Annotated in this window: 48 protein-coding genes and 1 pseudogene (2 of these 49 cut by a window edge); 32 read left to right on the top strand and 17 right to left on the bottom strand. The window is 69.2% G+C overall.

The genetic code is table 11. The annotated features are described in order from the left end of the window. A protein-coding gene (locus ACZ6KY_RS05820; protein ID WP_469309073.1) for a SpoIIE family protein phosphatase crosses the window boundary here: on the top strand, positions 1-326 show its final stretch. 2371 nt of this gene lie to the left of the window's left edge; 326 of the gene's 2697 nt are visible here — the last part of the coding sequence; its start codon lies beyond the left edge, outside the window; its stop codon occupies positions 324-326. A 272-nt stretch (positions 327-598) separates the two neighbouring features. Here ACZ6KY_RS05820 and ACZ6KY_RS05825 read toward each other — a convergent pair whose 3' ends face one another. Beyond that, positions 599-2116 carry a hypothetical protein gene (locus tag ACZ6KY_RS05825; protein ID WP_469309074.1) on the bottom strand — a complete coding sequence of 506 codons (1518 nt, stop codon included), beginning with the start codon at positions 2114-2116 and terminating at the stop codon, positions 599-601. Positions 2117-2422: 306 nt separating this feature from the next. Here ACZ6KY_RS05825 and ACZ6KY_RS05830 point away from each other — a divergent pair, with 306 nt between their 5' ends. Next, complete coding sequence (locus ACZ6KY_RS05830) at positions 2423-2746, top strand: hypothetical protein (protein WP_469309075.1); 324 nt, start codon at positions 2423-2425, stop codon at positions 2744-2746. 57 nt (positions 2747-2803) lie between these two features. Here the strand turns inward: ACZ6KY_RS05830 and ACZ6KY_RS05835 are convergent, their stop codons facing one another. The 4 genes from ACZ6KY_RS05835 to ACZ6KY_RS05850 are packed head-to-tail and all read right to left on the bottom strand — an operon-like array spanning position 2804 to position 6810. After that, positions 2804-3574 carry a succinate dehydrogenase/fumarate reductase iron-sulfur subunit gene (locus tag ACZ6KY_RS05835; RefSeq protein ID WP_469309076.1) on the bottom strand — a complete coding sequence of 257 codons (771 nt, stop codon included), beginning with the start codon at positions 3572-3574 and terminating at the stop codon, positions 2804-2806. Between the two features lie 52 nt (positions 3575-3626). Continuing rightward, on the bottom strand, positions 3627-5600 hold the full coding sequence (locus tag ACZ6KY_RS05840) for a fumarate reductase/succinate dehydrogenase flavoprotein subunit (RefSeq protein ID WP_469309077.1): 1974 nt from the start codon (positions 5598-5600) through the stop codon (positions 3627-3629). Positions 5601-5618: 18 nt separating this feature from the next. Further along, on the bottom strand, positions 5619-6440 hold the full coding sequence (locus tag ACZ6KY_RS05845) for a hypothetical protein (protein WP_469309078.1): 822 nt from the start codon (positions 6438-6440) through the stop codon (positions 5619-5621). 46 nt (positions 6441-6486) lie between these two features. Beyond that, on the bottom strand, positions 6487-6810 hold the full coding sequence (locus ACZ6KY_RS05850) for a hypothetical protein (protein WP_469309079.1): 324 nt from the start codon (positions 6808-6810) through the stop codon (positions 6487-6489). A 621-nt stretch (positions 6811-7431) separates the two neighbouring features. Between ACZ6KY_RS05850 and ACZ6KY_RS05855 the strand changes: the two genes are divergently transcribed. The 7 genes from ACZ6KY_RS05855 to ACZ6KY_RS05885 all read left to right on the top strand — a co-directional run bounded on the left by ACZ6KY_RS05855 (position 7432) and on the right by ACZ6KY_RS05885 (position 18980). Then, positions 7432-9837, top strand: coding sequence for an ABC transporter family substrate-binding protein (locus ACZ6KY_RS05855; RefSeq protein WP_469309080.1), 2406 nt, complete (start codon positions 7432-7434; stop codon positions 9835-9837). A 179-nt stretch (positions 9838-10016) separates the two neighbouring features. Then, positions 10017-11930 carry a translational GTPase TypA gene (gene typA / locus ACZ6KY_RS05860; protein WP_469309081.1) on the top strand — a complete coding sequence of 638 codons (1914 nt, stop codon included), beginning with the start codon at positions 10017-10019 and terminating at the stop codon, positions 11928-11930. Between the two features lie 748 nt (positions 11931-12678). Next, positions 12679-13713: an ABC transporter permease gene (locus ACZ6KY_RS05865; RefSeq protein ID WP_469309082.1), complete on the top strand. Its 1035-nt coding sequence runs from the start codon at positions 12679-12681 to the stop codon at positions 13711-13713. A gap of 149 nt (positions 13714-13862) precedes the next feature. Next, positions 13863-15668 carry an ABC transporter substrate-binding protein gene (locus tag ACZ6KY_RS05870; RefSeq protein ID WP_469309083.1) on the top strand — a complete coding sequence of 602 codons (1806 nt, stop codon included), beginning with the start codon at positions 13863-13865 and terminating at the stop codon, positions 15666-15668. 95 nt (positions 15669-15763) lie between these two features. Continuing rightward, positions 15764-16744: an ABC transporter permease gene (locus ACZ6KY_RS05875; RefSeq protein ID WP_469309084.1), complete on the top strand. Its 981-nt coding sequence runs from the start codon at positions 15764-15766 to the stop codon at positions 16742-16744. 9 nt (positions 16745-16753) lie between these two features. Beyond that, on the top strand, positions 16754-17815 hold the full coding sequence (locus ACZ6KY_RS05880; protein WP_469309085.1) for an ABC transporter ATP-binding protein: 1062 nt from the start codon (positions 16754-16756) through the stop codon (positions 17813-17815). A gap of 13 nt (positions 17816-17828) precedes the next feature. Further along, positions 17829-18980 carry an ABC transporter ATP-binding protein gene (locus ACZ6KY_RS05885; RefSeq protein ID WP_469309086.1) on the top strand — a complete coding sequence of 384 codons (1152 nt, stop codon included), beginning with the start codon at positions 17829-17831 and terminating at the stop codon, positions 18978-18980. A 138-nt stretch (positions 18981-19118) separates the two neighbouring features. On the opposite strand, the gene ACZ6KY_RS05890 is transcribed toward ACZ6KY_RS05885, so the two are convergent. Then, a complete protein-coding gene (locus ACZ6KY_RS05890; protein WP_469309087.1) occupies positions 19119-19853 on the bottom strand; it encodes a class I SAM-dependent methyltransferase in 735 nt (244 codons plus the stop codon). A 149-nt stretch (positions 19854-20002) separates the two neighbouring features. On the opposite strand from ACZ6KY_RS05890, the pseudogene ACZ6KY_RS05895 reads away from it, so the two are divergent. Beyond that, positions 20003-20372, top strand: a pseudogene (locus tag ACZ6KY_RS05895) (VOC family protein); the annotation flags it as partial. 56 nt (positions 20373-20428) lie between these two features. On the opposite strand, the gene ACZ6KY_RS05900 reads toward ACZ6KY_RS05895, so the two are convergent. After that, positions 20429-21466: an amidohydrolase family protein gene (locus tag ACZ6KY_RS05900; RefSeq protein ID WP_469309088.1), complete on the bottom strand. Its 1038-nt coding sequence runs from the start codon at positions 21464-21466 to the stop codon at positions 20429-20431. 136 nt (positions 21467-21602) lie between these two features. Between ACZ6KY_RS05900 and ACZ6KY_RS05905 the strand changes: the two genes are divergently transcribed. Then, positions 21603-22115 carry a DinB family protein gene (locus tag ACZ6KY_RS05905; RefSeq protein WP_469309089.1) on the top strand — a complete coding sequence of 171 codons (513 nt, stop codon included), beginning with the start codon at positions 21603-21605 and terminating at the stop codon, positions 22113-22115. Between the two features lie 3 nt (positions 22116-22118). Further along, entirely contained in the window at positions 22119-22511 is a 393-nt protein-coding gene (locus ACZ6KY_RS05910) for a VOC family protein (protein WP_469309090.1), read from the top strand. A gap of 316 nt (positions 22512-22827) precedes the next feature. Here the strand turns inward: ACZ6KY_RS05910 and ACZ6KY_RS05915 are convergent, their stop codons facing one another. From ACZ6KY_RS05915 to ACZ6KY_RS05935, 5 genes are all read right to left on the bottom strand, one after another. Next, positions 22828-23874, bottom strand: a complete 1047-nt coding sequence (locus ACZ6KY_RS05915; protein ID WP_469309091.1) for an ABC transporter ATP-binding protein — start codon at positions 23872-23874, stop codon at positions 22828-22830. A gap of 26 nt (positions 23875-23900) precedes the next feature. Next, positions 23901-24938 carry an ABC transporter ATP-binding protein gene (locus ACZ6KY_RS05920; protein WP_469309092.1) on the bottom strand — a complete coding sequence of 346 codons (1038 nt, stop codon included), beginning with the start codon at positions 24936-24938 and terminating at the stop codon, positions 23901-23903. 71 nt (positions 24939-25009) lie between these two features. Beyond that, positions 25010-25990 (bottom strand): ABC transporter permease, encoded by a 981-nt coding sequence (locus ACZ6KY_RS05925; RefSeq protein ID WP_469309093.1) that lies wholly within the window; start codon positions 25988-25990, stop codon positions 25010-25012. Positions 25991-26094: 104 nt separating this feature from the next. Then, on the bottom strand, positions 26095-27855 hold the full coding sequence (locus tag ACZ6KY_RS05930) for an ABC transporter substrate-binding protein (protein WP_469309094.1): 1761 nt from the start codon (positions 27853-27855) through the stop codon (positions 26095-26097). 80 nt (positions 27856-27935) lie between these two features. Then, a complete protein-coding gene (locus tag ACZ6KY_RS05935) occupies positions 27936-28964 on the bottom strand; it encodes an ABC transporter permease (protein ID WP_469309095.1) in 1029 nt (342 codons plus the stop codon). 527 nt (positions 28965-29491) lie between these two features. On the opposite strand from ACZ6KY_RS05935, the gene ACZ6KY_RS05940 reads away from it, so the two are divergent. Genes ACZ6KY_RS05940 through ACZ6KY_RS05960 form a run of 5 tightly spaced genes read left to right on the top strand, consistent with a single transcriptional unit; the run spans position 29492 to position 35144 of the window. Next, the gene (locus ACZ6KY_RS05940; protein ID WP_469309096.1) at positions 29492-31117 is read left to right on the top strand and encodes a peptide ABC transporter substrate-binding protein; all 1626 of its coding nucleotides are present in this window, start codon (positions 29492-29494) and stop codon (positions 31115-31117) included. A gap of 54 nt (positions 31118-31171) precedes the next feature. Further along, positions 31172-32095 carry an ABC transporter permease gene (locus ACZ6KY_RS05945; protein ID WP_469309097.1) on the top strand — a complete coding sequence of 308 codons (924 nt, stop codon included), beginning with the start codon at positions 31172-31174 and terminating at the stop codon, positions 32093-32095. Then, positions 32088-33110, top strand: a complete 1023-nt coding sequence (locus ACZ6KY_RS05950) for an ABC transporter permease (RefSeq protein WP_469309098.1) — start codon at positions 32088-32090, stop codon at positions 33108-33110. The genes ACZ6KY_RS05945 and ACZ6KY_RS05950 overlap by 8 nt, the downstream gene beginning before the upstream one ends. 5 nt (positions 33111-33115) lie before the next feature. Next, the gene (locus tag ACZ6KY_RS05955; protein WP_469309099.1) at positions 33116-34102 is read left to right on the top strand and encodes an ABC transporter ATP-binding protein; all 987 of its coding nucleotides are present in this window, start codon (positions 33116-33118) and stop codon (positions 34100-34102) included. Next, positions 34083-35144, top strand: a complete 1062-nt coding sequence (locus ACZ6KY_RS05960; protein WP_469309100.1) for an ABC transporter ATP-binding protein — start codon at positions 34083-34085, stop codon at positions 35142-35144. Before ACZ6KY_RS05955 ends, ACZ6KY_RS05960 begins: the two co-directional genes overlap by 20 nt. 149 nt (positions 35145-35293) lie before the next feature. Here ACZ6KY_RS05960 and ACZ6KY_RS05965 read toward each other — a convergent pair whose 3' ends face one another. After that, positions 35294-37423, bottom strand: coding sequence for a S9 family peptidase (locus ACZ6KY_RS05965; RefSeq protein WP_469309101.1), 2130 nt, complete (start codon positions 37421-37423; stop codon positions 35294-35296). Positions 37424-37613: 190 nt separating this feature from the next. Between ACZ6KY_RS05965 and ACZ6KY_RS05970 the strand changes: the two genes are divergently transcribed. The 4 genes from ACZ6KY_RS05970 (at position 37614) to ACZ6KY_RS05985 (ending at position 44642) form a co-directional block, all read left to right on the top strand. Next, positions 37614-37808, top strand: a complete 195-nt coding sequence (locus ACZ6KY_RS05970; protein ID WP_469309102.1) for a hypothetical protein — start codon at positions 37614-37616, stop codon at positions 37806-37808. A 221-nt stretch (positions 37809-38029) separates the two neighbouring features. After that, positions 38030-41593 (top strand): type I restriction endonuclease subunit R, encoded by a 3564-nt coding sequence (locus ACZ6KY_RS05975; RefSeq protein WP_469309103.1) that lies wholly within the window; start codon positions 38030-38032, stop codon positions 41591-41593. 86 nt (positions 41594-41679) lie between these two features. After that, positions 41680-43047 carry a restriction endonuclease subunit S gene (locus ACZ6KY_RS05980; protein ID WP_469309104.1) on the top strand — a complete coding sequence of 456 codons (1368 nt, stop codon included), beginning with the start codon at positions 41680-41682 and terminating at the stop codon, positions 43045-43047. After that, entirely contained in the window at positions 43044-44642 is a 1599-nt protein-coding gene (locus ACZ6KY_RS05985; protein ID WP_469309105.1) for a type I restriction-modification system subunit M, read from the top strand. Before ACZ6KY_RS05980 ends, ACZ6KY_RS05985 begins: the two co-directional genes overlap by 4 nt. 4 nt (positions 44643-44646) lie before the next feature. Here ACZ6KY_RS05985 and ACZ6KY_RS05990 read toward each other — a convergent pair whose 3' ends face one another. Beyond that, positions 44647-44856: a DUF397 domain-containing protein gene (locus tag ACZ6KY_RS05990; RefSeq protein ID WP_469309106.1), complete on the bottom strand. Its 210-nt coding sequence runs from the start codon at positions 44854-44856 to the stop codon at positions 44647-44649. Continuing rightward, complete coding sequence (locus ACZ6KY_RS05995; protein WP_469309107.1) at positions 44853-45728, bottom strand: helix-turn-helix domain-containing protein; 876 nt, start codon at positions 45726-45728, stop codon at positions 44853-44855. Before ACZ6KY_RS05995 ends, ACZ6KY_RS05990 begins: the two co-directional genes overlap by 4 nt. Before the next feature lie 377 nt (positions 45729-46105). Between ACZ6KY_RS05995 and ACZ6KY_RS06000 the strand changes: the two genes are divergently transcribed. The 11 genes from ACZ6KY_RS06000 (at position 46106) to ACZ6KY_RS06050 (ending at position 56323) form a co-directional block, all read left to right on the top strand. Then, positions 46106-47071: a helix-turn-helix domain-containing protein gene (locus ACZ6KY_RS06000; RefSeq protein WP_469309108.1), complete on the top strand. Its 966-nt coding sequence runs from the start codon at positions 46106-46108 to the stop codon at positions 47069-47071. A gap of 188 nt (positions 47072-47259) precedes the next feature. Further along, complete coding sequence (locus ACZ6KY_RS06005) at positions 47260-47607, top strand: hypothetical protein (RefSeq protein WP_469309109.1); 348 nt, start codon at positions 47260-47262, stop codon at positions 47605-47607. Continuing rightward, positions 47604-47861 carry a hypothetical protein gene (locus ACZ6KY_RS06010; protein WP_469309110.1) on the top strand — a complete coding sequence of 86 codons (258 nt, stop codon included), beginning with the start codon at positions 47604-47606 and terminating at the stop codon, positions 47859-47861. Before ACZ6KY_RS06005 ends, ACZ6KY_RS06010 begins: the two co-directional genes overlap by 4 nt. 296 nt (positions 47862-48157) lie before the next feature. After that, positions 48158-48748, top strand: coding sequence for a hypothetical protein (locus ACZ6KY_RS06015; RefSeq protein ID WP_469309111.1), 591 nt, complete (start codon positions 48158-48160; stop codon positions 48746-48748). Positions 48749-48801: 53 nt separating this feature from the next. Continuing rightward, positions 48802-49713, top strand: coding sequence for an N-acetyl-1-D-myo-inositol-2-amino-2-deoxy-alpha-D-glucopyranoside deacetylase (gene mshB / locus ACZ6KY_RS06020; RefSeq protein WP_469309112.1), 912 nt, complete (start codon positions 48802-48804; stop codon positions 49711-49713). Positions 49714-49771: 58 nt separating this feature from the next. Beyond that, complete coding sequence (locus ACZ6KY_RS06025; RefSeq protein ID WP_469309113.1) at positions 49772-50194, top strand: DUF6113 family protein; 423 nt, start codon at positions 49772-49774, stop codon at positions 50192-50194. Positions 50195-50354: 160 nt separating this feature from the next. Beyond that, a complete protein-coding gene (locus tag ACZ6KY_RS06030) occupies positions 50355-52547 on the top strand; it encodes a hypothetical protein (RefSeq protein ID WP_469309114.1) in 2193 nt (730 codons plus the stop codon). Between the two features lie 224 nt (positions 52548-52771). Further along, on the top strand, positions 52772-53746 hold the full coding sequence (locus ACZ6KY_RS06035) for an ABC transporter ATP-binding protein (RefSeq protein ID WP_469309115.1): 975 nt from the start codon (positions 52772-52774) through the stop codon (positions 53744-53746). Continuing rightward, a complete protein-coding gene (locus ACZ6KY_RS06040) occupies positions 53743-54483 on the top strand; it encodes an ABC transporter permease (protein WP_401332964.1) in 741 nt (246 codons plus the stop codon). Before ACZ6KY_RS06035 ends, ACZ6KY_RS06040 begins: the two co-directional genes overlap by 4 nt. 5 nt (positions 54484-54488) lie before the next feature. Beyond that, positions 54489-55712, top strand: a complete 1224-nt coding sequence (locus ACZ6KY_RS06045; RefSeq protein WP_469309389.1) for a sensor histidine kinase — start codon at positions 54489-54491, stop codon at positions 55710-55712. Beyond that, positions 55709-56323, top strand: a complete 615-nt coding sequence (locus ACZ6KY_RS06050; protein ID WP_401332966.1) for a response regulator — start codon at positions 55709-55711, stop codon at positions 56321-56323. Before ACZ6KY_RS06045 ends, ACZ6KY_RS06050 begins: the two co-directional genes overlap by 4 nt. A 21-nt stretch (positions 56324-56344) precedes the next feature. Here the strand turns inward: ACZ6KY_RS06050 and ACZ6KY_RS06055 are convergent, their stop codons facing one another. Continuing rightward, positions 56345-57208, bottom strand: a complete 864-nt coding sequence (locus ACZ6KY_RS06055) for a transglutaminase family protein (protein ID WP_469309116.1) — start codon at positions 57206-57208, stop codon at positions 56345-56347. Positions 57209-57225: 17 nt separating this feature from the next. Beyond that, positions 57226-57671 carry the 3' end of a GNAT family N-acetyltransferase gene (locus ACZ6KY_RS06060; RefSeq protein ID WP_469309117.1) on the bottom strand. The gene runs 733 nt beyond the window's last position, so 446 of the gene's 1179 nt are visible here — the last part of the coding sequence; the start codon falls outside the window, past its right edge — the gene reads right to left on this strand; the stop codon is at positions 57226-57228.

Consider the following 57671-nt stretch of genomic DNA (forward strand, 5'->3'; position numbering starts at 1 on the left):
AGCCTCTTGTCGACACGACGGAACTGCTGGTCAGCGAGCTGGTGACGAACGCCCTGCGGTACGGCGAGGGCGAGATCAGGCTGCGGCTGCTGCTCGACCGCACCCTCGTCTGCGAGGTCTGGGACGCCGGCCTCGTCCAGCCGCGCCGCCGTCGCGCCCGCGACACCGACGAGGGCGGGCGGGGCCTGCAACTCGTCGGCCTCCTCTCCGCGGGGTGGGGCTCCCGCCGGACCCCGCGCGGGAAGACCGTGTGGTTCGAACTCCCGCTGCCGGACGGGGAGACGGGGCTCACCGACCCGGCGGAGGCCTTGCTCAGCCTGTTCTGAGGGCTGGGGGCTGGGGGCCGGGGTTCACGAGGGCTGAGGGCCGGGGCGCGGCCTGCGGTCGTCCCCATGGTGGTCCGCCGCGCCCGTAGGGCCGCAGACTCCGTCCACGGGCCCTCGGGCGACGGGTGCCCCGGCGGGGACGGGAACAGGCAGGGGCGGGCACCGGAGGGCGCGAACCGCCTCGGCGCGCGCCCCCGGAGCGGGCCCGTCGGCGTCAGACCCGCCGGCTTCCGCGGCCGGACGGGGAGCACGGGCCTTCTCGGCTCGCCCGCTCAGGTGAGGGAGGCCGCCCGGCGGCCCCGGGTGCGCGGGCCGCCGTAACTCATCGGGCCGCCCTCTCCGTCGCTCAGGAGGATTCCGCCGAGCACCGCGCCGCCCGCTCCGGCGCCCCCGCGGCCGCCCGCTGGATTGCCGTACGCCCGTACGTCCCGCTCGGCCAGCCGTCGGGCCTCCCGGGCGAGGCCATCGGCCCTGCGCACCTCGGACAGGCCCGCGGACCCCGGCCCGAGCAGCCGTTCCGCCTCGGCCAACCGGGTCCGGGCCTCGCTGCCGACCGCTCCGCGGTGCGTGCCGATGAAGCAGGACGCCCCGGCGAGGGCGCTGCGGGCGGGGAGCAGCGCGCGGGCGCGCCCGGCGGGCACGTCACCGCCCCCTGCCCCCGCGAGGCCCGCGGCGGCCTCCATCACCCGGCGCAGCGCGTCCAGCGGATCGTGCGGCCCCGCCGCCGTCTCGTGACGCACCCCGGAGAGGAGCGCCTCCGTACGCCCCAACTGCCCGACGAGTCCGGCAGGACCGTCCGGCGGGAGTCCGCGGGCCGCTTCCCGAACGGCCTCCACCGCCGCGAGCGCCTCAGGCAACTCCGCCGCCGCCGCGGTCAGTTCGCCCGCCAGCCGGTCCACGCCGTCCACCAGGTCGGCGGCCTGCCCCAACGCCCCCTCCGCCGCCCGTAGATGGGCGGCCGCCTTCGCGCCGTCGCCCCGGTCCGCGTACTGCCGTGCCTGGTTGAGATGGAACGTGGTGAACACGAGCCGGTCCTTGGCCTGTTCGGCGTCGCCGGCGACCGGGATCGAGGTGGCCGGGGCGTACCGCTTGTGGAGATCGGCGATCGTGGCCTCGGCGGCCGGGGTGCGCGCGGCGACCTCACGGAAGCGGGTCTCGGCGGACTCCAGGGCGGCCACCGCGTTCCGTTCCAGCGCCCGGATCTGGTCGAACCCCGGAGCCGCCTCGTCCAGCCGCCGGCCGGCGTCCTGGCACCGGGCGATGATCTCCTCCAGGACCTCCCTGGTGTCGTCCTCGGCCAGGATCGCGCCACTCGCCTCCGCCTCGTCGAGGCGCTGCCGCAGCCGGAAGGCCGCGGCGAGTTCGGCCTCCGCGTGCCGCAGGTCGTATACGAACGGTTCGATCACGTCGCCCGCCGACCGGTCCGCGGCGAGGCCCAGCTCCTCGGTGCAGACGCGTACGCAGTCGTCGATCTCGACGAGCAACCGCCGGGCCTGCCGGTCGAGTTCGTGGAGGGGTACGACCTCGGGGTCGCCGCCGGGTGTCGTCCGGGTCGTCGCCCGCCGTCTGCGGCGCGCGTACGCGTACGCCGCCAGCGCGCCCGCGGCGCCGACCGCGACCAGGGGCGGCACGAGATCGCCGGTCGCCGACCCGTCCCGCGGGGCCGCGGCCGGCGCGGCGGTGACCCCCGCGCTCCGCGCCACGGCCGCCGGGTCGTCGGCCCCCGCCCGCGCCAGCGGCAGCACCAGCCAGCCCGCCGCGACCAGCCCCCCGAGCACGGCGTGCGCCACCCGCACGGCTCTGTGCGACGGGGCCCGGCGCGACCGGCTTCGACTCTGGGACGACGTCACATTTGGGAGCGTATGGCCGTTCGAGCGCCTCCGCGACCGGTATACGGGGAGTTGGTGACACGTGGAGTACGGGAGGTACGGGGGCGTACGGACGGGGTGCGAGGGTCCTGATCCGGGCGCTCCCGCCGCTCGCGGACCGACGTGACGGCGTCCCCGGAGGACGGGGCGGAGGATGACTGCCATGGCCCCGCGTGCCATGATCGGGACGCGTGCCCACTCCGGTACGCGGGGGGAAACGGGGGCTCGATGCACTGGTATTTCGTGGGGTTCGCCGCGCTGGTTGTCACCGCGCAGGCCGGACTCGGGATCGCGGCCATCACGACCTACCGGGTTCCGCCGTGGTTCCGCGGCCGGGTCGTGCGCCCGACGCTGTGGGGGTCGGGCGCGCTGGCGGGGGCCGTGGGCATGTCCCTGTTCATGTTCCTCGGACCGTTCCGCGGACCCGACCTCGACATGGCGCCGTACGTCCTGGGCGGGTTGGCCTTGTTCCTCGTGGGCCAGACGGCCCAGACGCTGGGGCAGCGCCCGGGCAGCCGCGCCGCGGTCCTGCCGGACCCCGGGGAGCGATGACGGCAGGACGCGCGTGGACGGGGGACGGCGTGCCGCCCGTCCCCGCCCCACTCCCGTCTACGTCCGCCGCCTGCCGATCTTCGAGCCCAGCCACACCAGCGGGTCGTACTTGCGGTCGACGGCCCGTTCCTTCAAGGGGATCAGCGCGTTGTCCGTGATCTTGATGCCCTCGGGGCAGACCTCCGTGCAGCACTTGGTGATGTTGCAGTAGCCGAGGCCGTGCTCGTCCTGGGCCGTGCGCTTGCGGTCAAGACCGGCCTCCGCCGCCGCGTCCAGCGGGTGCATGTCCAGCTCCGCCACCCGCATCAGGAAGCGCGGTCCGGCGAACGCCGGCTTGTTCTCCTCGTGGTCACGCACGACATGGCAGGTGTCCTGGCACAGGAAGCACTCGATGCACTTGCGGAACTCCTGCGAACGGTCGACGTCCTCCTGCATCATCCGGTACTCACCGGGTCCGACACCGGCGGGCGGTACGAAGGCGGGGACCTCCCGCGCCTTGTCGTAGTTGAAGCCGACGTCGGTCACCAGATCCCGTACGACCGGGAACGCGCGCAGCGGGGTGACGGTGATCGTCTCCTCCCGGGTGAACACCGACATCCGCGTCATGCACATCAGCCGCGGCCGGCCGTTGACCTCCGCCGAGCACGAACCGCACTTGCCCGCCTTGCAGTTCCAGCGCACGGCGAGGTCGGGGGCCTGGGTGGCCTGGAGGCGGTGGATGATGTCCAGCACCACCTCGCCGTCGTTGACCTCGACCTCGAAGTCCTTCAGGCCACCGCCCTTCACGTCCCCGCGCCACACCTTGAAGCGGGCCTCGTAGCTGCTCACGCGTACCGCGCCTCCTCGTACCGCTCCAGCGCGTACCACTCCTTGCGGCTGCTCACTCGTACAGCTCCTCTTCGGCGAGGTACTTGACCAGCTCCTCCTTCTCGAAGAGGGCGAGCAGGTCGGGGCGGATGGGCTGGGTGGTCTCGTTCACCAGGTCGATCTGTCCGGCCACCGGGTCGGTGGCGGCCAGCCCGCCGGTGGGGTCGGTGAGCCGGCACAGGAGGTTGATCCGGCGCCAGGAGCGCTCCATCGCCGGGTGGTCCTCGCGGGTGTGCCCGCCGCGCGACTCCGTGCGCTCCAGCGCCGCCCGTGCCACGCACTCGCTGACCAGGAGCATGTTGCGCAGGTCCAGGGAGAGGTGCCAGCCCGGGTTGAACTGACGGTGGCCCTCCACCCCGGCCCGGCGCGCCCGGACCCGCAGCTCGGCGAGCTTCTCCAGGGCCCGCTCCATCTCGGCCTCGCGGCGGATGATGCCGACCAGGTCGTTCATGGTCTGCTGGAGTTCCTGGTGCAGGGTGTACGGGTTCTCGGGCGGGTGCGCGCCGGGGGCCGGGGCGCCCTCGGCGGACGGGACGGATTCGGGTCCCTCGGCAGAGAAGGGCCGCAGCGCCTCCGCGGCGGCCGCGTCGATCTGCGCCTCGTCCAGGGGTGGGCGGGTGCCGCCGTCCCCGGTGAGACCGGCCGCGTACTCCGCCGCGTGCCACCCGGCCCGCCGCCCGAACACCAGCAGGTCGGAGAGCGAGTTGCCGCCGAGCCGGTTGGAGCCGTGCATGCCGCCAGCGACCTCACCGGCCGCGAACAGCCCGGGTACGCCGCGGGCCGCCGCCGTGTCCGAGTCGACCGCGACGCCGCCCATCACGTAGTGGCAGGTGGGCCCGACCTCCATGGCCTCCGCCGTGATGTCGACGTCGGCCAGCTCCTTGAACTGGTGGTACATGGACGGGAGTCGGCGCTTGATCACCTCGGCGGGCATCCGGGTCGACACGTCGAGGAAGACGCCGCCGTGCGGGGATCCGCGGCCCGCCTTCACCTCGGAGTTGATCGCCCGCGCGACCTCGTCACGCGGCAGCAGCTCGGGCGGGCGCCGGTTGTGGTCCGGGTCCTCGTACCAGCGGTCGCCCTCCTCCTCCGACTGCGCGTACTTCTCCTTGAAGACATCGGGGATGTAGTCGAACATGAACCGCTTGCCGTCGGAGTTGCGCAGCACTCCGCCGTCGCCGCGCACCGACTCGGTGACGAGGATGCCCTTGACCGACGGCGGCCAGACCATGCCGGTCGGATGGAACTGCACGAACTCCATGTTCAGCAGCGGCGCCCCGGCGAGGAGCGCCAGCGCGTGCCCGTCGCCCGTGTACTCCCACGAGTTGGACGTCACCTTGAAGGACTTGCCGATGCCGCCGGTGGCGATCACCACGGAGGGCGCTTCGAGGACGAAGAAACGGCCCGACTCGCGCTCGTAGCAGAAGGTCCCGGAGACGCGCTCGCCGTCCTTCAGGATCCGTGTGACGGTGCACTCCTGATAGACCTTCAGGCGCGACTCGTAGTCACCGGTCTCCTTCATGTCCTCCTGCTGGAGGGACACGATCTTCTGCTGGAGCGTGCGGATCAGTTCGAGTCCGGTGCGGTCGCCGACGTGGGCGAGGCGCGGGTACTCGTGGCCGCCGAAGTTGCGCTGCGAGATCCGCCCGTCCCTCGTGCGGTCGAAGAGCGCGCCCCAGGTCTCCAACTCCCATACCCGGTCCGGGGCTTCACCGGCGTGCAGCTCGGCCATCCGCCACTGGTTGAGGAACTTGCCGCCGCGCATGGTGTCGCGGAAGTGGACCTGCCAGTTGTCGCCGGAGTTCACGTTGCCCATGGCGGCCGCGATGCCGCCCTCGGCCATCACCGTGTGCGCCTTGCCGAACAGCGACTTGCAGATCACCGCCGTACGGGCGCCGCGCTCGCGTGCCTCGATCGCGGCACGCAGTCCGGCGCCACCGGCACCGACCACGACGACGTCCCACTCCTGTCGGTCGACCACGGACATCAGAAGGCCCCACTCATGTCAGAAGAAGCGCGGATCGTCGAAGGCGCCGGACGCGACCAGGTACACGTAGAAGTCGGCGAGCGCCACGCTCACCAACGAGGCCCAGGCCAGCAGCATGTGACGGGCGTTCAGCTTCCCGATCCACTGCCACATCCGGTAGCGCACGGGGTGCTGGGAGAAGTGCTTGAGCTTCCCGCCGACGATGTGCCGGCAGGAGTGGCAGGAGAGGGTGTACGCCCAGATCAGCGTGATGTTGACCAGGAACACCAGCGTGCCGAGGCCCATGTGGCCCCAGTGGTAGTGCTCGTCGCGGAAGGAGAGCACGGTGTCGTACGTCAGGATCCCGGCGACGACGAGGGCCGCGTAGAAGAAGTACCGGTGGATGTTCTGGAGGATCAGCGGGAAGCGGGTCTCGCCGGTGTACTTCTTGTGCGGCTCGGCGACCGCGCAGGCCGGGGGGCTCGCCCAGAAGCCCCGGTAGTAGGCCTTGCGGTAGTAGTAGCAGGTCAGCCGGAAGCCGAGCGGGAAGATCAGGATGATGATCGCGGGGGAGACGGCCCACCAGCTCCCGAACAGGTCCGCGTTCGGTCCGGCGTGCATGGTCCCGCACCGCTCGGCCAGACAGGGCGAGTAGAAGGGCGAGACGTACGGCGCCGCGTAGTAGTGCGCGTCCGAGAAGGCCCGCCAGGTCGAGTACACGACGAAGGCCAGCAACCCGGCCGCGGTGGCGGCGGGCGCCAGCCACCAGCGGTCGGTCCGCAGGTGCGGGGCGGCGATCGCGGCGCGCGTACCGGTTCGTACACCGCCGCTGTTCAGATTTGGTTCCGTACCAGTGGCCAACTTCGCACTCCGGTCGGGTTCGGGGGCGCGCCGGTGTCGAGGGCGCTCAGTGGGAGGGACCGTGGTGCGCGCCGAGCCCCTCGTCGTCGGAATCGGTCCACAGGGAGCTGTCGTACGGGGTGTCGGAGACGGGCACCAGGTCGGGCAGCCGGCCGGACGCGGATACCGCCGGTCCGGGCCCGGTGGAGAGCCGGGGGGCGGGGCCGGTGGCATCGCGCAGCAGCGCGACGCTCTCCCGCAGGTGGTCGGCGTCGGCGCGCACGCGGCGCATCTCCAGACCGGCGCCCATCTGCTGTTCCAGGCGTCGCACCGACCGCTGGAGATCGTCGAGGCTGCGCTGGACTGACGTCAGGTCGTCGTGCACGGACATGACTTGCCCTCACTTCCGCGGGCCCTGCGGCCCCAGGCGGCAACGTTCATGCGCCTGCGAGTGTTGCGCGTCACCCGCACCCGTGTGAAGGCGTGTGCACGGATTGAAGGCTGAAGCGCTCCAGAACGAAGCGTGCGCGCCGGTGGATTTCCCTGTGCGCCGGTCGGATCCGGCCGGCGCACAGGGAAATTCCCGGCCGCCGGGGTACGGTCCCGGGCGCCCGGGACCGTACGAGGAGACGCCTCCCCGGGTGCCCGGGGCCGAGGAGTCCCGCGGCGGGCCCTTCGCCCTGCGGGCGCCACGGCGCCGGCGGACCCTCGCCCCTGCTCGCCACGGGCCCCCACGGGCCCCGACGGGCGTGCCTCGGTCCCCACGCCCGCCAGGGCCCCCGCGGGCGCCATGGCGGGCCCGGGTCCGTGGTGGGGCCCGCACCGCCGCGTGGTGCGGGCCCGGATTGCGCCGCACGAGTGGGGTTCCGTACGCGCGCCGCCGTGTCGCCGTCTCCGTACTGCCGCGCTGCTCTTCAGTTAGCCCGTAGATCAGATCAGCTCCATATACCGCCAAACGGGATCAGAAGCAGACCTGCCCCCTACAGCGGAGCGTCCCCCGGAGGTTGCAGTGATGTCCCACGAAGGCGTCGGACTGCGCGCGGTGATGCGTTCGGCCGCATTCCTCGCCGCGGGCGTGCTCGCGGTACCCGCCCTCGCCGCGTGCAGCGCGGACGAAGAGGCGGACAAACCCGCGGCCGTGCAGGACATCGCGCCCGCGTCCCGTGACCTGATCGCCGACGGCGGCACCCTGCGCTGGGCCGTGGACGCCGTACCGGAGACGCTGAACGCGTTCCAGGCGGACGCCGACGCCGCGACCTCCCGGGTCGCCGGTGCCGTACTGCCGTCGATGTACCGGCTGGACGCGAACGGGCGGCCGCAGATCAACTCCGACTACCTGGAGTCGGCGAAGGTCGTGGGCACGTCGCCCAAGCAGGTCGTGCTGTACAAGCTCAACCAGCAGGCCGTGTGGAGCGACGGACGCGAGATCGGCGCCGCCGACTTCGCCGCCCAGTGGCGCGCCCTGTCCGGCAAGGACTCCGCGTACTGGACGGCACGCAACGCCGGCTACGACCGTATCGAGAAGATCGAGCGGGGCAAGAACAACCTGGAGGTCCGCGTCACGTTCAGCCGGCCCTACGCCGACTGGAAGGCGCTGTTCTCGCCGCTGTACCCGAAGGACGTCATGGGGACCTCGGACTCCTTCAACGACGGCGCGCGGCGCAAACTCAAGGTCACGGCGGGGCCCTTCGCGCTGAAGAAGGTCGACCGCACGGCCGGCGAGGTCAGCCTCACCCGCAACGCGCGCTGGTGGGGCCGCCCCAGCAAGCTCGACGAGATCGACCTGGTGGCCGTCGCCCGTGACAAGCGGGCCGAGGCGCTCGCCGAGGACAAGCTCGACCTGGCCGAGATCGACCCCGCCGATGCCGAGCGCGTCACCCGCGCCGCCCGGAACAAGGGCGGCGCCCCGTTGCAGGGGGCCTCCGCGACGACCGAGCGGCACACGGCGGGCGCGAAGAGCGAGAAGGACACGTCCAAGAAGAAGGCCGAGAAGGACACGTCCTCGGAGGAGGACGGGAAGAACGCGGCGGACACCAAGGGCGCCAAGGGCGCCAAGAGCGACAACGACGAGAAGAGAGACAAGAGCACCAAGGGCGAGAAGGGCGACAAGAGCACCAAGGGCGACGAGAGCGACGAACGTGAGCAGGGCGACGGGAGCGAGAAGGGCGAGGCGGGTGCGAAGGGGAGCGGGGCCAGGGCGAAGGAGGCCCCCTCGCGGTCGGCGCTGAGCTACTTCGTGGTCCGCAAGTCCCTCGAACCCGCCTACACCCAGCTCGCCCTCAACGGCTCCGTGGGCCCCCTCGGCGACGAGCGCGTCCGCCGCGCCATCGCCCGCGCCCTGGACCGCAAGGAACTCGCCCGCCTCGTCCTCCAGCCGCTCGGCCTGCCCGCCGAACCGGTCGGCAGCCATCTCGCCCTCGCCGGCCAGGCGGCGTACGCCGACAACAGCGGCGCCCTCGGCAACCAGGACGCCGCCGAGGTGCGGGCGCTGCTCGCGGACGCCGGGTGGGTGCCCGGCGGCCCGATCACGGAGCAGAAGAAGACGGAGAAGGCGGCCGGGTCCAAGGGCAGGAAGAAGGACGCGGGCGAGGACGACAGGCCGGGCGACGGCGGGACGTACGTCGACGGCGAGGACGACAAGCCGTCCGGGGTGGACCGGGAGCCGGCACTGGACCCCAAGGACCACGCCGGGAAGCAGGAGCAGCAGGCCGGGGCGAGGTCGGGCGCGCACACCGACGAGCAGGCCGCCCGGCACCTGGACGGCCGCCAGTACGCCCGGCAGGGCGGGCTCCCGGGGGCGTACGCGCCCAAGGGGACGGCCGCTCCGGCGGGCGCCGCGTCCAATGTCCTCGCCAAGGACGGCAAGCCGCTGACGCTCCGCTTCGTCGTGCCCTCCGGGCCGGGCTCGGAGTCCCTGCGTGTGGTCGCCGACCGGATCGCGCGGATGCTCCAGCGCATCGGGGTCCGTACGGACATCTCGAAGGTCTCCGACGACAGCTACTTCAAGGACCACATCGCCTCGGGCCAGTACGACCTGGCGCTCTACTCGTGGCCGGCCTCCGCCTTCCCGGCCACCGACGCCCGCCCGATCTACGCCAAGCCCGTTCCGGCGGCCGACGGCTCGCTGAGTGTCGAGCAGAACTACACCCGCGTCGGCACCGACCAGGTCGATCAACTGTTCGACAAGGCGCTCTCCACCCTGAACGAGGACGAGGAGCGCTCCCTGGTCCGCAAGGCGGACGCCCGTATCTGGGCCGCGGCCGGCTCCATCCCCCTCTACCAGCGTCCCCAGCTCGCCGCCGCCCGCATCGGTCTCGCCAACACCGGAGCCTTCGGATTCCAGACCCCGGTGTACGAGGACATGGGCTTCCTGAAGAAGGGCGCGCACCCTTCGGCGAGCCCCTCGAAGAGCGGATGACCTGCGGGTGAACGACCGGGGCCCGCCCTGTGGCGGGCCCGCCCGGCCCGGCACCCCGCGGCCCTGCGGAGGCCGCCTCTGTCAGGGCCACGTACCATGGGGTAAGGCCGTGGCGTGTTCAGCCCGGCAGGCCCCGCGCTGCGGAGGCCGTCCACTCACTCCGGGAGAAGCGCCTCAATATGGCCACGCGCCACGACATCCGCAACGTCGCCATCGTCGCCCACGTCGACCACGGCAAGACCACTCTGGTCGACGCCATGCTCAAGCAGGCCGGTGCCTTCGCCGCGCACGCCGCCGAGTCGCTCGACGACCGCATGATGGACTCGAACGACCTGGAACGTGAGAAGGGCATCACGATCCTGGCGAAGAACACGGCGGTCAAGTACCACCCGAAGGATGGCAGCGATGTCATCACCATCAACATCATCGACACCCCGGGCCACGCCGACTTCGGTGGCGAGGTCGAGCGCGGTCTGTCGATGGTGGACGCGGTGGTGCTGCTCGTCGACGCCTCCGAGGGCCCGCTGCCGCAGACCCGCTTCGTGCTGCGCAAGGCGCTGCAGCAGCGTCTGCCGGTCATCCTGTGCATCAACAAGACCGACCGCCCGGACTCCCGGATCGACGAGGTCGTCAACGAGACCTACGACCTCTTCCTGGACCTGGACGCGGACGAGGAGCAGATCGAGTTCCCCATCGTCTACGCGTGTGCGCGTGACGGTGTCGCCTCGCTGACCAAGCCCGAGGACGGCACGGTCCCGCAGGACAGCGACAGCCTGGAGCCGTTCTTCTCCACGATCCTGTCGCACGTCCCGGCCCCGGAGTACGACGAGTCCGCGCCGCTCCAGGCCCACGTGACCAACCTGGACGCCGACAACTTCCTCGGCCGTATCGCGCTGCTCCGCGTCGAGCAGGGCGAGCTGCGCAAGGGCCAGACCGTCACGTGGATCAAGCGCGACGGCACGATGTCCAACGTGCGCATCACCGAGCTGCTGATGACCGAGGCGCTCACCCGCAAGCCCGCCGAGGTGGCCGGCCCCGGTGACATCTGCGCCGTCGCCGGTATCCCGGACATCATGATCGGCGAGACCCTGGCCGACCCCGAGAACCCGATCGCGCTGCCGCTGATCACGGTCGACGAGCCGGCGATCTCCATGACCATCGGCACGAACACCTCGCCGCTGGTCGGCCGTGGTGGCACGGGCAAGGGCGCGGACGCCAAGGCCGCGGTCAAGGACAAGGACCGCAAGGTCACCGCCCGCCAGGTCAAGGACCGCCTCGACCGCGAGCTGGTCGGTAACGTCTCCCTCCGCGTGCTCGACACCGAGCGCCCGGACGCCTGGGAGGTCCAGGGCCGCGGTGAGCTCGCGCTCGCCATCCTGGTCGAGCAGATGCGCCGCGAGGGCTTCGAGCTGACCATCGGCAAGCCGCAGGTCGTCACCCAGGTGATCGACGGCAAGGTCCACGAGCCGGTCGAGCGCATGACGATCGACGTCCCCGAGGAGCACATGGGCGCGGTCACGCAGCTCATGGGCGTCCGCAAGGGCCGCATGGACAACATGTCGAACCACGGATCCGGCTGGGTCCGCCTGGAGTTCGTCGTCCCGTCCCGCGGCCTCATCGGCTTCCGGACCGAGTTCCTGACCGGTACGCGCGGTACGGGCATCGCCCACTCCATCCACGAGGGCCACGAGCCGTGGTTCGGCACCCTGACGACCCGTAACAACGGTTCGCTGGTCGCCGACCGCGCGGGTGCCGTCACCGCGTTCGCGATGACGAACCTCCAGGAGCGCGGTGTGCTGTTCACCGACCCCGGCACCGAGGTGTACGAGGGCATGATCGTCGGCGAGAACTCGCGCGCCGACGACATGGACGTGAACATCACCAAGGAGAAGAAGCTCACGAACATGCGGTCCGCCGCCGCCGACTCGTTCGAGGCGATCGTCCCGCCGCGCAAGCTCTCCCTGGAGCAGTCGCTGGAGTTCTGCCGCGACGACGAGTGCGTCGAGGTGACCCCGGAGTCCGTTCGCATCCGCAAGCTCGTCCTCGACCAGAAGGAGCGCGGTCGCACCGCGAGCCGCGCCAAGCACGGCTGATCCACCGGCCTCACCGGCCGATTCATCGGCTGATCCACCGGCAATCTGAGCCCGGGTACCCCCTGAGTGGGGTGCCCGGGCTTTTTGCCACCCGTTTTCCGCCCTCCCGTGTCCGAAATGCGATACGCCCCGACCGATACGCATGTAACACGTCCGTTTCGGGGGCATCTCCCGCAGATCATTTTGTCCAGATTTTGGAAGATGTACGCGCCAGCTGTGATGGAACCGAGACCTAAAGGCTGTGGTCGGTTATCTGGCTCATGTCAGATAGTTAGCCGCGTAACGCTCGGGTCAATGGGTCATGCGCTGTGGGGACAGCGCCGACTCACGAGCACAGTGGGGTGTTTGATCCTCCGTCAGGGGTGTCGGAGGTCAATCAGTACCCCTCCTGTCCGTGCACCGGTTGAGTCATGAGGAGGTACCCATGTGCGGTGTCATCAGCACCATGTGGGTCACATCGTCCCCTGCGGTCCGCGACGACGGCGCGGAGTTCCGAGCCCGGGTCCGTGCCCGAGCGTACTGACGCGGAGGCCGGCGTCGAAGCCCGGCCCGGCGGAGCGTGCCGTGGTCTCAACTACGCGCGTCCCCCTGGGGTTTCCGGGCGACTGCCGGGTAATTGACGTCTCTTCTGAACCGAACGGTGGCCGGGCACGCCAGGTGACGGCCGCCGACTCGGCACAGCCTCCTCCGCCCCGGCGGACCGGCACTGTCGAGTACGGCACACCCACACTTGCGGAATGGGCGAATTGTGACGAGTCCTATCGAGACTGAGGACGGCGCGGAACCGGTCGTCGTGCACGGCGGGCAGGTGGCGACCGCGAAACCCGAGGGCGAGCCGCTCGTCGGCCGGTCTCCCGGCCAGTTGATGTGGCTCCGCTTCAAGCGGGACCGCTCGGGGGTCATCTCCGCCTACGTCGTGGGGTTCTTCTTCCTGGTCGGGCTGCTCGCCCCGCTGATCGCCAAGCTGTACGGCAAGAATCCGTACACGGTGTACGCGGACGAACGTCCCGAGCTCTTCGACAGCGCCGGCGTGCCGCTCCAGCCCAACGGCGGTATCAGCAGCGAGTTCTGGTTCGGCCTGGAGCCGGGCAACGGCTACGACGTGTTCACCAAGCTGATCTTCGGCATCCGGACCTCGCTGATGATCTCCGTGGCGGTGACCGTCACGGTCGTGCTCACCGGCATCCTGCTGGGAGTCACCGCCGGCTACATCGGCGGCAAGGTCGACTACGGCATCAGCCGCGTCATCGACTTCCTGCTGGCCTTCCCGTCGCAGCTCTTCTTCATCGCGAGCATGCCCGTGGTGGTATCGCTCTTCGTGAGTCCGCGGGACGAGACACCGACCTATGTGCGCGTGATCGCGCTGATCGCCGTCCAATGGGCCCTCGGCTGGATGAGTCTCGCCCGCATCCTGCGGGGAACCGCGCTCGCCCTGCGCGAGCGGGAGTTCATCGAAGCGGCCAGGGTGAGCGGCGCGCCCCCCTGGCGGATCATCCGCAAGGAAGTGCTGCCCAACGTGGTGACACCGCTCCTCGTGCAGGCCACCTACCTGCTCCCCAACTTCGTGACGATCGAGGCGGGTCTGTCGTACCTCGGTGTCGGAATCGTCGAACCGACGCCCGACTGGGGGCAGATGTTCTCCAAGGCCTCGACGGAACTCGTCCTGCAGAACGACATCACCTACATGTTCTTCCCGGGTGTCTCGATGATCATTTTCGTCGTCGCGTTCAACCTGCTCGGGGATTCGGTCAGAGACGCCTTCGATCCCAAGACGGCTCGCTGACCACAGAGTTGTGGGCGCCTCGCCCCGCTTTCGAACGGCACTTCCACAGCACATCAATGGCACTTCACTGGTTCGAAGACCGCAACTCACCAGCACCGCAGGTGCACTTGCTCGCACCAGTGATACACAGATGGGTAGGAATCTGAGTGATGAGTAGGGGCGGACGCCACGCATACGCCGCGATCTCCGTGCTCGCGGCGGGAGCTCTCGTGCTCACCGGTTGCAGCAAGGGCGGCAGCGACAAGGGGAACGACAGCAAGGACAAGGAGAACGCGAAGCGCCAGCAGGCGTCGATCAAGTTCGGCACCGCCGCGGACTCCACCGGCCCCGCGGCCGAGGTCCCCGGCGCGAAGAGCGGCGGCACGATGGAGGTCCTCCAGCGTGACAGCTACGCGCACCTGGACCCGGGCCAGATCTACGTCTCCGACGAGGGCTCCCTCGCCACGCTGATCCACCGTGGTCTCACCGGATACAAGGCCACGAGCGACGACGGCTCCAAGCACGAGATCGTCGGCGACCTCGCCACCGACTCCGGCACCACGACGGACGGCGGCAAGACCTGGAAGTACACGCTCAAGGACGGCATCAAGTTCGAGGACGGTACGGCGATCACGTCCAAGGACGTACGCCAGACCGTCGAGCGGCTCTTCGCCCCCTTCATCAACCAGGGCCCGCCCTACCTCCAGCAGTGGCTCGCGAACACCCCCGGCGCGGACTACCGCAAGCTGCTGAAGGACGGCCCCTACAAGGGCAAGCACCTGCCGGACAGCATCCTTCAGACGCCGGACGCCAAGACCATCGTCTTCAAGTTCAAGACACCGCACCCCGACCTGCCGTACGCCCTCGCCATGGCGGGCTACGCGGTGGTGTCCGCGAAGGGTGACACCAAGACGAAGTACGACCGGGCGCCCGTCACGACCGGCCCGTACAAGATCCAGTCGTTCAAGTCCGGCAAGTCGATGGTCCTCGTGAAGAACACCAACTGGGACCCGAAGACGGACCCGATCCGTCACCAGTACGTGGACCAGTTCAACATCACGTTCAACCAGCAGTACGAGACGTCCACCAAGACGCTGCTGGCCGACACCGGCGCCGACCAGGCCGGCATCAGCTTCAACAACCAGGTCGACGCGGGCAACCTCTCCAAGGTCCTCGCCGACCCGAAGATGAAGGCCCGTACGGTCTCGGGCTTCCAGCCCTACGTCGGCCAGATGAACATCAACCTGAGCCACCCGGCCCTCAAGGACAAGACGATCCGCGAGGCCATCGCCTACGCCCTGCCGATCACGCCGTTCGTGCGTGCCTACGGCGGCACCGACGCGATGGAGGTCGCCGGCGGCCTCATCAGCCCGACCGTCAGCGGCTACGACGCGTCCTTCGACCCGTTCGGCAAGAAGAAGAAGCCGGCCGGTGACCCCGTCAAGGCCAAGGCCCTGCTGAAGAAGGCCGGCAAGGTGGGCATGAAGCTGACCTTCGGCTACATCAACACCCCCGAGGGCCAGCAGTACTCCACCGCCATGGCGGCGGGCCTGCAGAAGGCGGGCTTCAACGTCCAGCGCCAGGAGATCCCGGCCGAGACCTACTACGACCAGGTCAGCAAGCTGGACAACAACTACGACATCTTCCACACCGCGTGGGGTGCCGACTGGCCGTCCGCCTCGACCGTGATCCCGCCGCTGTACGACGGCCGCGCGATCGCCGACGGCGCGCAGAACTACTCGCAGGTCAACGACCCCAAGGTGAACGCGGACATCGACCGCATCAACAAGATCACCGACCCGGTCAAGGCCGCGGCCGAGTGGGAGAAGGTCGACCAGTACCTGGTCAAGGACGTCGTCAACGAGGTCCCGACCGGCTACTACAAGCAGACCCAGATCGCCGGAACCAAGGTCGGCGGCATGGTCTACGACGACGTGATCGGTGGCGTCGACCCGCGTCGCCTGTTCGTCAAGTAACCGTCGCTCTGACGGGGCCCGGTGCGCTCGCCGCCAGCGAGGCGGACGCGCCGGGCCCCGCTGGGCCCCGCTGACGTCTGAGAGCTGCCCCTGCCATGCTGCGCTTCCTCATTCGCCGCTCACTCGGCGCCGTCGTCATTCTCTTCCTGCTGAGTATCGTCGCGTTCTTGCTGTTCTTCGGGATGCCGAGGGACCCGGGGTTGCTGATGTGCGGCAAGACATGCACGCCTGCCAACCTCGCGAACATCCACCACGTGCTCGGCCTCGACAAGTCGATCCCCGAGCAGTACGGGATCTTCCTGCACAACCTCGTGCTGGGCAGCAACGGCTTCGACCAAGGTCCGTGCCCCGCCCCCTGCTTCGGGTACTCGTACCACACGAACGAGCAGGTCTGGGGCACGCTGATGGACCGGCTGCCCACCACCGTCTCACTGACGCTGGGTGCCGCCGTCTTCTTCCTGATCGTCGGCCTCGGCACGGGCATGCTCTCGGCCTGGAAGCGGGGCACGCTCCTGGACAAGACGGTGACGGCCGGGGCGATGGTCCTCAGCTCGATGCAGATCTACTTCCTCGGCCCGCTGGCACTGGCCGCCCTTGTCTACCAGAGCCACCTCTTCGACAAGCCCGCCTACAACGACTTCACCGCGAACCCGGTCAGCTGGTTCACCGGGCTGATCATCCCGTGGGTGATCCTGTCCACGATCTTCGCCTCGCAGTACACGCGTATGGCGCGCTCGTCGATGATCGAGCAGCTCCAGGAGGAACACGTCCGCACCGCGCGAGCGAAGGGCATGTCGCGCAAGTACGTCTTCTTCCGCTACGCCTGGCGCGGTTCCCTGATCCCCATCGTCACCATCTTCGGCATCGACCTCGGCTCGCTGCTGGGCGGCGCGATCATCACCGAGTACACGTTCGGCCTGCCGGGCCTCGGCCAACTCGCCGTGCAGTCCGTCTTCTTCAGCGACCTTCCGCTGCTGCTGGGCGTGATGCTCTTCTCCGCCGCCATGATCCTTCTGTTCAACATCATCGTGGATGCCTGCTACGCCTTCATCGACCCGCGCGTGCGGCTGTCCTAGGAGCACTCCGTGACCACTCTGACCAAGGAATCGGGCGCCGGTGCACCGGCGGACCCGGGTGCCTTCCTCTCGGTGCGTGACCTGTACGTCCGCTTCAAGACCGAGGACGGCGTCGTCAAGGCCGTCGACGGGCTCTCCTTCGAGCTCGAACGGGGCAGGACCCTGGGCATCGTGGGGGAGTCGGGCTCCGGCAAGTCGGTGACCAACCTGACCATCCTCGGCCTGCACAACCCGATGTTCACGACCATCGAGGGCGAGATCGTGCTCGACGGCCAGGAGCTGATCACGGCCCGGGAATCGGAGCTGGAGAAGGTACGCGGCAACAAGGCCGCGATGATCTTCCAGGACCCGCTGACCGCGCTCTCCCCGTACTACACGGTGGGCCGGCAGATCGCCGAGCCGTTCAGGAAGCACACCGGGGCGTCGAAGAAGGCCGCCTGGGACCGGGCGGTGGAGATGCTCGGCAAGGTCGGCATCCCCAACCCCAAGGAGCGGGCGAAGGACTATCCGCACCAGTTCTCCGGCGGTATGCGCCAGCGCGCGATGATCGCGATGGCCCTGGTCTGCGACCCCGACCTGCTCATCGCGGACGAGCCGACCACCGCGCTCGACGTCACCGTGCAGGCCCAGATCCTCGACCTCCTGAAGGACCTCCAGCAGGAGTTCGGCTCGGCGATCATCTTCATCACGCACGACCTGGGTGTGATCGCGGACATGGCCGACGACATCATGGTGATGTACGCGGGCGGGGCGGTGGAACGCGGCACGGTCAACGAAGTGCTCCGCTCGCCCCAGCACCCCTACACCTGGGGCCTGCTGAACTCGATGCCACGGCTGGACTCGGACCTCAGTACGCCGCTGGCCCCCATCCCCGGCGCGCCGCCCTCCCTGCTGAGGCCGCCGTCGGGCTGCCGGTTCCACCCCCGCTGCACCTTCCAGGGCGAGGTCGGGGGCGCGCGGTGCGTGGACGAACTCCCGTCGCTGCCGGCGGGCCGGGGAGGCGCCTGTCACCTCACGGCCGAGCAGAAGCAGTCCATTTTCATCGAGCAGATCAAGCCCCGGCTGCGGTAGGGAGAACAGCGCCATGAAGGAAGACGTCACGAAGGACGTCACGACGGGTGAGACCACGCTGCCCGCCCCGCGCGCGGCCACCGGCGACAGCTCCGCCGAACCGCTGCTGGTGGTCGAGAACCTGGTCAAGCACTTCCCGGTCAAGGGCGGCTTCCCGATCCGGCGCACCATCGGCGCGGTGCAGGCCGTGGACGGCATCGACCTGACGGTGCACGTGGGCGAGAGCTTCGGCCTGGTGGGGGAGTCGGGCTGCGGCAAGTCGACGACCGGACGCCTGATCACCCGTCTCCTGGAACCGACGGGCGGCACGATCTCGTACCGCGGCCAGGACATCAGCCACGCCAGCCGCAGGCAGCTGACGCCGGTCCGCTCCGAGATCCAGATGATCTTCCAGGACCCCTACTCGTCGCTGAATCCGCGCCAGACGGTCGGCAAGATCATCTCGGCTCCGATGGAGATCAACGGGATCAGCCCGGAAGGCGGCCGGGAGAAGCGGGTCCGTGAACTGCTGGAGATCGTCGGACTGAGCCCCGAGCACTACAACCGCTTCCCGCACGAGTTCTCCGGCGGCCAGCGCCAGCGCATCGGCGTGGCCCGCGCACTGGCCTCGGAGCCGAAGCTGATCGTCGCGGACGAGCCGGTCTCCGCCCTGGACGTCTCCATCCAGGCGCAGGTCGTCAACCTCCTCCAGGAGGTGCAGAGGGAACTGGGCATCGCGTTCCTGTTCATCGCCCACGACCTCGCGGTCGTACGGCACTTCTCGCAGCGTGTCGCGGTCATGTACCTCGGCAAGGTGATCGAGGTCGGCGACCGGGAGTCGATCTACACCCGGCCCCGGCACCCGTACACGCACGCCCTGCTCTCCGCGGTCCCCGAGGTCGAACTGAACGAGACGGGCAAGGTCCGACGGGAGCGGATCCGGCTCGCGGGCGACGTGCCGTCACCCATCTCCCCGCCCTCCGGCTGCCGCTTCCGCACCCGCTGCTGGAAGGCGCAGGACAAGTGCGCCCAGGAGGAACCGCCGCTGGTCCGGATCGCGGGCAACCACGACGGCCACCTGACGGCCTGCCACTTCCCGGAGGACCCGACCGTCGAGGGCCGCGACGAGGACATCGTGCTGGACCCGGCACTGGTGGCCCTGGAGGACGCTTCAGAGGGCCTGTAGGACGACCTGCTGGAAAGGGGGCCCGCCGCTGTCGCGCGGGCCCCGCTTCCTCTGCCGAGGCGGACTGCCGCCCTGTGGACTCACGTCTCCGGGTCACCTGGTCGGCCCGCCGTCACCGCGCGGCGCCGCGCGCTCGGGTCAGGCCGGGCCCGCGACGGTGATGATCTCGGGGGCCGTGGGGGAGACGGGCTCCCGGCCCCAGTCGCCGTACTGCTCGTGCACGACGAGCCCGGCCTCGCCGAGGAACTCCCCGAGCGCTTCCGCTCCCAGGAACCGAAGGGTGCTGCGACTGACCCTCGGCCGTTCCCAGCGCGCGTGCTCGAACGTCTCGCTGAACGTCACACGGTCCCCGAGCACCGGCGTCTCGACCTCGTGCCGGACCCGTACGGCGTCCCCGTGCTCGTCGCTCACCTCGCGAGCCCGCTCGGGCCGCCAGGTCTCCCACGCCCGGACGGCGGGATTGCGGGTCTCGAAGACGAACCGCCCGCCGTCGCCGAGCGCCTGCCGTACGGAGGCCAGCGCGGAGCGCACGTCCTCGTCGCCGACGAGCACCTGGAACGCGTGCCCGGTCATCACGACGAGGTCGAACTCCCGCTCCCAGCGCACCGATCCGAGATCCCCGAGCACCCACTCGACGTCGGCCTGCCGACGCGCCTGCACCAGCATGGCCGCGGCGGGATCGAGCCCGCACAACCGCCCGTCGTGACCCGTCTCCCGGGCCCGCGCCAACAACCGTCCCGTCCCGCACCCGACATCGAGCACGGACCGCGCGGACATCACCAGGTCCAGATAGAAGTCGTCGCTCGGGCCCCATGGATTGAGCGCGTCGTACAGGGCGGCGAGCGAGACGTCACTGAACGAACGATCAGCCATCGCAGCAGTCTCTCAGCCCGCGGGGCGGTCCGAAACCACTGATCGGGAAGGATCGGGTGAGCAAGTGGGGGAAGACAGTGGGAGGTTGAACGGGTCGACCGGGAGCCGGCGAAACAGGCTCCGGCACCGCTCGCGGGAATCGGGACGAGATGCCGCAGCACGTCGAACTGTGGGTGCCGGACCTGGGGCGGGCCGTGCGCTCCTGGGGCTGGCTGCTGGAGCGACTCGGGTACGCGCCGTACCAGGACTGGCCGGACGGCCGGAGCCGGCGGCTGGGGGACACCTGCCTCGTGTTCGAGCAGTCGCCCGCCCTGACCGCGGACCACCACGACCGGCTGCGCCCGGGGCTCGACCACCTCGCCTTCCACGTCACGAGCCGCGCCGAACTCGACACGCTCGTCGAGGAGGCACCCGCGTACGGCTGGACGCTCCTGTTCCCCGAACGCCCCCCACGCGGGCGGCTCCGGGCACCGCGCCGCCTGCCTGGAGAACACCGACGGCTTCGAGGCCGAACTCGTGGTCAGGGAGGACGAGGGGAAAGGGGTGGGACAGGGGGAGGGGGTAGGCCAAGGAGGTCAGCGGATGATCCGGCCGCGCAGCACGATGCGGCGCGGGTGCCGCAGGACGCCCGGTTCGTGGCGGGGGTCCGTGTCGTAGACGGTGACGTCGGCCAGGGAGCCCTCGGCCGGCAGGGGGAGCCCCAGAAAGGCACGGGCGGTCCAACTGGCCGCGCCGACCGCGGCCTCGGCAGGCAGCCCGGCGTCGATGAGGTGCCCGACCTCGGCGGCGACGTTGCCGTGGGGCGCCGAGTCCGTGCCCGCGAGGACGGTGACACCGGCGTCGTACGCCTCCCGGACCCGGCGGATCATCGTGCGGTGCCCCTCGCGCCGGAGCCGGCCCCGGGCGTTGTCCTTGATCCGGGTGGCGCTGCGCGCGAAGGCGGTGAGCGTCGGGACGTACGCGCTGCCGTGCCCGGCCATCAACTCCACGCACTCCTGAGGCATCCCCATGCCGTGCTCGATCGAGTCGACCCCGGCGCGCGCCGCGCCCAGCACACCCGCCGCGGACTGGCAGTGCGCCGCGACCCGGCCACCCGCCGCGTGCACGCCGTCGACCACCGCGCGCAGCAGCTCGTACGGCACCGGCGGCGCCTCGAAGTCCCAGTCGCCCAGGACCTTGCACCAGCCGTCATGCGCCTTCGCCTCGGCCACCGCCACGGCGACCAGGTCGTCGGTCACCGTGTGGAAACCGGCGCTGCGGGAGAGCCCTGCCCAGGCCAGCCAGCGTCCCGCCGTGACCATGCGGGGCGAGCCGGGGGCCTCCCGTAGCTCGTCGGGGATCTCGCCCAGCAGCCCCGGAAAGCGCAGGGCCGTGACCCCCGCGTCCCGGTGCGCGGCGATCTGTTCGGCGAAGACCTCCGGATCGAAGTCCGTGTCGTCCCCGGCGGTACCGGGGTGCGTGTGGACGTCCACGAGGCCCGGCAGCAGGAATCCGCCGTCGGCGACGGTGTCCGCCGGGACGGAGGGGCGCTGGAAGGTGATCCGGTCGCCGACCGTCCAGAGGTCGCGTACGACACCGTCGGGCAGAACGGTTCCGCGCAGGTGGAAGGGCATGACACGACAGTGTGCCCGTCGTCGCCGGACGGGGACAACTCCCGCTGCACGTCGGCCCTTTGGCCGAGGTCCGTCGCTTCTCGGCCGCTTCTTATTCGTTCGACATCGAACGGCCGGACCGGGATGCTTCACCCCGATGACTTCAAAGACACGAACGGACAGGCCGTCGGCCCGGGACGAGCGCACCCAGCTGACCACTTTCCTCGACTACGCCCGCGCCACCGTCCGCGCCAAGTGCGAGGGCGTGTCCGCGGAGGACGCCCGCAAGGCCCCGCTGCCCGGGTCCCCGCTGATGACCCTCAGCGGGCTCGTCAACCATCTCCGCTGGGTCGAGTACTACTGGTTCCAGGTGGTCTTCCTGGGCGAGGAGGACAAGGGGCCCTGGACGGACGAGGACCCCGACCGCGAGATGCGTATCGCCGTCGACTTCCCGCTGCCGCGGCTCCTCGACGAGTACGACGAACAGAGCGCCCGCTACAGCGAGTTGGTGGCCGCGCACGACCTCGACGCCAGGGCCGAGCGGCCCGGCCGCGACGGCACGCGCGTGGACCTCCGCTGGATCGTCCTCCACCTCGTGGAGGAGACGGCCCGCCACAACGGCCACCTCGACATCCTGCGCGAGCTGGCCGACGGCCGGAGGGGCCACTAGACCATGGGAGAAGCGGAGTTGTCGTACCCCACCATCCGTACCCTCACCTTCGACTGCACCGGTGACCCGTACGATCTCGGGCTGTTCTGGAGCGAGTTGCTGGGCCGGCCGCTGGCCGACGACGACAAGCCCGGTGACCCGGAGGCGGTGATCGAGGACCCGTCCGGCGGCCCTGCCCTCCTGTTCGTGCGCGTCGAGGAGGGCAGGACGGCCAAGAACCGCGTCCACCTCGACCTCCAGCCACACGGCCGCACCCGGTCCGCCGAGGTCGAGCGCGCCCTGGCCCTCGGCGCCCGCCAACTCGCGGACCACACTCGCCCCGACGGCGGCGGCTGGGTCGTCCTCGCGGACCCCGAGGGCAACGAATTCTGCGTGGAACGCGGGGAGTTGGGCTGACGGGGCCGGGCTGGTCAGGCCGGTGCCGGACTCCGGCGCGGTTGCTCGTCCGTCACGCGCGCGGCGCGTCTCCTGCCTTCCCGTACCGGCGGAAGGCGTCGGTCCTGACCGTCCACCGGCCGAACGGAACGGTGTCGCCGAGGATGTACGGAGCCTTGTCCTGGTAGCGAGCCCGCCGTCCCGTGCCGCGTCCACGACGGAGGCCCGCACCGAGACGGTGCGGGCCTTCGTTCCCCTGGAACCGGCGTTCATGGGCTCGGGTCAATGGGCCGGGAAAGTCGGTTCCTGAAGGGGGCGGCTGACGGAAAGGGGTGTGTCAGACCGCCGCCTCGGGGTCCTTGGAGAGACGCTGGGCCGGAATGGTCTCCTTCGTCTCCGGGTAGTGGCACGCCGTCAGGTGACCGTCGCTGCTGCCCGAGATCTGCACCAGCGGCGGAGCCTCGGTCGCGCACTTCTCCGTCGCCTTCCAGCAGCGGGTGCGGAAGCGGCAGCCCGACGGCGGGTTGAGCGGGGAGGGCACGTCACCGGTGAGCAGGATGCGCTCGCGGGCCGGGCGGTCGTCCGCGGTCGCCTCGGGGACGGCGGACATCAGCGCGCGCGTGTACGGGTGGCGCGGGTTGTCGTACAGGTCCTCGCGGTTGGCGATCTCGACGATCTTGCCGAGGTACATCACCGCGACGCGCTGCGAGAAGTGCCGCACGATCGCGAGGTCGTGGGCGATGAACAGGAACGCGATGCCCAGGTCCCGCTGGAGGTCCTGGAGCAGGTTCACGACCTGCGCCTGGATGGAGACGTCGAGAGCCGAGACCGGCTCGTCCGCCACGATCAGCTTCGGCGAGAGCGCCAACGCCCTTGCCACACCGATGCGCTGGCGCTGACCGCCGGAGAACTCGTGCGGGAAGCGGTTGTAGTGCTCCGGGTTGAGACCGACCGTCTCCAGGAGTTCACGGACGCGCTTCTCGTGGCCGCCGGACGGGTTGATCCCGTTGATCTCCATCGGGCCCGAGATGATCTTGCCGACCGTCTGCCGCGGGTTCAGCGAGGCGTACGGGTCCTGGAAGATCATCTGGATCTCGGACCGGATCGGCGCGAGCTGCTTGCGGCCCGCGTGCGTGATGTCCTGGCCGCGGTAGCTGATTTTGCCGCCGGTGGGCTCGAGCAGGCGCGTGATCAGCCGGCCCGTCGTCGACTTGCCACAGCCGGACTCGCCGACCAGGCCGAGGCTCTCGCCCTCGGCGACCTGGAAGTCGAGACCGTCCACGGCCTGGACCGCGCCGATCTTCCGCTTGAAGGGGAAGCCGCCCATCACCGGGAAGTGCTTGGTCAGTCCGGTGACGTCCAGGAGGGGGTTCGTGTTGCTCATGATCGTGAAGTCCCGTCTCAGTTACGTCAGTGCGACCGGGTCGCGGCGTAGTCGGCGAAGAAGTCGCGGCGCTGGTCCGCCGTGAGGTGGCAGGCGGCACCGCGCCCGTCCGTGATCTCCAGCAGCGGCTGCTCCGTGGAGCAGAGGCCGCCGGTGACCTTCTCCGTGAAGGTGCACCGCGGGTGGAAGCGGCAGCCGGTCGGCGGGTTGAGGAGGGAGGGCGGCGAGCCGGGGATCGGCGTCAGCGGCACGTCGACCGGTCCGTCCAGGGACGGCATCGAGCCCAGCAGGCCCCAGGTGTAGGGGTGCTGCGGCGCGCGCAGCACCTCCTTCTTGGTGCCCCGCTCCACGCACCGGCCGCCGTACATCACCAGGACGTCGTCCGCGATGTCGGCGATGACACCGAGGTCGTGGGTGATGAAGATGATCGCCGTGCCGAACTCCTGCTGGAGGTCCTTGAGCAGGTCCATGATCTGGGCCTGCACGGTGACGTCGAGCGCGGTGGTCGGCTCGTCCGCGATCAGCAGTTCGGGGTCGCAGACCAGGGCCATCGCGATCATCGCGCGCTGGCGCATACCGCCGGAGAACTGGTGCGGGTAGTCGTCCACCCGCATGTCCGGCTGCGGGATGCCGACGCGCCTGAGCATCTCGATCGCCCGCGCCCGGGCCTCCTTCTTGGAGGCGCCGGTGTGCTTGCGGTACGTCTCGCCGATCTGCTTGCCGATGGTGTGGTACGGCGACAGCGAGGCCAGCGCGTCCTGGAAGATCATCGACATCTTGTTGCCGCGCAGCTTCTCCAGCTCCCGCTCGGAGGCGGTCAGCAGCTCCTTGCCGTCGAGCAGGATCTCGCCGTCGATGGCGGTGCGGTCGCGGTCGTGCAGGCCGAGGATCGTCAGGTTCGTGACGGACTTGCCCGAGCCCGACTCGCCCACGATGCCGAGCGTCTTGCCCCTGGCCAGGTCGAAGGTGAGACCGTCGACGGCCTTGACGACGCCGTCTTCGGTGGAGAAGTGGACCTTCAGATCCCTGACGGACAGGAAGGGCTGCTGATCGGTGCTCGTCACGGGGACGCTCCTGGGGGTGATGCGAGGGGTAGCTTGCGGGTCGGCGGGTGGACGGCGGCGGGGCGCCGCGGTCAGGCGAGCCGGATCCGCGGGTCGATGAGGGCGTAGACGGCGTCGACGATGATGTTGAAGATCACGATCGCGCCGGCCGACAGGACGGTGACGCCGAGCAGCATGGGCAGGTCGCTCTTGTAGACGGAGTCCACCGCGAGGCGACCGACGCCCTGGAGGCTGAAGACCGACTCGGTGATGATGGCGCCACCGATCAGCGTGCCCAGGTCGATGCCGAAGACTGTGACGATCGGGCCCATCGCGCCGCGCCAGGCGAACCGGAAGAAGACGTTCGCACGGGACAGGCCCTTGGCGCGGGCGGTGCGGACGTAGTCCTCGCTGAGCTGTTCGACGAGCTGCGAGCGGGTCATTCGGGTGTAGTTGGCGGTGAAGATGATCGCCAGCGTCAGCCAGGGCAGCAGCAGACCGGAGAACCAGGCGACCGGGTCGTCGGTGAAGGGCGTGTACGACGGCTGCGCGAACAGGCCCAGCTTGGAGACCAGGAAGAACATCGCGACATAGCCCACGAAGTAGATCTGCAGCGAGGAGCCGAACAGCGAGGCGGAGCTGGCGAACTTGTCCAGGAACTTGCCCTGCTTGAGGGCGGCCAGCATGCCGGCGCCGACACCGAAGATCAGGAAGACGATGGCCGCGCCGAACGCGAGCGAGAGGGTCGTCGGCAGGCGGTCCATGATCGTGCCGAGAACGGGCTCGCGGTTGGCGAAGGAGTAGCCGAGGCAGGGGGCGGGGCAGTTGCCGAAGCCGGGGTAGTCGCGCCCGACGAATACGCCCTTCAGCCAATACCAGAACTGCACAGGTACCGGGTGGTCGATGCCCAGGTTGTGCCGGATCCGCGCGAGCATGTCGGGCGTGCAGTTCTTGCCGCAGGACATCATCGCCGGGTCACGCGGGATGGCGTAGAAGAGGCCGAAGGTGATGGCACTGATGATCAGCAGGATGACCAGTGCGCCGAGGACTCGGCGGATGAGAAAGCGGGGCATGGGGGCGTGACTTTCCGGACGGGGCGCCGTCGCCGGGGGCGTGAAGGAGGGAGGGCCGGTGGGGGGCGGCCGGGCGAACGGCCACCCCCCTTGGGTCGTACGGCTTACTTCATCGCGTAGAGCTTGCAGAGCGCGACGCAGGTGTTGCCGCTGTCGTAGATGACGTTTCCGACCTTGGAACCGTGCATCCAGTTACGGATCGAGTGGTAGTCCGGGACCACGGCGGACGTCTCCATGATCTGGCGGTCGATGTCGCCCCAGGCCTTGTTCGCGGCCTTGGTGTCCGTGATCTTGGCGGCGGCGTCGATGGCCTTGTTGATGCTCGGGTCGTTCAGCTGGGCGTAGTTGCTGCGGCCGTCGCCGATGTTCTTGCCGCTCCAGCAGGGGTAGAAGACGGAGTAGCCGTTCGGCCAGTCCGGGCTCCAGCCCGCGGCGAACAGGTCGAAGTGGTTGTCGACCTTGCCGATCTGGGTGTAGAAGGTCGACTTGTCGATCTGCTGGTTGACGACGGTGAAGCCGGCGGCCTCCAGCGCGTTCTTGATCGCGACGGCCTGCTTCTGGGCGTTGTCCGACTGCTGGTAGGCGATGACCAGCTTCTGGCCGACCTTGCCGGCCTCCTTCAGCAGGGCCTTGGCCTTGACCGGGTCGCCACCGGGCTTTGTGGTCACGCCGTACAGGTCGAACTTCTGGTAACCCGGGGTCACCGGCGAGAGGACCGTGGTGGCCAGCTCACTGGTGGAGGCGCCGCCGCGGATCGTCTGGAGCTGCTGGTGCGGCCAGGCCCAGTTGATGGCCTGACGGACCTTGACGTCCGTGATACGGGTCATGTTGATCGGCCAGTAGTACGTGACCGTGTCGACCTCGGTGAGGACGCGCTTCTTGAGCGTGGCGTTGGTGAGCACCTGGGCGATGCGCTCCGGGGCGACCTCGTTGAAGATCGCCATCGCGTACTGGTCCTTGCCCGAGTCCGCGATGAAGCGGTCCGTGGCGGCCAGCGGCTGGAAGCCGAACTGGAAGACGTACTGGTCCGGGTAGTTGTTGCGGATCGAGTCGGTCGCCGGGTCCCAGTGCTCGTTGCGCACGTAGGTGAGCGACTTGCCGATGCTACGGCTGCCGATCTTGTACGGGCCGGAGGAGAAGGGACGCTTGTCGTACTTCTCCTTGGTGTCGTGCTTCTTGTTCACCAGTCCGTAGCCGGGCATGGCGAGCGTGAAGTTGAAGTCGGCGCGCGCCTCGTTGAGGTGGAACGTGATGGTCTTGCCGTCGACCTCGATGGAGTCGAGCTTCTTGCCGCTGTAGGGGCCCTTGTACTTGTCGCCGCCGACCAGCCACTGCTGGACGTAGCGGGGACCCTCGGTGACGAAGGAGGCGAAGAGGCGCTCGAAGGTGTGGCGGAGGTCGTCCGCGGAGATGTCCGAGCCGTCCTCCCACTTCAGACCGTCCTTCATGGTGAAGGTCCAGGTCTTGCCGCCGTCCTTCGTGGCGCCGGCGTCCGTGGCCGCGTCGCCGACCAGCGTGGCGCCGCCCTTGTCGTCGATCTTGTAGCCGGTGAGGCCACGCAGGATCGGCCGGGTGATGGCGCCCTCGGTCGAGACGTAGATCTGCGCCGGGTCCAGGTGGTCCATGTCGAACTGGTCGAGCGAGTAGATCGTTCCGCCCTTGACCGCTCCCGGGACCTCGGGCGCCGGGCCGGTCGAGTCGGCCTTGGTGCCGACCAGGATCTCCTGGGTCTTGGAACCGCTGACCGTGGGGACCTTGCGGCTCGACTTGCTGTCGCTGCCGCTGCCGCCGCAGGCCGTCAGCACGGACGAGGAGGCCGCGACCACACCGGTGGCTATCAGGAAGTTTCTACGGGAGAAAGACATGGAGAATCCTGCCTTATAGGGACGATCGGGACGGATGGCGCCGGTCGTACGACACTTGACCGGCTGAATGGAGCTGGTGGCTACCGCTTGGACTTCGGGTCGAGCGCGTCGCGCACCGAATCGCCGAGCAGGTTGAAGGCGAGGACGAAGATCACCATGGACAGGCCCGGGAAGAGCATGAAGGTGAGGTCCTCGGTGTAGAACTCGGCGCCGCGCTGGATCATGACGCCCCAGTCCGGGGTCGGGTCGATGATGCCGACTCCGAGGAAGGCCAGACCGGCTTCCGCGGTCACGTACGCCGGGAGCATCAGCGTGGACTGGATGATGATCGGTGTCCACAGGTTGGGCAGCAGTTCCTTGAACACGATGCGCCGCGAGGAGGCGCCGGTGACCTTGGCCGCCTCGATGTACTCGCGCTCACGCAGGCCGAGGACCTGGCCGCGCAGCAGACGGGCGATGGAGGCCCAGCCGAAGCCGGAGAGGACCACGATCAGGGAGATGGCCCGCAGCGAGGTGGGGATGTTGTCGTCGGGGGCGACGAAGAGCCCGTAGACCACCGGCATGAAGGCGATGAAGAACAGGGTCGAGGGGAACGACAGCAGAATGTCGATGACCCGGCCGACGAAGTAGTCGGTGCGGCCGCCCAGATAGCCCGCCGTGATGCCGACGATCACGCCGACGAAGGTGGTCAGCAGAGTGGCGGCCACGGCGATGCCCAGGGAGGTGCGGATCCCGTAGAGCAGGAAGGTGAAGACGTCCCGGCCCAGCTGGGGCTCGATGCCGAACCAGAACTCCGAGCTCATCCCGCCGTTGGGGCCGGACGGGTAGGAGAAGGCGTCGAGGAGTTCCGGGCGCTGGCTGGCGTAGGTCGTGTACGGGTTCTTCCCGTACAGCTTCGCTATGAGCGGGGCCAGGATCGCGACCGCGAAGAAGAAGATCACGATGTACGCGGATATGACGCCGGTGCGGTCACGCTTGAACCGCTTCCAGGCGAGTCGTCCCGGGGAGCGACTCTCCGAGCCCTTGGGGTTGGAAGACGAATCCGGGATCGATCCGATCTCGTCGGTCACCTCAAGCGATGCGGCCGCGGAAGGAGTGGGGAGGGTCATGGTGCTCCAGGCCCGTGGGGTCAACGGCGTCCGCAGGGCGCTCCCTACGGGCTACGCCGGACTTTTTCAACGCAATTCATGCAAGGTCAATAAAATCTCGGTCGCCTTGGGTTTCTCTTTACTTTCTTTGCCTGGATTTGACCTCAGCGTAACTACGCGTGTAGCGCACTGTGGCCGTTCTGTGTCCGGATTCGGACCAACTTCGCGAAACGGGCAATGAGTTCGTTATCCGGACGCCGGAGTCTCGGAATGCGTACATCTAGTGCGCTGGAATCAACAGTTCCGCATCGATGTGCGGAGATCCGTTGCGTCGAAGGTCAAGATCCTCTTTGTCGACAGTCAAGATCTTCTGACGACGCATCCGGAATGCCTCCTTCTGGATGGGCCGACACCCGGAAGGGTGGGGTAAATATGCGATGCGCCCCGTATGGACGGATATTGGGCCCTAAAGGCACAGCGCACCGGAGCCGGACGTCCGACCCCGACCCCGGCGCCGGCGGCACAGCGCACTCTTGAGGAGGCACTCCATGCGTGGAGCCACGCACGCCAAATGGGCCGCATGCGCGGTGGCGGTAGCCCTCGCGGCGTCCGCATGCGGGGGCGGAGGGGGTGGAAGCAGCAGCGGCTCCGGCACCGTCAGCGCCTCCTGGGGTGACCCGCAGAACCCGCTGGAGCCCTCCAACACCAACGAGGTGCAGGGCGGCAAGGTCCTCGACATGATCTTCCGCGGGCTGAAGCGGTACAACGCCAAGACCGGCGCCGCCGAGGACATGCTCGCCCAGAAGATCGACACCACGGACTCGCAGAACTTCACGATCACGGTCAAGAGCGGCTGGAAGTTCAGCAACGGCGAGGCCGTCACCGCCCAGTCCTTCGTCGACGCCTGGAACTACGGCGCCAGCCTGAAGAACAACCAGAAGAACGCGTACTTCTTCGGGTACATCGACGGCTACGACAAGGTGCACCCCGAAACGGGCAAGCAGAGCGCCGACACCCTGTCCGGGCTCAAGGTGACCGGCACGGACACGTTCACCGTCAAGCTCACCCAGAAGTTCTCGACCTTCCCGGACACCCTCGGCTACGCGGCCTTCTCGCCGCTGCCCAAGTCGTTCTTCAGCGACCACGCGGCCTGGGTGAAGAAGCCCGTCGGCAACGGCCCGTACACCATCGACTCCTACTCCAAGGGCTCCCAGATGTCCCTGGTGAAGTGGGACGGCTACCCCGGTGACGACAAGGCGCAGAACGCCGGTGTGACCCTCAAGGTCTACACGGACAACAACACGGCCTACAACGACCTCCTGGCCGGAAACCTCGACCTCGTCGACGACGTGCCCGCGGCCCAGCTCAAGAACGCGAAGACGGACCTGAACGGCCGGTACATCAACACCCCGGCCGGCATCATCCAGACGCTCGCCTTCCCGTTCTACGACCCGAAGTGGAACACCAGCGGCGCGACGAAGGTCCGTCAGGGACTGTCCATGGCGATCAACCGCCAGCAGATCACCGACACGATCTTCCAGAAGACGCGGACGCCCGCCAGCGACTGGACCTCACCGGTGCTAGGCGAGAAGGGCGGCTTCCAGGAAGGCCTGTGCGGCAAGTACTGCGACTACAACCCGACCGAGGCCAAGAAGATGGTCCAGGAGGGCGGCGGTCTGCCCGGCGGCCAGGTCAAGATCTCGTACAACGCGGACACCGGCTCGCACAAGGAATGGGTCGACGCCGTCTGCAACTCGATCAACAACGCCCTCGGCAACGAGAAGGCCTGCGTCGGCAACCCGATCGGCACCTTCGCCGACTTCCGCAACCAGATCGGGCAGCACAAGATGCCCGGTCCGTTCCGGGCCGGCTGGCAGATGGACTACCCGCTGATCCAGAACTTCCTCCAGCCGCTGTACTACACGAACGCCTCCTCCAACGACGGCCAGTGGTCGAACAAGCAGTTCGACAGCCTCGTCAACCAGGCGAACGCCGAGACCGACACCAGCAAGGCCATCAAGCTCTTCCAGCAGTCCGAAGGGGTCGTCCGGGACAACATGGCCGCCATCCCGCTCTGGTACCAGAACGGCAGTGCCGGCTACTCGGACAAGGTCTCGAACGTGGCGCTCAACCAGTTCAGCGTCCCGGTCTACAACGAGATCACCGTCAACTGAGCCGCCCGGGGCGGGCCCGTCAAAACGGGCCGCCCCTCTATCTCCGGAGCACTCATGGGACGGTACGTCATCCGGCGTCTGCTACAGATGATCCCGGTCTTCTTCGGCGCCACCATTCTCATCTTCCTGATGGTGAACGTGATGGGCGACCCCATCGCGGGCCTGTGCGGCGACCGGCAGTGCGACCCCGCCACGGCCGCCCAGCTCAGGGCGGAGTTCAACCTCGACAAGAACGTCTTCGTCCAGTACCTGCTGTACTTGAAGGACATCTTCACCGGTAACTTCGGCACCGCGTTCGACGGGCAGCCGGTCACCGACCTGATGGCGACCGCCTTTCCGGTCACCATCCGGCTGACGATCGTCGCGATCTTCTTCGAGATCGTCATCGGCATCACGCTCGGCGTCATCACCGGTCTGCGCCGCGGCCGGCCCGTCGACACCGGCGTCCTGCTGCTCACCCTCGTCGTCATCGCGGTGCCGACCTTCGTCACCGGTCTGCTGGCCCAGCTGTTCCTCGGTATCAAGTGGGGCTGGATCAAGCCGTCGGTATCCTCGGAGGCCACCTTCGGCGAGCTGATCGTGCCGGGCCTGGTGCTGGCCTCGGTCTCCCTCGCCTACGTCACCCGGCTCACCCGGACCTCCATCGCGGAGAACAAGCGGTCCGACTACGTCCGTACGGCCGTCGCCAAGGGCCTGCCGCGGCGCCGCGTGACCATCCGGCATCTGCTGCGCAACTCGCTGATCCCGGTGGTCACCTTCATCGGCACCGACATCGGCGCGCTCATGGGCGGCGCGATCGTCACCGAGCGGATCTTCAACATCCACGGTGTCGGCTATTACCTCTACCAGGGGATCGTGCACCAGAGCACCCAGACCGTCGTCGGCTTCGTGACCATCCTCGTCCTCGTCTTCGTGGTCGCCAATCTGCTCGTCGACCTGCTGTACGCCGTACTCGACCCGAGGATCCGCTATGCCTGAGCAGCCGCCGTACGAGGAAGAGGAATTCCACCACGGCCCTGAAGGTCCGCCGCCGGAGGACCTCGCGATCGCTCCGACCGGCTTCGGCGGCACCATGGACCTCGGATCGAGCGAGGCGGAGACCCTGGAGAAGACCCCGGGAGGACCGGAGGGGACGGGGCCGAAGGAGAAGCCGCGCTCCCTGTGGTCCGACGCCTGGCGCGACCTGCGCCGCAACCCGGTCTTCATCATCTCCGGACTCGTCATCCTCTTCCTGGTCGTCATCTCGATCTGGCCCGGGCTGATCACCTCCCAGAGCCCGCTCAAGTGCGACCTCTCCAAGGCCCAGCAGGGTTCGCAGTCCGGACACCCCTTCGGCTACGACGGCCAGGGCTGCGACGTCTACACCCGGACCGTGTACGGGACCCGTGTCTCGATCAGCGTCGGTGTGCTCGCCACGGTCGGGGTCGCGCTCCTCGGCTCGTTCCTCGGCGGGCTGGCCGGCTTCTACGGCGGGGTGGGCGACTCGATCCTGTCCCGGATCACCGACATCTTCTTCGCCATCCCCGTCGTGCTCGGCGGTCTGGTCCTCCTCTCCGTGGTGACCAGCAACACGATCTGGCCGGTCGTCGGGTTCATGGTGCTGCTCGGCTGGCCGCAGGTCTCCCGTATCGCGCGCGGCTCGGTGATCACCACCAAGGAGAACGACTACGTCCACGCGGCCCGCGCGCTCGGCGCCTCCAACTCCCGGCTGATGCTGCGGCACATCACCCCGAACGCGGTCGCGCCGGTGATCGTCGTCGCGACCATCGCGCTCGGCACGTACATCTCGCTGGAGGCGACGCTGTCGTACCTGGGCGTCGGTCTGAAGCCCCCGACGGTCAGCTGGGGCATCGACATCTCCTCGGCGTCCGCGTACATCCGCCAGGCCCCGCACATGCTGCTGTGGCCGGCCGGCGCGCTCGCGATCACCGTGCTCGCGTTCATCATGCTCGGCGACGCGGTGCGCGACGCCCTCGACCCGAAGCTGAGGTGACCGCCGTGCTGCTCGAAGTGCGCGATCTGCAGGTGGAGTTCAGGACCCGGGACGGGGTCGCCAAGGCCGTCAACGGGGTCACCTACAGCGTCGACGAGGGCGAGACGCTCGCCGTCCTCGGCGAGTCCGGCTCCGGCAAGTCGGTGACCGCCCAGGCGGTCATGGGCATTCTCGACATGCCGCCCGGGAAGATCACCGGCGGCGAGATCCTCTTCCAGGGCAAGGACCTGCTGAAGTTCAAGGAGGAGGAGCGGCGCAAGGTCCGCGGCGCCGAGATGGCGATGATCTTCCAGGACGCGCTGTCCTCCCTGAACCCCGTGATCAGCGTCGGCGACCAGCTCGGCGAGATGTTCACCGTGCACCGCGGGATGAAACGCAAGGAGGCCCGCGCCAAGGCGATCGAGCTGATGGAGCACGTGCGCATCCCGGGGGCCGCCGAGCGCGTGCGGGACTATCCGCACCAGTTCTCCGGCGGTATGCGCCAGCGCATCATGATCGCCATGGCGCTGGCCCTGGAGCCCGCCCTGATCATCGCCGACGAACCGACCACCGCGCTCGACGTCACCGTGCAGGCCCAGGTCATGGACCTGCTCGCCGAACTCCAGCGCGAGCTCAACATGGGGCTCATCCTCATCACCCACGACCTCGGCGTGGTCGCGGACGTCGCCGACAAGATCGCGGTGATGTACGCGGGCCGGATCGTCGAGACGGCGCCGGTCCACGACATCTACAAGGCGCCCGCGCACCCCTACACGAAGGGGCTGCTGCACTCGATCCCCCGGCTCGACCAGAAGGGCGGGGAGCTCTACGCCATCAAGGGACTGCCGCCCAACCTGATGCACATCCCGCCCGGCTGCGCCTTCAACCCGCGCTGCCCGATGGCCCAGGACATCTGCCGCACCGAGGTGCCGCCCCTCGCGGCGGTCGACGCGGACCGCGGGAGCGCCTGCTTCTTCTGGAGGGAGTGCCTCGATGACACAAGCAGCAACTGAGCCGCTGCTGGAGGTCAGCGGACTGGTCAAGCACTACCCGCTCACCCAGGGGATCCTGTTCAAGAAGCAGGTCGGGGCGGTCAAGGCCGTGGACGGCGTCGACTTCCACCTCGGCCACGGCGAGACCCTCGGCATCGTCGGCGAGTCCGGCTGCGGCAAGTCGACGGTCGCCAAGATGCTGGTCAACCTGGAGAGGCCGACCGGGGGGTCGATCAAGTACAAGGGCGAGGACATCACCCGGCTGTCCGGCAAGGCGCTGAAGGCCGTACGCCGCAACATCCAGATGGTCTTCCAGGACCCGTACACCTCGCTCAACCCGCGGATGACCGTCGGCGACATCATCGGGGAGCCGTACGACATCCACCCCGAGGTCGCGCCGAAGGGCGACCGGCGGCGCAGGGTCCAGGACCTGCTGGACGTGGTCGGGCTCAACCCGGAGTACATCAACCGCTATCCGCACCAGTTCTCCGGCGGCCAGCGCCAGCGCATCGGCATCGCGCGGGGCCTGGCGCTGCGGCCCGAGATCATCGTCGCCGACGAACCGGTCTCCGCGCTCGACGTCTCCGTGCAGGCGCAGGTGATCAACCTGCTGGACAGGCTCCAGGCCGAGTTCAATCTCAGCTACGTCTTCATCGCGCACGACCTGTCGATCGTGCGGCACATCTCCGACCGGGTCGGGGTGATGTACCTCGGGCGGATCGTGGAGACCGGCAGGGACGTCGAGATCTACGACCATCCGACGCACCCCTACACCCAGGCGCTGCTGTCCGCCGTGCCCGTGCCGGACCCGGAGGCGCGGGAGCACCGGGAGCGGATCATCCTTCACGGGGACGTGCCCTCGCCCGCGAACATCCCGTCCGGCTGCCGGTTCCGCACCCGCTGCTGGAAGGCGCAGGAACGCTGCACGCTGGAGGTGCCGCTGCTCGCGATCCCGGCCGAGTTCCGGATCGGCGACAGCCCGGCCGCCCACGACTCGGCCTGTCACTTCGCGGAGGAGAAGCAGGTCGTCCCCCCGGAGGAGCCGTCCGGCGGAGCCGCATAACATCACAAATGTGAGCGAACTTCGTTAACACGCAGGCAACTTGGCGGAAGCGGTACCGATATACGGACGCGTCAAGGTGAACACCGTACGGCCGTGCGGGTGCCGTAAACGAGCCGGGGTGCGCCATGTCACCCCGGCTCGTTGCCGTGTCAGCCCAGATCGAGGGCGCGCCGCAAGAAGTCCACCTGGAGCAGGAGCAGGTTCTCGGCGACCTGTTCCTGGGGGGTCATGTGGGTGACCCCCGAGAGCGGCAGCACCTCGTGCGGGCGGCCGGCGGCCAGCAGCGCCGAGGACAGCCGCAGGGCGTGCGCCACCACCACGTTGTCGTCCGCGAGGCCGTGCACGATCATCAGCGGCCGGTGCGTCCCGGCGGGCGCGGAGAGCCCCTCGTCGGTGACCAGCGAGCTGTTCGCGTACGTCGCCGGGCTCGCCGCCGGATCGCCGAGGTACCGCTCCGTGTAGTGGGTGTCGTACAGCCGCCAGTCCGTGACCGGGGCGCCCGCGATGCCCGCGTGGAAGACGTCCGGGCGGCGCAGCACGGCGAGTCCCGCGAGCCAGCCGCCGTAGGACCAGCCGCGGATGGCGACCCGGGACAGATCGAGCGGGAACCGCTCCGCGAGAGTGTGCAGCGCCTCCACCTGGTCGTCGAGGGAGAGCGTGAGGTCGTCACGGATCGCCTTCTCCCAGGCGGGGGAACGCCCCGGGGTGCCGCGTCCGTCGGCGACGACCACCGCGAAGCCCTGGTCGGCGAACCACTGCGAGGTGAGGTGCGCGTTGTGCGCGGCCAGCACCCGGGGGCCGTGCGGACCGCCGTAGGGGTCCAGCAGGACCGGCAGGGGATTGTCGCCGTCGTAGTCAGTGGGCATAAGCACGGCGCATGGGATTTTCCGTGCGCCCCCCTGTGTGAGTGTCACGCGCGGGGACAAACCAGGGTGTTCGGCGTACGAGGGGATGCTCGCGATCGGCTTTCCCGCGCGCAGCACCTGTACCTGGGCCCCCGGCTGGTCGAGCACCGACGAGACGAGCACGGTCACGCCTCCGGCGCGCACCGCCGAGTGCACGCCGGGCTCCTGCGAGACGCGCTCCAGGCCGAGTTCGTTCACCCGGTACACATGTACTTCGCCCGTTTCCGGCGAGTTCGCGGCCTCGCCCGCCGAGGCCGCGATCAGTACGTCGTCGGCCGAGACGTCGAGCACCGCCCGGACGTGCAACTGGGCGCCGGTCAGCGGGCGTTCACCGAACGCCAGGACCCGCGCGCCCCCCTCGTCGGCGATCCTGACGAGCTGTCCGCCGGGGCTCCAGCACGGCACTCCGGGGAAAAGATCAAGCCAAGTTGGATCTTCGTCGGCGTGCACCATCCGGGTCGCCCCGGAGTCCGGGTCCACGGCCAGGAACACCTGGCTGCGCTGGTCCCGCGCCTGCACCAGGATCAGCGGCGCACCCGCCGCTGACCAGTGCGCATGTGCCAGATACGGATAACGCGCCCGGTCCCAGGAGACCTCCGTGCGCACCCCGTCGAGCCCGAACACGAAGAGCCGGACCTCCGCGTTGGCGCTGCCCGCCACCGGATAGGCGACCCGCTGCGGATCGGCTTCCGGATGCGCCGGATCGGAGATCCACCAGCGCTGTACGGGCGTGTCGTCGACCCGCGCGACGAGCAGCCGGTCCCCTTCGGGCGACCACCAGAAGCCCCGCGAACGCCCCATCTCCTCGGCCGCGATGAACTCGGCCAGTCCATAGGAAACCGAACCCGGGGCCGCTACCCGCTCCGGCTCCGCGAGCGCCCGGTCACCCTCGCCCTCGGCCCCGACGACCCGCAGCGCGCCCCCGGAGACGTACGCCACGAGCGTGCCGTCGGGGGAGGGGCGCGGGTCGATCACCGGTCCGGGGACCGGGAGTTCACGCGCCGTGCCGGCTCGTAGCTCCGCCGTGAACAGCCGCCCTGACAAGGTGAAACAGGCCAACTCGGCGGCTGTGTCCGTGGCGTATCCGACGATCCCCGCGCCGCCCTCGCGGCTGCGCTCGCGGCGCGCCCGCTCCTCGGGGGAGAGATGTTCGGTGGCGCCGTCGAGGAGGGCCGTGGGGTCGGCGGCGACCCGTTCCCGGCCCTCCGGCACATCGAGAACCCACAGTTGGTTCGCCCGCTCCGTACCGGAGGGGGACCGCAGGAACACCACACGGGAACCGTCGGGGGACACGGTGAACGCGCGCGGCGCGCCGGAGGTGAACCGCTGGGTGCGGGCGTACCGGCGCGGGAAGGAGAGGGGCTCGTTCGTCATGCCTCGACCATATTGGCCATGCGCCCCCTTGTGCGGCCGTGCGCCGATCGATGCGCGCGTACGGATAGTTATGATCACTAGCGCTGTGTGGGTAGGAACCTGCTGGCTGCTGTATGGATTTACCGACCCCCCCCCATGTCCGACCCCGTACCGGACCCCAAGTCCCTGGGAACTTTGGAGGTGAGCTGCCGTGGCACTCTCGATTTCGGCGGTGGTGCTGCTGGCGATCATCGTCTTTCTTCTGATGAAGAAGTCAGGACTGAAAGGCGGGCACGCGGTCGTCTGCATGCTGCTCGGCTTCTATCTCGCCTCCTCCACCATCGCGCCCACGATCAGCGATCTGACCACGAACATCGCGGGGATGATCGGCAGCATCAAGTTCTGATCCGCGCCGGTCCTGTGGGCTCCGGACGGGATCGTCGGGAGCTCGCACCCGTCCTGTCCTGATCGGCTGCCTCTCGGCTTCCGGCTCCCTACACTTGCCGGAACTGAGCCGAGTGAGGGCCGAGGCGGGGGCGCGTGAGCGGAAACAGTGGTGACGACAGACTTCGCGAGCTGGCGAAGGCATCGCCCAACTTCAGTCGTCTGTACGGGTATCAACCTCTCTTGGCCATCTACGGGTCGCAGGCGGAACTGACCGTTCTGACCAATCCGAACGCGGCCTACGTCAGTGCGGGGCAGTTCGGCGAGGTGCTGGCGGAGGAGTTCGTCACCCGTACGGGCACGCGTGTCCAGGGCACGACCCAGTACGACCGCCTCAACGCGCTCACCCGGGCGGGCGTGCTCGTCGGCTGGAGCCGTGACGCGTTCGACCAGCTGCGCCGGGGCCGCAACGACGCCGCGCACAATCACCTCTTCGACACGACGAGGGCACTCGAAGCGCTGAAGTTGTGCTGGCAGTTGGGTGACCTCTTCGACCGGGCCATGGGCGGTACCCGCACGGTGTCCGCGTTCGTCCCACCGACGCTCCCGGCCGAGGCGCCGTCCGTCGACCCGGAGGAACTCGCGGAGCTGCAGGAGGCGCTGGAAGGGCATCGCCGCGCGCTTGCCGAGTCGCGGATCAAGCTGACCGAGGCCGGCGACCGCCTCGAGGCCGAGCGGCGGGCGCGTGCCGAGGCGGAGGCGCTGATCGCCAGCGCGCAGCGGACGAAGTCCGCGTACGCCGCCCAGATCGAAGAACTGCGGGCGCAGGTCGCCGATCTGCGCGCGGCTCACCAGCAGCGGTACGACCATGAGCGGCTCCAGCCCCGCAAGGTTGCTTCCGCCGCCCGCGAGGCCATCGTGGAACGCGCGCAGCGTCCCGCCCCGCTCAACGAGGTGCAGGCACGCAAGAAGATCGACGCGATGCTCACCAAGGCGGGCTGGCTGATCCAGAGCAAGTCCGAGGCCAACCCGCTGGCGGGCCGGGGCGTGGCCATCGAAGAGTTCACCTTGGCCACGGGCCGGGCCGACTACGTCCTCTACGTCGACGGGAAGATCGTCGGCGTCATCGAGGCCAAGCGTGAGGGAACCCCGCTCGCCGGCGCCCTCGCCCAGAACGAGCGGTACGCGGCCGGGGTGCTCAAGGAGCACGCCATGGCCGTCTGGCGCCGGGAAGAGCCCTTCGCGTTCCGTTACGTCAGCACGGGCGCGGAGACGTACTTCCTGAACCGGGTCGACCCCGAAGCCCGCTCCCGGGAGGTCTTCGCCTTCCACCGTCCCGAGACGATCGCCGCGTGGATGAAGCGGGCCGACGAGGAGCCGGGCACACCCACCTTCAGGGCAGCCCTGCGCACGAGCATGCCGCTCCTGGAGACCCACGGCCTGCGCATGGCCCAGGTGAAGGCCATCACGGGCCTGGAGAGCTCTCTGGCCACCGATCGGCCGCGCGCCCTCATCCAGATGGCGACGGGCGCCGGCAAGACGTTCACGGCCGTCACGGAGACCTACCGCCTGCTGCGCCACGCGGGTGCCCGAAGGATCCTCTTCCTCGTCGACCGCAACAACCTCGGCCGTCAGGCGCACGCCGAGTTCGACAAGTACCGCACACCCGACGAGAACCGGAAGCTGACCGACCTCTACAACGTGGACATGCTGGGCCGCAGCGGCCTCCAGGACACGTCGGCGGTCGTGATCTCCACCATCCAGCGGATGTACGCGCTACTCAAGGGCGAGGAGCTGGCTGACGGCCTGGAGACGGACGAGCCGGAGTCGAACGAGGCCGCGGCCGGGGACAGAGCGGGCGGGGCGGACAGGAACGTCGAGCCGGGGGAGGACAAGAACGTCTCGAACCTCGACGAGACGTACGCGGCGGACGAACCGATCACGGTCGAGTACAACCCGGACGTCCCGATCGAGTCCTTCGACGTGATCGTCGTCGACGAGTGCCACCGCTCCATCTACGGTCTGTGGCGCGGCGTCCTGGAGTACTTCGACGCCCACCTGGTCGGCCTCACGGCCACGCCCACCCGTCAGACCAAGGGCTTCTTCGACAACAATATGGTGTCGAAGTACACGTTCGAGCAGGCCGTGGCCGACGGCGTCAACGTCGACTTCGACATCGTGCGTCTGAACACCACTCTGCGGGAGGACGGCGGCGCGAAGATCGAGGCGGGTACGACCGTACGTATCCGCGACCGACAGACCCGCACCCAGCGGTACGAGGAGCTCGACGAGGACTTCGAGTACACCACCGCGCAGCTCGGCCGCTCGGTGATCACCGAGGACGAGATCCGGGCCGTGCTGACGACATACAAGAACCACTGGCAGCGGTGGTTCCCGGGCCGTGCGGACCTGCCCAAGACTCTTGTCTTCGCGGCCGGCGACGATCATGCCGAAGAGGTGTTGAAGCAGGTCAAGGAAGTCTTCGGCCGGGGCGACGCCTTCGCGAAGAAGATCACGTACCGGTCGCGGCAGAACGGGGACAACCCCGACACGTTGATCAACGACCTGCGCAACTCGCCGAGGCTCCGTGTGGCGGTCACCGTCGACATGATCGCCACGGGGACCGATGTGAAGCCGCTGGAGTGCGTGATCTTCCTGCGGTCGATCAAGAGCCCGGTGCTCTTCGAGCAGATGAAGGGCCGGGGCGCCCGCTCGATCGACGCCGACGACCTCAAGGCGGTGACGCCGGATGCGGCACCCGACCTGACGAAGGACCGGTTCGTCCTGATCGACGCGGTGGGTGTGACCGACTCACCCCTGGTGGACGCCCGGCCACTGATCCCGGCGGGGGAGAAGAGCGTCTCGCTGGCGAAACTCCTCGACAAGGCGGGCACCCTGTCGCTGACGGCGGACGAGGCGGAGACGCTGGCACGTCGCCTCGCTCGTATCGAGCGGCAGCTCGGCGATGAGGAGAAGGGACTCCTGGCCCAGACGTCCGGGGGCGTCAGCCTGGCCGATCTGGCGCGCCGGATCACCGACGCGGTGGATGTGGACACCCAGGACCAGGCTCGCCACGAGGGTGGCCCGGAACTGGCCAGGAAGCTGGTGCAGGACGCGGTGGCCCCGCTGACCGCCAGCCCGGAGCTGCGCAAGCTGATCCTGGAGATCCGCCACCAGCAGGACCTGACGTACGACGAGACGACGGAGGTACGGGTCACCGAGATACGGGAGATCCCGCGCGAGGAGCGGGCCGAAAAGGCGCTGGATGAGTGGAAGTCGCTGCTCGAGAAGGAGCAGCAGGACGAGAACGTGGCGATCCGCGTGGCGCTGGGCAGCGGTGCCCGTGTCAGCCCGCGTGAGGCCAGAGACGCACTGAAGGAACTCTCCGGCAGGATCCGGGCGACCAACCGAGCCTGGACGACGGGTGTCCTGTGGGGTCACTACGACCAGCTCGGCAAGGCTGCGGCGAGCCCAGGCAAGGAGGCGGGCCTCGGAGACCTGGTGCGCCTCATCCGCTTCGAGCTCGGCGCGGACGACGAGCTCCGCCCGTACCGTACGGTGGTCGAGGAGCGCTTCGAGGGCTGGCTGCTGCGGCAGCAACAGGCCGGTGTGGAGTTTACCGAGGACCAGCTGTGGTGGCTGGACCGCATAAAGAACGCCATCGTCACCGACATCGGCATAGAGCCGGGAGACTTCGGACACGCGCCCTTCACCGAGCGCGGCGGAGGCCGGGGTTTCATGCAGGCGTTCGGTGACAAGGACAAAGCGTTGGAATTGCTGGATGAGCTGAATCAGGAACTGGCGTGAGCGTGAGTGTGGACGGGGAGAGAAGCCTTCCGGCTGGGTGGGTTTGGGCCAGGTTGGAAGATTTGTTGGCTAGCGAGCCACGCGCCATGACGGATGGCCCGTTTGGGTCGAACCTGAAGTCGGCGCACTACACGGATTCCGGAGCCCGCGTCATTCGCCTTCAGAATGTCGGAGACGGCGTTTTTCGCGATGAGCGCGCATATATCAGTCTCGAACACTTCGAAACCCTTCGATCTCATGAGGCTGTTGTAGGAGATTTGCTCCTTGCCTCCTTGGGAGAGACGCTGCCACGCGTAGCCATTCTTCCCAAATTTGATGAGCCGGCCATCGTAAAGGCCGATGTCATCCGCGCGCGACTGCACGAGCAAGTTCTTACGAAGTGGGTCTACTACGTTTTGCTCGCGCCACAGACGCGTGCCTACGCGAGTGCGCTGATCAAGGGCGTGGGACGGCCAAGGTTGGGCATGGCTGCGATGAGGGACATCCCCATCCCCCTGCCGCCGCTCGCGGAACAGCACCGCATCGTTGAGGCTCTCGAAGAGCAGTTGTCGCGGCTCGATGCCGCTGTTGCGAGCGTGGATGCGGGGCGGCGACGGGCGCAAAGCCTGGGACCAGCGACGCTGACCAGTGTGCTGTCGAGGGTTGGTGATCTTCCGGTGAAGCCTCTTGGCGAGTTGCTGAGGGAGCCGTTGAGGAATGGGCATTCCGCCAAGGCGACCGCGGATTCGTCTGGTATCCGTACACTCAATCTCACCGCAGTCACACAGGGAGATTTCGGCAACACCAACACGAAGCTGACTGTCGCCGACCCTCACCGCGTACGGCATCTTTGGCTGAGTCGAGGAGATATTTTCGTCCAGAGGTCTAATACTCCGGACCTCGTGGGCACCACGGCGATGTATGAAGGGCCCAGCGACTGGGCAATTTTTCCCGATCTGCTGATTCGGGTCCGCGTGAACGAAGAAGTGCTCCCGGAGTTCATGACCTTGGTCCTTCAGAGTTGTAGAGGTCGGGCATACTTCAAATCCCGCGCAAAAGGTCTGGCCGGCTCTATGCCCAAGATTGATCAGGCGACAATTGAAGGATTCCCCATTCCTGTGCCACCCCTTGAAATGCAAGCGGGAATTGTCGCAGAAGTGCGTGATGAATTTGACCGCGTTGCTCGCGTGACGGGCGAGCTCCAGCGGGCTCGGCAGCGGTCCGTCGGCCTTCGCAACGCGCTCTTGCGTGCGGCCTTCAGCGGGAGACTGGTCCCGCAGAATCCGAATGACGAGCCTGCCCAGGCACTCCTGACCCGCATTGCAGCCGAGCGCGTAACCCGGCCCACCGCGAAGCGCACCCGCAAGACCACGGCCAAGAAGGCTGCCGTCCCGCGAGCTGCCGCGCTTTCCGACCCCGCCCCCGAACCGACCCCCGCCCCCGCCCTCGCCGTACAGCAGGAGTTCGACCTGTGACCGCCCCCGTAGACGACCAGCAGCCCGTGAACGAGTCGGGCGAGACGACCGCCAAGGCCGTCGCGCAGACGAACACGCTCGTCTCCAAGCTCTGGAACTACTGCAATGTCCTCCGCGACAACGGCATGTCCACCATCGAGTACGTGGAGCAGCTCTCCTACCTGCTGTTCCTCAAGATGGTCGACGAGATCGAGGACAACCCCTGGGACGTCCAGGACATGAGTTCCATCGTGCCGGCCGACTACAACTGGAAGTCGCTCGTCGGCAAGCGCGGGGCGGCTCTGGAGAAGCACTACCGGGACACTCTCGAACACCTTGGCAACAAGCCCGGCACCACCATCGGCACGATCTTCGCCGACGCCCAGAACCGGATCACCAAGCCTGCCCTGCTGGAAAAACTGGTCGTCGAACTGATCGGCCGCGAAGAGTGGACCGTGACGGGCACGGACCTCAAGGGCGACGCCTACGAGGGCCTGCTCAACAAGGGCGCCTCCGACACGAAGACCGGTGCCGGCCAGTACTTCACGCCCCGCGCCCTCATCGACGCCATGGTCGATGTCACCCGGCCCGGCCCGGACGACACCATCACGGACCCGGCCTGCGGCACCGGCGGCTTCCTCATCGCGGCTCACTCCTACATCCGTCACCACCACATGAAGAACATGTCGCTGGATGATCGGAAGGCCTATGACGAGGGCCGCAAGATCTGGGGCAACGAACTCGTCACTGCCACCGCCCGTCTCGCCGCGATGAACATGCTCCTCCACGGCATCGGCAAGAGCGACGGCCCGAGCCTCATCCACGTCGGTGACGCCCTCGCGGACAAGCCCAGCGGCAAGCACGCCACCCTCGTCCTCGCCAACCCTCCCTTCGGCCGCAAGTCCGCGATCACGGTCATCGGCCAGGACGGCGAAGTAGAGAAGGAGGACATCCAGTACGACCGCGACGACTTCACCGCGACCACCACCAACAAGCAGCTGAACTTCCTGCAACACATCATGTCGTTGACGGCTGTTGGTGGCCGTGCCGCCGTCGTCCTGCCCGACAACGTCCTCTTCGAGGGCGGGGCCGGTGAAAAGGTCCGGCGTAAGCTGCTCGACGAGTTCGACCTTCACACGATCCTGCGGCTGCCCACCGGCATCTTCTACGCCGGTGGCGTCAAGGCCAACGTCCTCTTCTTCGACAAGAAGGCCCCGCGGGCTGACGGCAAGCCCCACACCTCGGTGACGTGGATCTACGACTTCCGCACCGGCCAGCACTTCACGCTCAAGCAGCGCCCGCTGACCCGCGCCCATCTCGACGACTTCGTGGCGGCGTACCGGGCCGACGAACCCCGGTCGTCCCGCGTGGCGTCCGAGGACGAGAACGGCCCGTTCAGGAAGTTCAGTTACGAGGACCTGATCGCCCGCGACAAGGTCAATCTCGACATCACGTGGATGAAGGATCCCGCCCTCGACGACGCCGACAGCGCGCTCTCACCCGAGGAGATCGCAGAGGAGATCGTCCGCGACCTTCAGTCCGCGCTGATCGAGTTCACGGCCATCGCGCGCTCGTTGGGCGGCGAGGTCGACGTTCCGGAGGCCGAGGTCGAGTAGCCGGTCAGCCCTTTGCCGCGTACGCCACGAAGTCGGCCCAAGCCCCGGGCGAGAGCTGGAGGCGAGGGCCGGCGGTCTGTTTGGAGTCGCGAACGTGGATGGCGCCTGGGGCGGTGGCGATCTCGACGCAGGACTCGCCGCTGGTGCCGCCGCTGTAGCTGCTCTTGAACCAGGCCAGTTCGCAGCCGTCAGGGGCTGAGGTGGCGCGGATCATGTTTCTCCCAGCAGTCGTTCGATGAAGGTCAGTGATTCCCGTGGTGGGAGAGCTTGAGCCCGGATGGTGCTGAACCACAGTTCAACGATGCGGAGTTGCTTCGGCTCCGAGACCAACCGGCCACTGAACACACCGTCGGCGCGCCCCGCTGCTGTTCCGTCCGTGAACTTCAGCAGTTCGATCCTGCCGTCCAGTCCTGGATGGGCGTCACTCTTCGTCGGCATCACCTGAAGCGTGACGTGACGCAAGCGTCCCACCTTTTGGAGGCGTTCGAGCTGCTGCCTCCAAGTCATTGTGCCCCCGACTTCCCGGTGAAGTGAGGCTTCCTCCAGCACGAAGTTGATCGATAGTGACTGATCCCGCTCGAAGACCGACTGCCGTGCCAGGCGAGCGGCCACCATGCGGTCCACGTCGTCCGGCGCGTATGGGGGCTGCGCCGCTTCGATCAATGCTCGCGCATGTTCCGGTGTCTGCAACAGCCCCGGGATCGTGTTGCACTCGTACACCCCGATCTCGACCGCTTTCGCCTCCATCGCCGCCAGATCTCGCACCTTCTTCGGGTACCGAACCCTTTTCACATCCTCCTTCATCGCCGAGAGCAGCCCACCCGCCCCCAACACTTCGTCGGCCTTGTCCAGGAAGTCAGGCTGGGGAATCCGCCTCCCGCCCTCGATCTTGTAGACCATGTCCTCGCCGTACCCGACGGCCTTCCCGAACTCTGCGGCCCGCATCCCGACTGCTTCCCGCCGCAGCTTCAGCTGTCGTCCCACGGTTGCGACGACTGCCACACCCCAGTCGTCATCGGGGTCTACTTCCCAGCCCGGTTCGTCCGCCTCGGTCTTGAGCCGACCTGTCGCACCGTCCACGTGCATCGCGCACCCCTCCGCCGTACCGCCATTGGCGCGTCACCGTTCACGGTACGCATGCATCGCCACGCTGAGTGACGTGAATCAAAAAGACGGTATGGGCCGAACTGGACCTCGCACCGGAACCTGGTCGCCCGTGCTTCGGTGCGACGGGCGGTCTTTTATCCAAGAACCACACAGGTGAAAGAACCCGACCAAACCCCACCCCTCCCGCCCACAGCGCAAACTCACTCGCGCGAGTGAACATGTCCAACTGGGCTGGATTTGGGACCGGTTGCCTGCCTTACGCTCAGCGCAACACAACAGCAGACATGCGACGGCCCTCGCCGGGACGCCAATCCCAGTGCGAGGGCCTGACCACCGAGGAAGAAGAGAGCTTCCCGATGGATACGCAGAACCCTAGCGCGCCCCTGTGCGCCCAGTCCCGTGTTGCGGCCGGTCTGGCCGACAAACCTCCGACTCGGCACCCCCGTTCCGGCGGCGGCCTCGTCCACGAGAACATCCGGCACACCACCCGGTTCACGGTGATCGGCAACCACCTCGTCCAGCACCCGGAGCTGTCCGGACTCGCGATCGGGCTCGGCGCCCACATCCAGTCCCTCCCGGCCGGCGCCCCCGTGGACATCAAGACCCTGGCCGCCCGCTTCCCCGAGGGTGCGGTCCGTATCGCCGCCGCCCTGCGCGAGCTCGAAGCCCACGGCTACCTCCGCCGCACCCGCGAACGCGTCTCCGGCGGCCGGATCGTCACCCGTACGGTCTCCTGCAACCAGCCGGGACGCCACACCGACTCAGAAGCCGCTCCCGAGTCCGCCCGGCCGGCTCGCTCCAGCCCGGCGCATGTCGGGTTGGCACACGCCGGACCGGGGAACCGTGCTCCAGAACGCCCCAGGCCGGGGCACCCCGCCCCAGGGCACTCCAGGCCACGTACACCCCGCAAGCCCCTCCCCACGGTGCCGCAGCCCACCTGCGCCGCCCCGGGGCTCCTCCAGGCCGCCGCAGAGCTTCTCGCGGGTCTGCACCGCGACGACCCCCGCCTGCTCCTGTCCGCCTGCGACAGCGCCCACCTCGCCCCGGGCGTCGCCGCCTGGCTGGAGCGCGACGTCAGCGCCACCGCCGTACGCCACGCACTCACCGCCGATCTGCCGCCTGAAGGGCTACGACGCCCGGCCGCCCTCCTGGCTCACCGCCTCGCCTCGCAGCTGCCGCCCCCGCCCCCGTTCCGGGCGCCCGCCCAGCCATCCACCGTCCGGCACCCGCTCCAGACCTGCGACGGCTGCGACCGTGCTTTCCGGGCACCAGAGCCCGGCCGCTGCCGCGACTGCCGGGCGGGCGTGCCCGAGGCTGCCTGAGGGGCGCTTGCGCAGGCATCCAGAACCCCAGGTCACCGGCTTCACGACAAGAAAGGTTCAAGGCCTGCCGTGGTCGGCTCCCAGTTGTCGACAGAAACTCCGGAGACGCGTTTCCGGTCACCTCCCGAGGCCGGCTCGGCTGTCGTCCTGGCTCGCTACTCTGGCGGGGGTATCCCCAGGAGGACACGATGAGCACCCAGTCCGATCACGGGCACGAGCTGATCCCCCGCCCTGAGCACACCCCTGACGCCCTGCGCGCGGCCCTCGCCGTCGTCGCTCCGGGCCGTCTGGAGGAGATGCAGGCCAAGAAGGACGAGGCGTTCGCCAAGGCGGTCGAATGGCAGTCCCTCAGCCCTGTGCAGAGCTGGGTACTGATCTGGGCCAGGGACATCGAGATCGCCCGCCGCCCCGATCTGTCCGCCCGCCACTCCCACGCGAAGAGCCGCCTGGAACACGAGGACCCGGCCATCGCCCAGGAGGCACTGGGGGAACTGGCCTCCGTCCTGGACGAGGCCATGAGGGCAGTCCGCGGGTGAGCTGGAAGTGGGAGTACACCTTCGGAGCGGAGGAAAACGCTCGTACCGCTCCGCCCGACTTCCTCCTCAAGGTGGAAGCGAAGGCGGACGAACTGGTCAGGGCGGCCGAAGCCTTCCACGTTCACGGCCGGGCCCATGAGGGTGAGGACCCTAAGGGCGGCGACATCATCATTCCCGGCGGGATGTTCACCTATCAGGTCGTCGTACGGAGCGAGCGCGTCTACGTCGTTCAGATCACGTATCTGGCTTTCTGAACCTTCGGCTCGTCGGCTTCCGAGCCCGCGTGGCAGCGGTCGTTCGGCCGGGCGTGGCCTGGGGAAGGTGAAGTGATCGGCTCCCCGGAGGAGCGTGATCCGGAACGGGGCGGGCTGGAATCGGCCACCTTCGGCCGAGGTGCGCATTCCAACTTGACTGGCCCCCGTGCGGCCCGGGAATCGTGATCGTAGCGATAGTGACGAATATTTCTGTACGGGGGTTACGTGTGACCATTCCCAGACCGCAGACGCCGCAATTTGCCGCGTTTATGGCTAACTTGACATATGCCCGACGCATGGTCGAGGCGGGTCGGATGCTCACCCCGTTCCAGTCGCCCACGATCGACATCGACGACTTCTACCGCGCGGCCTGGGTGCAGGCCGTCGGGGCCATCGATCACTGGCTGCACGAGGAAGTGCTGAGACGTGTCGCGGAGTTGGCCGGCAAGGACAGCCCCGACATGCCGTACCAGCTGCGTACCTACGAACTGCCGCTGTACCGGGTCGAGGCCGTGCGCGGAGGTGAGGTGACGCTGGCCGAAGCCGTGGTCGAGCAGCTGCGCGACAAGCTCGCGGGCCAGGCGCTTCAGCACCCCGGCAAGATCTCCGAGGTGCTCAAGCTCGTGACGGAGAAGAAGGTCTGGTACGAGGCGGCGGGGCAGATCAACGGATGGTTCCAGGGTCGTACCACGCTGAACGAGAAAAAGCTTCGCAGCCGCTATCTGGAGATCACTCAGCGGCGCAACAAGATCGCCCACGACGCGGACCTGATCGACGGTGACCTCGAACGGCGCCGTCCGATCGATGAGGCCGAGGTCACGGATGCCATCGACTGGATCGAGAGGATCGCGCTGGCGATAGCGCATGTGCTCGACGACGAGGCCTGACAGACGACCCGCGGGCGACGGTCAGGCGGCCGGTGCCTCGTAGGGTGGGTTCCATGACGGAACTGCCCGACCGGCGTCTGCTCCTGGTGCACGCGCATCCGGACGACGAGTCGATCAACAATGGCGCGACCATGGCCCGGTACGCGGCCGAGGGCGCCCATGTGACGCTGGTGACCTGCACCCTCGGCGAGGAGGGCGAGGTCATCCCGCCCGAACTCGCCCATCTCGCCCCCGACCGTGACGGCGGACTCGGCCCGTACCGGACCGGTGAGCTGAGCGCCGCCATGAAGGAACTGGGCGTCGCCGACCACCGCTTCCTGGGCGGCCCCGGACGGTTCCGCGACTCCGGGATGATGGGCGCCGAGCAGAACCACCGCGCGGGCGCCTTCTGGTCCGCGAACCTCGACGAGGCCGCCGACTGCCTGGTGGAGGTGATCCGCGAGGTGCGCCCCCAGGTGCTCGTCACCTATGACCCCCATGGGGGTTATGGGCACCCGGACCACATCCAGGCCCACCGCGTGGCCACCCGCGCCGCCGAACTGGCCGCGGAGCCCACCCATCGCCCCGACCTCGGTGACGCGTGGCGGATCACCAGGACCTACTGGAACCGGGTGCCCCGCCCGGTCGCCGAGGAGGCGTTCGCCCGGCTGCGCGCGGTCCTCCCGGAGCTGCCGTTCGACCGCGTGGCCGCCGTCGACGACGTACCGGGCGTGGTCGACGAGGCGACGGTCACCACCGAGATCGACGGAACCGCGTACGCCGCCGCCAAGGCCGCCGCGATGCGGGCGCACGCCACCCAGATCACCGTGGACGGGCCCTGGTTCGTCCTCTCGAACGAGCTGGCACAGCCGCTCTTCACCACCGAGTACTACGAACTGGTCGACACCCGCCGGCCCGCGACACGCGAGACGGACCTCTTCGCGGGGATCGACGGCACCGAGACGATCGAAGGGGCCGACCGATGAGGGGTACGGGCATGGCGAGGGCGAGGATGAGGACGACTTGGCTGGGGGCGGATCTGTGATGAGCCTGAACGGACAGCGCGGCGGCAGCATGCTCGCCCAGCCGCTGACACGGCCCTCGGGCGGGCGGATCGCCGCCTACCTGGGACTCTTCCTGCTCGGCGCCGTGGTCGGCGTCGCCGGGGCGCTGGTGCAGCCGGGCTGGTTCCCGCTCGGGCTGCTGCTCGCGCTGGCGGGCGCCGCCGGACTCTTCCTGGGCGGCGCGAGGGCGACCGAGTCCCGCGCCGGGGCCGTCGCCCCCGCGGCGGGCTGGATGATCGCGGTCGTGCTGCTCACCGCCAGCCGCCCGGAAGGTGACTTCCTCTTCGGCGTGGGAGTCGTCTCGTACCTCTTCCTGCTCGGAGGCATGGCCCTGGCTGTGATGTGCGCCACTCTCGGCCTGGGGCGGCAACCAGGCCCTTCCGGCGCCCGACTTGGCAAGTGACGTACCACTTCGCCGTATCGGTCCCGTGCGGGTCCCGTGCGAGATTCCTGGACGGCCGAGGTTTGCGGGCCGTACATGGCCAGTATGGTGGTGCGCGCCGCCGAGCTGCCCGAGATGAGGTCGAGTAAACGGGCGGCGGAGCCAACCGGGAGAACCTGCCTTGAGTCGTGAAACTGACAGTTCGTCCTCCGGGCCCAACGGGCGCGGTGGAGCCGCGTACCCGTCGGGGACGCCGCCGTACGGCACCCCTGCGGCTTCCGAAAGCGGTGCCGACGCGGCCCGTTCGGCCGCCGGTAAGCCGCCGGAGGAGCGCAAGACCGAGACCACCCTGACGACACGGATCCGGATCAACATCCCCGGGTCGCGGCCCATCCCGCCCGTGGTCGTCCGTACACCCGTCGCCGACGCCGACGTGTCGCCCGAGGGCGGCGACGGCGCGCGCACCGGGACGCACCAGGCGCCGCACGGCATGAGCGCGTCCACGGGCGCCTCCGCCACGACGGCCACCACTCCGGCCCCGTTCGCACCGGCGCCCGCGCCCCTGCCCGGGGACCAGCCCGGGGCGGCCGAGGAGAAGACGAGCGACTGGTTCGCGCCCCGCAAGGCCGGCGCGCCCCCCAAGGGCGGACCGGCAGGCGGCTCGACCAATGGGGCGGGCCTGCCGGGCGGTTCGGCTCCGGCCGGCGCGGCGGGTTCCGCGGGCGCGCCGGGCGCGGGACGGCCGATGCCGTCCACCGGCGCCGGTCCCCTGGGCATCACCGGCGGACGGCCCGGCGGTACGAACGGCGCCGGACTCCCCGGTGCCACCGGTGCCGGACCCGTGGCCCCCGGCCACGGCGGCGGCACGGGCTCCTTCGACGTCTCCGGGGCGCTGCGCGACACCGGCTCCTTCCCGGCCATCGGTTCGGCCGGCGGTTCGGGCGGCGGTTCGGGCGAACCGCGCCGCGACGACCTCCCGTACTTCTCCGAGGGCGGCCGGGGCGGCCCGGCCGGCCCCACCAGCGGTCCCACCACCGGTGACGGCCCGCTGCTGCCTCCGGCCGGTGCGGGCGCGGCCCCCGGCAGCCTGGCCGCGTCGCCCCGCACGGGCCCCGGGAGCCGGGACACGGGCACGGGATACCCCGGCAACGGCTCGCGCGGCGGCCTGAGCGGCGGTCTCAGCGACGACACCGCGATCCTCACCCCGCAGAAGCCGGCGCCCGACCCGGGACCCGGCGGCTACGGCGCCCCCGCGGACAACGTCTCCGGGCACACCCTGACCAGCGGCATCCCCGTCGTGACGCCCAGCCAGAACTTCGCGTACGACGCGGGGACGCGGGGCGACGGGCCCCGGTCGCACACCCCGCCGAAGCTCCCCGAGCCGGTCCAGCAGCCGTCCGCCTCGTCGAAGCAGGCGAAGAAGAAAAAGGGCCGCAACAAGCCGGCGCTCCTCGGCTTCCTCGTCGTGGTCCTCGTCGGCGGCGCCTACGGCGCGGGCCTGCTCATGAACCACTCGGACGTGCCCAAGGGCACCACCGTGCTCGGCGTCGACATCGGCGGCGGCACCCGTGACGACGCCGTCAAGAAGCTCGACGACGCCTTCAGCACGCGGACGAACAAGCCTCTCGTGCTGTCCGTCGACGGCGACACCGTCCAGCTCAGGCCCGACCAGGCCGGACTCCAGCTGGACAGTCAGGCCACCGTCCGCGCCGCCGCCGGCAGCGACTACAACCCGATCTCGGTGATCGGCTCCCTGTTCGGCCAGGAACGCGTGGTCGAGCCCGTGATGCCGGTCGACAAGGAGAAGCTGCAGGCCGCCCTGGAGCGCGCCGCCAGCGGCGCCGGTTCGGCGAGCGACGGCACGATCAAGTTCCAGCCGGGCAAGGCCGTCGCCGTCTACGGCAAGGCGGGCAAGGGCATCGACGTCGGCCCCTCGCTGCAGGCCGTCCAGGACGCGTACCGCGCCCAGGTGGAGACCAACGCGACCACTCCGGTGAAGGTCGCCACCACGACCCGCCAGCCGACGGTCAGCAAGGCCGAGGTGGACCGCAAGATGTCGACGTTCGCGACGGTCGCCATGTCGGCGAACATCACCATTCGTACGGACGCCACCCACGCCATCCCCTTCAGCCCGCAGAAGTCCATCTGGAAGTTCCTGAGCGTCACGCCGGTCCAGGGCAAGCTCGTCGAGCACTACGACCTCAACGTGCTCCAGGGGCTGTACGGCCATGCCTTCGACGGCGTGACGATCACCAAGGGCGACGGCAGCAAGAAGGCCGTGAGCCCGCAGGACGTCGCCTCCGCCATAGGAAGGGCGCTCTTGGGGAAGACGACCGCCGCACGCGACGTGACCATCCCCACCAACCCCAACTAGCGGGCGCACCAAGCACACAGAGGGCACCCGGCCGAGTTCTCCCCGGCCGGGTGCCCTCTTGCCGTGTCGCACGGTCCGCCCGGAGCACGGACATGATCCGCCGCACGCGCGGACATGATCCGCCGCAGGACACAGGCACGGTCCGCCGGTATGACATCTGTCATCCGCGACCCAGGACACACCGCACTGCCGCGACGGCCCCCTTCTCCCTCACGATGGACGACATGACAACGACTGCGGGGACCACCACCACATCGGTGGTCCGGTTCGAATCGGTGACCAAGAGCTACGGGAACGTCCGGGCCGTGGACGGGCTGACGCTCGAACTGCACCCGGGCGAGACCGTCGCCCTGCTCGGCCCCAACGGCGCGGGCAAGTCGACCACGCTCGACCTGCTGCTCGGCCTCAAGAACGCCGACAGCGGGACGGTCCGGGTGTTCGGCACCGGCCCGCGCGAGGCGATCGTCGCCGGCCGGGTGGGCGCCATGCTCCAGAGCGGCGGCCTGATGGACGAGGTCACCGTCGGTGAACTGGTCAAGCTCGCCTGCGATCTGCACCCGAGGCCGTACCGGGCCGCCGACGTCCTCGCCCGCGCCGGTGTCACCCAGATCGCCGACCGCAAGGTCAACAAGCTCTCCGGCGGTCAGGCACAGCGCGTCCGCTTCGCCCTCGCCACGGCCGGCGACAGCGACCTGATCGTCCTCGACGAGCCCACCACCGGCATGGACGTCACCGCCCGGCAGGCCTTCTGGGCCACCATGCGCGAGCAGGCGGACCAGGGCCGTACGGTCCTGTTCGCCACGCACTACCTGGAGGAGGCCGACGCCATAGCGGACCGCGTGCTCGTCCTGCACCGGGGACGGCTGCTGGCCGACGGCACCGCGGCCGAGATCAAGGCCAAGGCCGGCGCCCGCCGCGTCGCCTTCGACCTGGAGGGCACGATCGACGAGGCCCCGCTGCGCGCGCTGCCCTTCCTCACCTCGATCGACGTGTCCGGGCAGACCGTCCGCGTCCAGTCCTCCGACGCGGACGCGACCGTCCACGCGCTGTACGGGCTCGGCGTCTACCCCCGCAACCTCGAAGTCGCCGGGCTCGGTCTAGAGCAGGCCTTCGTCGCCATCACCGCGGCCGAAGAGGCCACCCGCAGCGCCGCCGAAGACGCCACCCGCACCGCCGCCGAGGAGGCCACGTCCAAGTGAACAGTCTCATCAAGCTGGAGATCACCCGCGCCCTGCGCAACCGGAAGTTCCTGTTCTTCTCGGTGATCTACCCCTCGGCCCTGTTCCTGCTGATCGCGGGCAGCGCCGACAGCACCACCAAGGTGGACGGCACCGGCCTGACCCTGCCGACCTTCTTCATGGTCTCCATGGCCTCCTTCGGCGCCCTGACCGCCGTCCTCATGGGCAACAGCGAGCGCATCGCGAAGGAGCGGGAGAGCGGCTGGGTACGGCAGCTGAGGCTCACCACGCTGCCGGGCCGCGGCTATGTGTTCGCCAAGACGGCCAGCGCCGCCGTGATCAGCCTGCCGTCGATCGTGATCGTCTTCGTGGTCGCCGCGGTGGTGAAGGACGTACGCCTGGACGCCTGGCAGTGGCTCGCGCTCACCGGCGTGATCTGGGCCGGCAGCCTGGTCTTCGCCGCGCTCGGCGTCGCCATCGGCTATCTCGCCAGCGGCGACGCGGTCCGCCCGATCACGATGATCGTCTACTTCGGCCTGTCGATGCTCGGCGGTCTGTGGATGCCGACGACGACCTTCCCCGACTGGTTGCAGAACATAGCGAAGTGGCTGCCCACGCACGCGTACGCTGCCCTGGGGCAGGCCATCGAGCTGGGGAACGCCCCGCACGCGAAGGACATCGCCATCCTCGCCGTCTCCTTCGCCCTCTTCGCGGGCGGCGCGGCCTGGCTGTACCGGAAGGACACGCTGAAGGCGTGAGTGCCATGACGGAAGACCCGCTGCCCGACGGGGCCCGTACGGACCGGCTGGTGCGCATGGGAGAGTCCCCGCGCAGTGTCCGCGAGGCCCTGCGCAAGTCGGTGTGGATCGGCATCTGGCTGGTGTTCCTCAGCTCGCCGGTCCACGACCTCGTCTCCGGCCACCACACGCCCGCGGCCACCGCGGCCGGCTGCGTGGGCCTCGCGGCCTTCGTCGCGGTCTATCTGACGCTGGTCTTCCGGCACATGGGCAAGGCCTTCGCGGGCACCCTGGCCGTCACCCTCATGGTCCTCTCCCTCGGCGCGCTGGCCGTCGTCCTGTGCCTGACGCTCGGCGCGCCCTGGCTCGGCCTGTTCGTGTACGTCTCGGTCGCCTGCGGGACGACGTTCCCGCTGCGCGTCTCGTACTGGACCATCCCGCTCACCGCCGTCGTGATGCTGCTCGTCGGCCTGCACGGCGGCGAGCGGGACGCACGCGACCTCGTCCTGCTCGTCGTCCTCATCGGCTTCGCGATGACCGGTGTACGGCAGCTCGTCCTCACGACCGTGGAACTGCGCAAGGCACGGGCCACCGTCGCCCAGCTCGCCGCGAACGAGGAGCGCCTGCGGCTCGCCAGGGACCTGCACGACCTGCTCGGCCACTCGCTCTCGCTGATCACGCTGAAGAGCGAACTGGCCGGGCGGATGCTCCCCGGCCACCCCGACAAGGCGGCCCAGCAGGTCGCCGACATCGAACAGGTCAGCCGCCAGGCCCTGGTGGACGTACGCGAAGCGGTCACCGGCTACCGGCGGCCCCGGCTGGCCGGTGAACTCGCGGGCGCGCAGGTCGCGTTGACCGCGGCCGGCATCGTCGCCGACCTGCCGGCCGAACCCGGCCTCGACGGCGTTCCCGAGGACAGCGAGTCCGCGCTGGCCTGGGCGCTGCGCGAGGCGGTCACCAACGTCGTACGGCACAGCGGCGCCCGGCGCTGCGCCGTGGAACTCGTCCGGCGCCAGACCCTGGACGGCCCCGTGCTCGAACTCTCGGTGGAGGACGACGGCTCGGGCGGCCCCTCGGGCGCCACCCCCGGCAACGGCCTGACGGGACTGACCGAACGCCTGGAGAAGGCGGGCGGATCGCTGGAGGCGGGCCGCACCCGGCACGGGTTCCGGCTGGCCGCCCGTGCCCCCCTCGCGGGTGCTCAGGCCCCTGCGGACGCGGCGGACGACCCCGTAGGATCCGGTGCATGAGCCGCACGATCAAGGTCCTGCTCGCCGAGGACCAGTCGATGGTCCGCGAGGCGCTGGCCGCGCTGCTGGGACTGGAGCCGGACATCGAGGTGATCGCCCAAGTGGCCCGCGGCGACGAGGTGTTGGCGGCGGCCCGCGCCCATGACGTGGACGTGGCGCTCCTCGACATCGAGATGCCGGGCATGACGGGCATAGAGGCCGCGGCCGGACTCCACAAGGAGTTCCCCGCCCTGAAACTGGTCATCCTCACGACCTTCGGCCGCCCCGGATACCTCCGCAGCGCCATGGAGTCCGGCGCCGACGCCTTCCTGGTCAAGGACGCCCCCGCCGCCCAGCTCGCCGCGGCCGTACGCAAGGTGCTGGCCGGAGAGCGCGTCATCGACCCCACCCTCGCGGCCGCCGCCCTGGCCGGGGGCGCCAACCCCCTCACCGACCGCGAACGCGAGATCCTCCGCGCCGCCGCCGACGGCTCCACCAACGCCGAACTGGCGAAGGCCCTGCACCTGTCCCAGGGCACGGTCCGCAACTATCTCTCGACAGCGATCCAGAAACTCGCGGTCCGCAACAGGGCGGAGGCGGTACGGATCGCGCGGGAGAAGGGGTGGCTGTGAGCGGCACGGTCGGCCGGTTCCTCAGTTGAGCATCGCCCGTGCCGCGTCGGCCTGTTGGCGTACTCGGGCCGCGGCCGGTTCGTCCACCGCCGCCACTACGTCGGCGTAGGCGTCCAGTTCGGTGGCTCCGGCCAGGAAGTCTCCGCGCTGGACGAGGAGTCGGGCGCGCTCGTAGCGCAGACGTGCCGGGTGCGAGGGCATCAGCAGGGAGAGTTCCACCGACCACAGGGCCACGTCGGAGCGTTCGGGGCGGGCGGCGGCCCAGGCACGGATGTTGTTCAGGACGCGTACGACGACGTCGAGCGGGTCGGCGGGGGTGAGCATCGACGGGTCGAGCGGGGCGCCGGTCGCGCCCGCGACGAGGAGCTGCGCGTCGGAGTCGGTCAGGACGCGCCCGCCGTCGAAGGGATCGGCCAGCACCTGCCGCTCGGGCGGTCCGAAGCCCACCACGAAGTGACCGGGCAGCGCGACCCCGTAGACCGGTGCGCCGGCCCGTCGCGCGACCTCCATCCACACCACCGACAGCAGGATGGGCAGCCCGCGCCGCCGCCGCAGCACCGCGTGCAGCAGGGAGGACTCCAGCCGCTGGTAGTCACCCGGTGTGCCCCGGAATCCGCAGCGCCCGCCGAGGAGTTCGGCGAGGGCACTCGCCCAGGAACGGGGACCGCCCGGACGGAAGGGCAGCCGGCCCGCCAGTTCGTCCAGCTCGATCTGCGCCGCGTCCATCCCGGCCTCGTCCAGGGTTCCGTCCGCCGCGGCGCCCACCAGCAGGCACAGCACCGCCAGATCGGGCCGCTCGGCCCGCGCCTCCTCGGCGAACCGCCGCCGTACCTCGTCGGCTCGCTCCGGCTGCGGGGGACGGGGCGGGGGCTGGGGGGAACGCATAGCAGGCTCCTGCCCCCTCACGTCGATCGATACGGCTCGACGCCCGGCCGCACACCCGGCTCGGCACTCGGTGCCGCACCCCGTTCGGCGTCGGCGGAACCGCTGTCGGGCGGGCCGTCGTTCGCCGCGCCGGCGCTCGTACCGGAGTCTGCCGTACCGGCGTCCGCGAAGGCGTCCGTACCGGCTTCCGGCGTCCACCGGTAGTGGTGGTAGGCGTGGTGCGGGCCGAAGCCCATCCGGGCGTACAGCTCCCGTGCCCCGGTGTTGTCCGCCTCCACCTGGAGCCAGGCCGCCGAGGCGCCCTCCTCCAGGGCCCGGCCGGCCAGGGCGGCCATGACGGCGGTGGCGAGGCCCCGGCGGCGGCGGGCCGGGTCGACCTCGACCGCGGCGAACCCGGCCCAGCGGCCGTCCACCACACACCGTCCGATCGCGGCCGGAGCCGCGTTCCCGGCGCCGGGCACCG

It is taken from the genome of Streptomyces sp. NPDC042002, from assembly GCF_055588305.1.

Coding starts and splice junctions, on each gene's coding strand:
- ACZ6KY_RS05885 (WP_469309086.1), top strand. CDS start 17,829: ATGAAGGAAGACGTCACGAAGGACGTCACGACGGGTGAGACCACGCTG.
- ACZ6KY_RS06035 (WP_469309115.1), top strand. CDS start 52,772: ATGACAACGACTGCGGGGACCACCACCACATCGGTGGTCCGGTTCGAA.
- mshB (WP_469309112.1), top strand. CDS start 48,802: ATGACGGAACTGCCCGACCGGCGTCTGCTCCTGGTGCACGCGCATCCG.
- ACZ6KY_RS06000 (WP_469309108.1), top strand. CDS start 46,106: ATGGATACGCAGAACCCTAGCGCGCCCCTGTGCGCCCAGTCCCGTGTT.
- ACZ6KY_RS05870 (WP_469309083.1), top strand. CDS start 13,863: ATGAGTAGGGGCGGACGCCACGCATACGCCGCGATCTCCGTGCTCGCG.
- ACZ6KY_RS06005 (WP_469309109.1), top strand. CDS start 47,260: ATGAGCACCCAGTCCGATCACGGGCACGAGCTGATCCCCCGCCCTGAG.
- ACZ6KY_RS05840 (WP_469309077.1), bottom strand. CDS start 5,600: ATGTCCGTGGTCGACCGACAGGAGTGGGACGTCGTCGTGGTCGGTGCC.
- ACZ6KY_RS05850 (WP_469309079.1), bottom strand. CDS start 6,810: ATGTCCGTGCACGACGACCTGACGTCAGTCCAGCGCAGCCTCGACGAT.
- ACZ6KY_RS05900 (WP_469309088.1), bottom strand. CDS start 21,466: ATGCCCTTCCACCTGCGCGGAACCGTTCTGCCCGACGGTGTCGTACGC.
- ACZ6KY_RS06050 (WP_401332966.1), top strand. CDS start 55,709: ATGAGCCGCACGATCAAGGTCCTGCTCGCCGAGGACCAGTCGATGGTC.
- ACZ6KY_RS05950 (WP_469309098.1), top strand. CDS start 32,088: ATGCCTGAGCAGCCGCCGTACGAGGAAGAGGAATTCCACCACGGCCCT.
- ACZ6KY_RS05910 (WP_469309090.1), top strand. CDS start 22,119: ATGGGAGAAGCGGAGTTGTCGTACCCCACCATCCGTACCCTCACCTTC.
- ACZ6KY_RS05915 (WP_469309091.1), bottom strand. CDS start 23,874: ATGAGCAACACGAACCCCCTCCTGGACGTCACCGGACTGACCAAGCAC.
- ACZ6KY_RS05980 (WP_469309104.1), top strand. CDS start 41,680: ATGACGGATGGCCCGTTTGGGTCGAACCTGAAGTCGGCGCACTACACG.
- ACZ6KY_RS05875 (WP_469309084.1), top strand. CDS start 15,764: ATGCTGCGCTTCCTCATTCGCCGCTCACTCGGCGCCGTCGTCATTCTC.
- typA (WP_469309081.1), top strand. CDS start 10,017: ATGGCCACGCGCCACGACATCCGCAACGTCGCCATCGTCGCCCACGTC.
- ACZ6KY_RS05930 (WP_469309094.1), bottom strand. CDS start 27,855: ATGTCTTTCTCCCGTAGAAACTTCCTGATAGCCACCGGTGTGGTCGCG.
- ACZ6KY_RS05935 (WP_469309095.1), bottom strand. CDS start 28,964: ATGACCCTCCCCACTCCTTCCGCGGCCGCATCGCTTGAGGTGACCGAC.
- ACZ6KY_RS06055 (WP_469309116.1), bottom strand. CDS start 57,208: ATGCGTTCCCCCCAGCCCCCGCCCCGTCCCCCGCAGCCGGAGCGAGCC.
- ACZ6KY_RS05855 (WP_469309080.1), top strand. CDS start 7,432: ATGTCCCACGAAGGCGTCGGACTGCGCGCGGTGATGCGTTCGGCCGCA.
- ACZ6KY_RS05890 (WP_469309087.1), bottom strand. CDS start 19,853: ATGGCTGATCGTTCGTTCAGTGACGTCTCGCTCGCCGCCCTGTACGAC.
- ACZ6KY_RS05995 (WP_469309107.1), bottom strand. CDS start 45,728: ATGCACGTGGACGGTGCGACAGGTCGGCTCAAGACCGAGGCGGACGAA.
- ACZ6KY_RS06045 (WP_469309389.1), top strand. CDS start 54,489: ATGACGGAAGACCCGCTGCCCGACGGGGCCCGTACGGACCGGCTGGTG.
- ACZ6KY_RS05905 (WP_469309089.1), top strand. CDS start 21,603: ATGACTTCAAAGACACGAACGGACAGGCCGTCGGCCCGGGACGAGCGC.
- ACZ6KY_RS05925 (WP_469309093.1), bottom strand. CDS start 25,990: ATGCCCCGCTTTCTCATCCGCCGAGTCCTCGGCGCACTGGTCATCCTG.
- ACZ6KY_RS05830 (WP_469309075.1), top strand. CDS start 2,423: ATGCACTGGTATTTCGTGGGGTTCGCCGCGCTGGTTGTCACCGCGCAG.
- ACZ6KY_RS05940 (WP_469309096.1), top strand. CDS start 29,492: ATGCGTGGAGCCACGCACGCCAAATGGGCCGCATGCGCGGTGGCGGTA.
- ACZ6KY_RS06015 (WP_469309111.1), top strand. CDS start 48,158: ATGGTCGAGGCGGGTCGGATGCTCACCCCGTTCCAGTCGCCCACGATC.
- ACZ6KY_RS05945 (WP_469309097.1), top strand. CDS start 31,172: ATGGGACGGTACGTCATCCGGCGTCTGCTACAGATGATCCCGGTCTTC.
- ACZ6KY_RS05965 (WP_469309101.1), bottom strand. CDS start 37,423: ATGACGAACGAGCCCCTCTCCTTCCCGCGCCGGTACGCCCGCACCCAG.
- ACZ6KY_RS05960 (WP_469309100.1), top strand. CDS start 34,083: ATGACACAAGCAGCAACTGAGCCGCTGCTGGAGGTCAGCGGACTGGTC.
- ACZ6KY_RS06025 (WP_469309113.1), top strand. CDS start 49,772: ATGAGCCTGAACGGACAGCGCGGCGGCAGCATGCTCGCCCAGCCGCTG.
- ACZ6KY_RS05990 (WP_469309106.1), bottom strand. CDS start 44,856: ATGATCCGCGCCACCTCAGCCCCTGACGGCTGCGAACTGGCCTGGTTC.